Here is a 57,286-nt window from a genome sequence, read left to right as displayed (position 1 = left end):
GCACGTTGCTCCGTGAGCGCGCGACGGACCTTGCATCCCGACAGGGCCGTCTTCAGCCGGTCGGAGTTCTCCGCGGCAAAGTCGGGAATCGTGAGCCCGTTGGAGATCGTGCGGGTCCCGCGGATGTCCTCGACGGCCCAGTGGTTGCCTGCTGTCTCCAACAGACGTGCACCGGCGCGGTCCGCGATGATGAAGCTGCTGTGGTAGCGGAACGACGTCCGCTCGTACCCGCAGCGGCCACCCTGGCCGTGTGTGGCGGCGAGGGAAGTGATCGTTTCGACGGCCTCGTCGGCGTTGCGGGCCCGCTCGAGCGCAAGTCGCACGAGATCCATGCCCGTGAGCCCGGTCTTCGGGACCGAGTGACGGGTGAACACTGCCTCGTTTCCGATCACCACTCCGTGCTCGTTGGCGCCCATCTCGGCGCCCCACATCCAGAACGGTCGGCTCAGCAGTACCGCCCAGGTCTGCTCGGCCTGGGGAATCTCGACGTGGGTGCACCGCAGCGTCGATCCCGCGGGATGGTCGGCTCGCTGCTGCCATTCCAGGAACTGCGACTCGTTGGCGTCGCGGTCGGAGTTCTTGGCGAAGAGGATCTCGTCGTCGGAGACGATCGCCACAACGTCACACATCGGTCGTCCTAGCGTTCGATGCGGCCGGGAAGGAGGAACGGGTACGTTCGCTGCCGGACACGTTCCTGCCAGTAACGGTCGGCGCGACGGATCCGCTGGAGCAGTGCCCAGGTTCGCGAGTCCGACCGGTAGTATTCACGTGCCTCGTGCTCGGTGATGTGGGGCGTGACGTAGGCGTTCGCCAGGGTCACCGCTGTCTGGATGTGCGCATCGAGGCGTTCCTTCACGAGATTGCCGGCGAGATCCAGGAGTGCGGCGCGTGGGTTGTAGTAGTGACTCAGGATCTCGGTGAGCATGAACCGACGCACGATGCCGCGCATCGCCCAGGGGAGCGACGCCAGGAAGATCCCGGTGTCGAGCCGTTCCGAACCGTCGTCGGTGCGCATGAGCGGTGTCGTGACATCGAGGTACACGAGCCGTCCGCCGACCTGTGCCCAGTTGGAGACCTGCGCATCCAGCCCCAGGTCGGGGCCGATGGCGCGGACGGTGGTCTGCACGATGTCGGCGAGGAGCGGCTCAGAACCGCGACTCGTCAGCAGGTTCGGGGCGAGACGGGAGGGGTCGAACGCCGGTTGCACGCAGTAGGCGACCAGACCGGTGTCGACGTCGATCCCGTGGTACGTGCCGACGCCCGACTCGACCGGGACGAGTGTGCTCGACACGGGCTCGACGCCCACCGTGCCCAGTGCCTCCAGGTAGGCGTCGAGGAGCTCGGCGTAGCGGTCGAACGCCACCCTGTCCGAAAAGCGCGGAAGGCGCTTGCACGCGAAGCGGCCCTCACCGGTCTCGAGTTCGACGACCACCGAGATCTCGCCGTAGCCCAGGATTTCCACGCCGGACTCGTCACCCGTCTCGAGAGCGTGGACGACGTCCTTTTCCAGCGACGCCACGGCCGCGGTGAGTTCGGTCGACACGTTCATCCGAGAGCACCCCGGACGGTGGCGATGATCTCGTCGGCCTCACTGTCGGAGAGCGTCATCGTGGGGAGGAACTGGAGGACGCGGGTGTCGTTGTTGGCATAGAGGGCAAAGACGCCCTGGTCGAAGAGCGCCTTCGTCGCCAGCATGCCTCCGTCCGGTTCGTCGAATGCCAGTCCCATGAAGAGGCCCCGGCGCCGGAGGGTGAACGGGGCACCTTCGAAGCCGGCCGCGAAGCGGCGACCCAACTCCTCGACGCGCTCCAGGAACCCCGGAGACTCCACGATGTCGAGGACGGCGAGAGCGGCCGCGCAGCCCGGTTCGGCACCTCCGTAGGTGGAGACGTGGACGAACGGGTGGGTGTCGAACAGCGAGTGGACCTCCCGGGTCATCAGCGTGGCCGTGATGGGGTAGATGCCACCGCTCAGGCCCTTTCCCGTCACGAGGACGTCGGGCACGACGCCTTCGTGTTGCCACGACCACATCCGCCCGGTACGACCGAGGCCGGTCTGCACCTCGTCGAGGATGAGGCGCGCGCCGTGGCGGTCGCAGATCTCCCGAACACCGGCCAGGTAGTCGGGCGACGGGATCGGCATGCCGAGCGTGGCGGGGATCGGCTCGAGGAGTACGGCGGCCGTCGTGTCATCGACCGCCACGGCGAGCGCGTCGAGGTCGTCGAAAGAGACCTGCGTGAACTCCGGGGGGTTCGGGCCGAACGGGGCACGGTACTCGGGGTCACCTGTGGCGAGAGCGAGGCCCGTGTGGCCGTGGTACCCGCCGACGGCCGAAACGACACCCGAGCGTCCGGTCGACGCCCGAGCGACCTTGATCGCGAGGTCGACCGCCTCACCGCCGCTGACACCGAAGACCACACCGCTCAGGAGGTCCTCGGTCGTCGCCGACAGCCGTTCGGCGAGCGCCGTGCGGTAGCCACTGACGAGGTGGTGGTTCCCGATGTCGACGTGGTCGAGAGCCTCGCGTACAGCGTGCAGCACGTCGGGGTTGCGGTGGCCGAGATTGAACACACCGCCGTTGCTGTGGCAGTTGATCCACTGCCGGTCGTCATAGGCGTCGTGGAACACGGCGCCTCCCCGTTCGCCGATGACGGCGTCGAAGCCCGTGCTCTCGAAGAACGCGGCCTTGCCGGCGTTGACGTGCGCGGCGAACGTCTCGAACAGTGTGGCGCGGTCCGGGTACTCGTCCATCGTGATCCCCGTGGGACGGTACCAGCGCGGTCCTCGCCCTGTGTCGCGGAGAACCCGGTCGCGGGCTGTGACGGGCGGGTCGCTCAGACCGCGCGTTCTCTCACGATGGCAGCGATGTCGATGCGCCGGACGGCCCGAAGGGCCGGCCACTGGGCAACCAACGCCGTGACCACGATGGCGACCGCGGCGAAGAAGAGGCTCGTGGAGCGCATCTGGAGGCTGAAGTCGAACAGGTCGGAGCTGTAGCTCGCCATGAAGGCCGCCGACACCCCGTAGCCCACAACCAGGCCCAACGGGATTCCGATGAGTGTGAGGAGAAGCGTCTCGCCGGTCATCAGACGGTTCACCTCGCGCACCGCCAGACCGTTCGCCCTCATCGTGGCGAGCTCGACCGACCGCTCCGCGATGTTGACCGAGATCATGTTGAAGAGCAGGGCGAACGCCATGCTGGCTCCGAAGACGAGCATGATCCCCACGAACACGTAGAAGAGCGCGAGCGCTCCGTTCACGGCGTCCAGGAGTGAACGGGTGGACACAACTGCCGCCACCGAGTCGAGATCGAGGAGATGTGACTGCACGGCGTCGGCGTCGGCACCGTCGTCGTAGATCGCCATCACCGACGCCACAGCCGGCGAGGTGAGCGCGTCGGAGGACACCGACGGGTCCGCGGCCGCCAGCGCCTCGACGAGCTGTCCCTGGTCCATGTAGAGCAGCGTGCCGAGTGGCTCGTCGACGAAGCCCGCGATCGTCGTCGTGATGGTCGTCTCGGGCGACGAGAAGGAGATGGTGACGTCGTCGCCGACATCGGCACCGATCAGGCTGCGAACCGCCGAACCGGCCAAGACGCCTTCGTCGGGCAGCGGAATGGTCCCCGATGACGTCGTGAAGGTGTGCATCGCCGTGTCGTGCTGGAACGCCTGGAGTTGTGTGGCGTACTGCTCGTCGCCGTGCGCGATCGAGGCGTTGAGGGCGACGACGCGTTCGGCGTCCTCCACGCCCTCGGTCGCCGACACGGCCGAGGTGACCGAGTCGTCGACGGGGACAGTGAAGAACGCCTGGGCGTCGTCGTGCTGGATCTCGTTGAACTGCTCGTTCACGAGAATCTGCGTCGTGTCGAGCATGCCCCAGGACGCCAGGATCAGCGTGAGCGAGAGAACGACACCGATCACGATGGAGGCTGCACGGCGCCTGTTGCGTCCGATACCGCGCAGCGACATGCGCCAGCGGATCGGCAGCCGGCGAACGGGAGGCAGGAGCCGCTCGACGAGGCTCGGGCCCGTTCGTGTCGCCGTTGGGTGCGGGTTCATCGCCTCGGCGGGACGGATCCGCGACGCGGTGCGAGCGGGGACGAACGCCGCGACAGCGCCCATGCCGACGCCGAAGATGATCCCCACCGCGAGCGTGAGGGGGTAGAAGCCGACGACCGTGTCGGGAATGCTGAGGGCGCTCGTGTAGGCGCCGGTGATGAGCCGACCGAGCAAGAGCCCGAGGACGCCACCGATGATCGCTCCGGCGGTGCCGACGAGGAGCCCGTAGGCGAGGAAGTGCCTCCGGATGGTGGTGGCTCCCAGGCCGTTGGCCATGAGCGTGCCGATCTGCGGTCGCTGGGCGCGCACGATCCGGTTCAGGAGGATGAGCGTGGCCAGTCCCGCTGCCGTGAGGAACAGCACCGGGAACATGAACGACAGTTGTTCGAACCCCTGGAGATCCTCGCTCAGCGCGGCGTTCGACGGCTGCTCCGCCTGGGTCTGGATGTCGGTGGCTTCCGCATCAGCGGCGACCTTCGCGAGCTCGTCGTCCAACGACGTGCTGTCGGTGTCGTCGTCGTAGAGCACCAGGGTCTGCGTGACCTGGGCCTCGGCAGGTGCCTGCCGGACGAGTGACTCGGGGACGAACAGCACGCCGAAATCGTCGGGGGTCGTGAAGAGTTGCTGGCGGCTGCGTGCCGGCCAGAGGTACTCGGCGGAAATCACCGTACCCACGACGGTCACGGTCGTGTACCCCTCGCCGAGGAGCACGTCGAGGGTGTCGCCAGGTGTCAGATCGAAGTGGTCCGCCATGTGCTGCTCGACGAGGACGCCGGTGGGCTCGTCCGACGACAGGTACTCACCGGAGGTGACCTGGACCTGGTCGACGGCGGGCTGATTATCGACGGGCATGCCGACGATGCGCCCGTAGAACCTCTCGTCGTCGGTGACCCGTACGGGGAGGTCGGCCTGGCGCCGCCCGGCGACCGCCGCCACACCGTCGGTCCCGGCAGCGGCGACGCTGAACTGCCCGTCGTCGCCGCCGCTCACGGTCAGGTCGGCGAACGCCAGTCGCTCGTAGGTGCGGTGGTAGGAGCGACTGAGGTTCCGGAACGCGTCGAAGGAGGCGGCGAAGAGCGTGATCCCGAGGACGATCGTCACAGCGACGGCTGCGAACTGCCACGACTGTCGCCGCAGATCACGCCGCAACTTGCGGGTGAGGATCCTCATCGGGTGTCGGCCGTCTCGTGGTCGACGACGACGATGTCGGCCCGCCCCCGGGCTCTCACCACTCCAGATCCCCGGGCGGGGTCGGGTCGTCCTGCACCCTGACATCCGCCAGCCGACCGTCACGAAGGCGCATCACCCGGTCGGCCATGTCGGCGATCGTCGAGTTGTGCGTGACCGTGAGGACCGTGCGGCCCTGGTTGCACACCTCGCGTAGCAGACCCAGGACCTGACGCCCGGTCTCGAGGTCGAGAGCCCCGGTGGGCTCGTCGCAGAGCAGCAGGAGGGGATCCTTCACGAGAGCACGGGCAATCGCCACACGCTGCTGCTCGCCACCGGACATCTGTGCGGGGAAGTGATCCGCACGTTCCCCGATCCCCACCTCCTCGAGGCGGCGACGACTGCGCTCCTCGGAGGCTTCACGGGTGGAGAGCTCCGCGACGAGCTGGACGTTCTCCAGAGCGGTCAGGGTCGGTACGAGGTTGTAGAACTGGAACACGAAGCCGACGGTGCCGCGGCGGTACTCGGTCTGGCCGCTGCGGTCGAGATCCGCCACCTCGGTTCCCGACACGCGGATCGAACCCCCGGTCGGCTCCTCGATGGCGCCGATCATGTTGAGCATGGTCGTCTTGCCGCTGCCGCTCGGCCCGAGCAGCACGACGAACTCACCGGCACCGATCTCGAAGTCGACCGAGTCGACCGCCCGTACGAGCGTCTCGCCGCTGCCGTAGGTCTTGGTGAGGCCCGCCGCGGCGACGGCGGGGCTGGTACTGCCTTCGGTGATCACGTGGTGCTTCTATCAGTTGGCACACACGCGGGGCGAGCACATGGACGATGCCGCCCTGCCGTGGGAGGGTTGTCGGTCGGGAACGGGAGCACCCAGGTTCCGAGGGGAGGAGTGCCTGTGCGGGACTCGCGTCCGTCAGCGGTCGGCGGTGGATTCCGTGACGACGAGGTCGTGGTCTCCGCCGTGGGTGTCGGTTTGCCGGGTTACCTCACGGTCCCTGACGGTGCCGACACGGTGGTCGTCTTCGCCCACGGGAGCGGGAGCAGTCGGCACAGCCCCCGCAACCGTGCTGTTGCCGACGATCTGAACCGCCACGGACTCGGCACGCTCCTGTTCGACCTCCTGACCGACGAGGAGTCGACGGATCGGGGAAACGTCTTCGACATCGGTCTGCTCGGAGACAGGCTGGTCGGCGCCACCCGATGGCTGCGCGAGGTCCCCGGTCTCGGCGACGTCGACGTCGGCTACTTCGGCGCGAGCACGGGCGCCGGTGCGGCGTTGTGGGCCGCGGCCGATCCCGAGTCCGGTGTCTCTGCCGTCGTGTCGCGCGGTGGACGGCCCGATCTCGCGGCCCCACGACTGTCGTCGGTGTCGACACCCACACTGCTCATCGTGGGTGGCCGAGACGACGTCGTGATCGACCTCAACCGGCAGGCCGCCGAGCTACTCGGAGGGGAGTGCCGCCTGGAGATCGTGCCGGGTGCCACCCACCTCTTCGAGGAGCCCGGCGCCCTCGACCGGGTCACCGAGTTGGCCCGCGCATGGTTCCTCGACCACGGCGGAGTGTGACGGAGAGAACAGCCACCAGGCAGCCACGAAGAGCGTCGTCATGGCGACGGCGGATTCGGCATCGACGGGCCCGTGCAGGCCTGCGACGGCGCCGGCGGCCGTCGCTGCCAGTACTCCGAGCGCCGGCAGCCGTGCGGAACCCGCCGCCCGCTGCCGGTGCGGTAGCCGGCGAGCGACCGCTGCCGTTGCGGTGACCAGACCCAACGTCGCAGCGAGAACGGCGGCGTACCAGAACGGCCGGGTGAGCCACCACGCCGTCGTGAGGCGGTCCACGGCCGGAAGCCCGAGTGCGAGGAGCCCGACGCACAGCGCCAGCGCGCTCAGGTGCCACACGTAGACGCCCACCGACAGTGCGCCCATCCGATCCCAGAACGCCCGGGTCCTGCGATACAGGCCGTCGAGCGCCGACGCCACGGCCATGAGAACACCGACCTGGGCCATGGCGACGACGGCCGTGTAGAGGTTCGGGGGCGAGGTGTTCGAGCGCCCACCCGGAACGGCGTCGATGAGGGGCACCTCGTAGCCGCCGATCCACACCAGAACGGCGGCAGCCATTCCGAAACCCCCGAGGAGCGCCAGACCGGTCCGACGTTCGCGGAAGACGCCCCTCTCGTAGCGGTCACGCCACCACGCGCCGGCCAGCCACGGGACGGTCCATGCGACGAAGAATCCGATCCATCCCAGGCATTCGGCTTCGCGGACGCCCAGGCGCGCGAGGTCGGAGAGAGCCAGGAACTCGAGGCAGATCCCGATCGAGACGACCGGTCGTCGTGCGGCGAGGCGCGCGAGGGGACCACCGAACGCAGCGAGGGGAACGTAGGCAGCCAGGAACCAGAAGGGCTGCGTGGCGACCCGTGCACCGCCCCGGAGAGGACCGGCGTCGCCCGTGAGCAACGAGGCGACCAGCACCGCCGCGGACCACACCACCACGACCACGGCGGCCAGCCCGACCAACCGACGGAGTCGAACTGCCGAGGCCGCGAGCGTCGTCGTGGCGTTGGCCCATCCTCCGGCCGCGAAGAACACCGGCATCGGCGCTGCCACGGCGATCCAGGCCCATCCGGGTCGGAGGGCGAGGAGGTTCGTGGCCCGCAGCTCTCCGCCGGGTCGGTCGACGACGGCCAGCGCCAGGTGGCCGACAACGACAACGAGGAGCGCGCCGGCGCGGGCGACGTCGATGGCCCGACGGCGCTGCGGGGAATCAGTGGAACGGTGTGGTGTGGTCATGCCCGTGAGCATGCGGTACCCACTGCGGCGTTCCCATCCGGTTCACCCCCCAAAGAAACGTGGGGAGCCCCAAGAGCTACTCGATGCCGTGTTCGAGGGCGTAGCGGATGAGCTCCTGTTTTCGGTTGAGGCGGAGCTTCCCGAGGATGTTGCGAACGTGGTTCTCGACCGTCTTCTCGGCGATGAACAGCTCCTCGCCGATCTGCTTGTAGGTGTGGCCGCGGGCGACGAGCTGGAGGACCTCGCGCTCACGCTCCGACAGCGGATTCTCGCCGGTGGCGTCCTTCGACATCCGCCGGAACTCCCCGAGCACGAGCGCAGCCAGGGCAGGGGAGAACACCGGCTCCCCGTCGGCGGCGCGGAGCAGGTTCCTGCGAAGCTCGTCTCCCCGGATCGACTTCACGAGATATCCGACGGCACCCGCTGCAACGGCATCGAGCAGATCCCGCTCCTGCTCTGACACGGTGAGAATGACGATGCGGGTCTGCTCGCCACACTCCTTGGCGACCTTGATCCCGCCACCGCCCGGCATGTGGAGGTCACACACCACGACGTCGGGCCCGTGTTCGCGGATCTGCTCGATGGCCTCGGTGGCGTCGGAGGCCTCACCCACCACGTGGAAGGCCTCGCCGAGGTCGCGTGCCACGCCGTCGCGCCAGATGGGATGGTCGTCGGCCAGCACGACCGTCACGGGATCCACAGGCACACCTCCGTTCCGTTGCCCGGGTGGCTCCGGATCTCGACTCGACCGCCGATCTCGTCGATCCGACCGCGAATGGACTGTGTCACGCCGATTCCCTCCTGTGTCGTCTCGGGGTCGAACCCGACGCCGTCGTCCTTCACGGAGCAGAAGAGACCTCGACCGTCCGGCTCGAGGAACACGGTGACCTGGGAGGCTTCACCGTGCTTGCCTGCGTTCGTGAGGGCCTCGCCGACCGAGCCGGCGACGGCGTCACGCTCGGAGTCTGTCAGCGACGGGACGTCGTCGGCGATGAGGACCTGCACACGGCCTCCGTAGGCGTCCTCGAAGCGCCCCGCAGCCCGCCGGAGCGTCGATCCGAGGTCGCCACCACCACCGATGGTCGCTGCGGGATCACCGAAGAGGTACTCCCGCAGCTCGCGTTCCTGTTCGCGCGCGAGCCCGGCCAGAGTCGGATCATCCGTTCGTCGCTCGACGACCGCCAGGGTCTGGAGCACACCGTCGTGGAGGGTTCGACCCAACTCCTCACGTGCCCGGGCGGCGGAGATTTGTCGCTCGGCCCTGCGCAGGAGCATGGCGACGTAGCCGGCGATCGCACCCGCCAGCGCGTAGACGACGCCGGTCGAAACAATGGAGGTGATGCGGTTGCCGGTCACCGACGAGAGGTCGACACCGTTGGCCAGCGTTCCCCCCAGTCGGGCGAACCCGAGAGCGGCGCCTGCGATCGCCCCCGCCGCCGAACCCCAGGCGATGCCGGCCGTGAGAACGCCGGCGAGCGGCCACGCCACACCGAGCGACTGGGAGGTGGCGAAGGCATGACCGGGGGCGTACGCCCAGCCGTCGCAGACGACGAGGGCGATCCCGACCGCCAGTTCCACGCCGATCGTGGCGGGTGTGAGCATGTCGGCCGGTTTCCGGCGGAGGAGGAACGTCCACCGCACCGTGACGGCCAGCGCCGCCAGTAGGAGGAGCCACGCCAGCCAGGGGCGTTGAAGGTCGTCCCGGCCCACGACGGTGACGGTCGTGACCCACACCCATGCGGCCCAGCGAAAGGCCGCCAGACCCCGCAGAAGCCCTGTCTCCATGGCGGCCAGCCTAGGAACCAGGCCGTTCGGAGGCCGGGACCGGCCCCCTGGGGGCTTCCCCAGTGGGCTTTGGGGGGAACGCTGGATTCCGGCACGACGGCCGATTCGTCATCGTCGAGGACATGACATCAACACGTACGTCTCCATCCGCCCCCGAGTACCCGACGACCCGCATGACCTCGGCCATCGACACGATGGTCGACGCCACACCGGCCGGCCGTGACCGCACCGTCGACTTCCTGCGGGCGCTCAGCATCGCCGTGGTCGTCGCGTGGCACTGGGTGTTCTCGATCACGCAGTGGAAGTCGAGTGGCGCGCTCACGATGCCGAACCCGATCGGCGACGTTCCCGGGCTCTGGATCGCCACATGGGTGCTCCAGATCATGCCGCTGTTCTTCTTCGTCGGCGGGTTCGCCAACTACGTGTCGTGGCGCGCGGCGAAGCGAAACGGTCTCCCGCACGGCGCCTTCCTGGCTTCGAGGCTCAAGAGGCTCCTGAAGCCCGTCGCCGTCCTGGTCGGTGTCTGGATCGCGGTGGAGTTCGTCATCGGTGCTCTTCGTCCCGGGTACAGCGGGGTTCTCCACTGGGGGTTCGTCGTGTTCGTCCCACTGTGGTTCCTCGGCACGTACGCGGCGGTCGTCTGCGTGGCGCCCGTGACACTGCGGCTCCACGAGCGAGCCCCGTACCTGACGCTGCTGGGGCTGGCGCTACTCGTCGTTGTCGTCGACCTCCTGCGGTTTGGTCTCGGCGCCGAGGTCGTCGGCTTCGCCAACGTGCTGTTCGTCTTCGTGTTCATCCACCAGCTGGGCTACTTCTACGGTGACGGCACGCTCACGTCGGGATCGCGGCGGGCACCCTGGATGCTCGCAGTCGGGGGCCTCGCCGCTCTCCTACTCCTCACGACGGTCGGGCCCTACCCACGGTCGATGGTGGCCGTGGCGGGTGACGGGATGAGCAACATGTTCCCGCCCAACGCGTGCATCGCCGCACTCGGGACCTTCCAGGCGGGGCTCGCCCTTCTCCTTCGTCCGGCGCTGAACCGTTGGCTGGCGCACCGACGGCCGTGGAAGGCCGTCGTGGCTGCGAACGCCGTGTCGATGACGGTCTTCACGTGGCACATGACAGCGCTCGTGCTCGCCATCGGTGTGTTCCAGCTGCTCGGTGGCGTTCTGCTGACGGAGCCGACAGCGGCATGGTGGCTGCAGCGGCCGCTGTGGTTGCTGCTTCCCGGTGTCTTCCTCGCCGGCCAGATGGCCCTGTTCGCCCGTTTCGAACTGGGCCGGCGGTGATTCCCGTGCGTCGCCCCCTGCTCGCTCTGATCGGCCCGTCGGGCGCCGGCAAGTCCACGGTGGCCCGCACTCTCGCGGACCGGTGGGTCATCCGTCTCCACCCGACCTGGACGACCCGAGAGCGGCGCGCTGACGAGCTGGACGGTTCGCCCGAACACCGCTTCGTGTCCGACGAGGAGTTCCTGCGGCGTCGCCACGAGGGCTTCTTCCTCCACACCGTCCAGATGTTCGGGCTGCCCGCCTGGTACGGACTGCCGAGCATCGAATGGGCGGACCACGGTCCCGTCGACTGCGTCATGCTCCGCGCGGGTCTGGTCCCCCAGATGAAGCAGTTCCACCCCAACGTCCTCGTGTACCAGATCGATGCACCTTCGCATCTCCTGACGCAGCGCCTTTGCCAACGCAGCTACGAGCCCGCGGAACTACACGCCCGACTCCGGGACAACGACGACGAGAAGGTGTCCGGCCGCCGGATCGCGGATCGACGGTTCAACCTGGCGTTCGGCCCGACGGCGTGCGCGGACGCGATCGAAAGGTGGCTTCGTCACGACGCAGAGCTCGTTCACGGGGCTGTTCTGTGACGAGCTCGCGGCTTCGAAACCTGAGGTCGAAACCGACAGTGGGCGCCCGCCCACGTCACGAAAGGACAGACCATGACCCTGAAACCCGGAAACTCGATCGGGCGCCGGTTCGCTGCGCTGATGTGGAGGATCTTTGCCGTGTTCCTCGGCGTGGTCGGAGCCGTGGTGATCGGCTACATGGGCTACATCCTTCTGTTGATGTGGGCCATGCGAGACTTCGGATCGAACAAATGAGGCGCGGCATCCTGATCGTGCGGAGCCTCAACCGCCCGGCCTTCACCGTTCTGCTGGCCTTGTGCTGCGTTGTCGGTATGGCTCAGACGGGCCACCTGCCATCTACGCCTCGCCTGTACCTGGCGATCGGTGCTGTTGGTGCCTGGATGCTCTTCGCCGTGGCGCTCAACGACATCGTCGACGCGGAGATCGACCGTGCGAACCTGGTCGATGATCCACGTCGGATGCTCGCGGCGCGTGCTGTCGAGCGTGGCCACCTCGTCGGTGTCGCCGCCATCTCCGGCATCGTTTCCCTCTCGGCAGCTGCATTGCTGGGACGCATGGCTCTGGTTGTCGTGGCGTGTGGCCTGGTGCTCGACAGCGGCCGTAGCGTATTCCTTGCCGCCGTTCCGTCTGAGTGGCCGCGGTGGTGACGTCGGTTCTCCTGCCGCTGGGGTATGTCGCTGTTCCCTATCTCGTGGGGGCGGCGGCGATGACCGGTGCCGAACGGCACGCTGAGCCCCGGTGCTCCTGGTCGGCTTGTATCTCGGGTTCCTCGGACGGCTGGACTCTAAAGGACTTCCGAGACGAGCACGGTGACAGCCTCTACGACAAGAGGACGACTTTGGTCCGCCACGGTCGCACGGCAACCTGTATGTTCAGCGCCTCCTTCTGGTTGCCGGCGCCGTCGTGGTGCTCATGGATCGGGCCACGTCACCGGTGCTCATGCTCGGTCGGCGTCGTATTCGTGGCGGTCCTCGCCCTTCTTCGCGACGTGGCAGCCGAAACGGCACGGATCGCGACATCGAGCGAACATCTCGGCATCGCCATCGCAGGCCGGGCGCTCGTCGTCGATCGTTCTCGCCGACATGATTCTGGCGATCGAAGGTTGGAGCCCCGCTCGCCGAGACCTGTGTCGTTGGATCGGTGTTCCTCCAGTCGGTCATGGCGCGTCGTCTTCCTTCCGACATCCACGCCCCATCCCGGAGAGCGCGAGGCGACGTCGCTCACGGAACGGTCCGTGAGTCGCCGCCGTTTGGCGAGATCGCGAACGGATCGATCCGGCACGGGCGTCGCCATGACTGCGCTCTCGGCGCGCGGTTCCGACGTCGACGCGCTCCGGTGAAGTCCTTCACCGAACCCTCACAGCTCACGCCCGCATGGCTGACTCCGTTCTCCGAGCTTCGGGCTCGGCGTGGTGAAGTGACGAGCGTTTCGGTGCAACAGATCGCTCAGGGTTCCGCTTTGCTCAGTCGTGTGTACAGGGTCCACCTCGACTTCGCCGTGGAGCCTTCACCTGGTCCTCGCAGCGTCGTCGTCAAGATCGCCACGACCGATCCCGAGCAGCTCCTCGCTGCCGAGCTCCTTGGCTTCTACCACCGCGAGGTGTGGATGTACACGAACATCGCCGGGCAACTGCCGTACAGGACGCCGGAGGTGTTCCTGGCGGCGGTGTCCGACGACGGCCGCGCCACGACGCTCGTACTCGAAGACCTGCGCAGGGCGCGCCCTGTCGACCAGGTCCGGGGTGCGATGTGGCGTGAGGTCTGTCTCGGGATCGACGCGCTGGCCGCCCAGCACGCCCGCTTCGAGAACACCCCGCTCGTGTCGTCGGTCGGGTCCGTGTGCAGGTCGCTGTCAGATCCCGTGTACCCGACGGTGCTTCCGATGCTGTTCGAGCCGGGTTGGGAGCTTGCCCGGGAGGTCTGTGGCGATCGGATCAGTCCGCAGCTCTCGAGGTTCGGCGACCGCTGGAGCGTCGAGTGCGGGGAGTTGCTCCGACGGCTCATGGAGCGTCCGACGCTTCTCCACGGCGATTTCCGGGCCGACAACCTGTTCGTCGACCGCGGCGGGCTGATCGTCACCGACTTCCAGATCGCCGGCCTCGGCGCCGGCGCGTTCGATCTGGCGTATTTCGTCAGCCAGTCCGTCGGTCCCACCCGGCGACGCAGCCGAGATCTCCGGATTGTCGAGCGGTACGTCGCCGGGCTGGGAGCCCACGGCGCGCCTTCGCGTTTCGGCACAACCTGGCGCGAGTACCGGACCGCACTACTGGCCTGTCTGGTGTATCCGGTGGCGGCCTTCCGGAGCTGGGAGTCGAAGAATCCGCGAGGGCGTGCGCTGATCGAGGCGATGTTCACGCGGGCTGCGGCCACCATCGAGTCGACCGAAGCGCTGGAGCTGGTGTCCGACGTGTGAGTGGGCGGGCAGACCCGGAGAACGCTCGGCGAGGTGAGATGCCCGGAAGGCGTTTCCTTCCCACCCACTTCGTCGAGGTCCGGCACCCTCGACCGGCTCAGCGAGTCGGCCCGCACGCGGTTCGTCGACCGCTGAGTCCGGTCTCGTTCAGACTCCGACAGGGGTCCCGGGTGCCGGTGTGCGAGCGGCAGCCGGAGTCGGGAAGGAGAGTTTGAGGCGCCGCGTCAGCACGGCCGCGCTCAGCAGCAGCGTCCAGACCAGCGTTGCGACCCCGAGGTGTGCCGACACGAGGCCACTCGATCGGACGAACGTGAACACGTGGGCGGCACCCAGCGCCACATTGACGACGTAGCACGCCAGCGCGCCGTGTACGAGGATCACCTCGATCACGGGCCGTCGGCGCCGAATCACCGAGACGGCCAGGTAGACGAGCAGTACGAGAACGATTCCGGCAGCGACACGGTGCAGGAAGTGCAACGTGACGACTCTGCTGTAGAACTCGGGAATCAGCTCGTCGTTCACCAGCGGCCAGCCGTTGACGTAGCGGTTGTGCACCGAGGACCCGAGGAGCAGCACGACCAGTGATCCGAGCGCGCCGGCGGCGAGCCACCGTGACCATGCGGGATCGGGGTCCCTCACCGTGACAGGCCGGCGCCCGGCGGTGAAGAAGCTGTTGACCAGCGCGACGACGAGAAGGCCGATGATGGCCATCGCCATCGTCAGATGGAGGGTCACCCAGTCGGAGTCGAGCTCCTCGACCACGACGACCCGCCCGATGTAGCCCTGGATCCCGATGAGTACCACCGCGCCGACGGCCGGCCACAGGACGCGGCGGTCGTTCCTGTGGTCGCGCCATGAGAGATACGCCGTCACGAGTGCGAGCACTCCCACGGAGGCCGCCAACCAGCGGTGGGTCCACTCGACGATCATGTGGAACTCGGTGCGAGGCAGCACACCGCCGAGCGCTCCCCCTTCACACAGCGGCCAACGATCGGCGCAGCCGAAGCCACTCCCGCTGCCTCGGGTGTACCCCCCGAACGCCACGAGGAGCAGCGTGGCGAGAATCGTCGTCACAGCGAGCTTCTGAAAGCGCGTCAATGCGGTGTCCCGATCCTCTGCTGTAGCCGCCGGGTCGGGCACGTCTCCACTGCGGGGTTCGGGCTGCACGGGACCACGGTAGAGCCGTCGGTGGCCGCCATCGAAGTCGTGGGTCGTCGGCGTGGAGGCGTCGACACGTCGACCGGATTGCCACGTCGAACGGACCTTGCGTACCGTCCGCGGATCCGGCACCCTCGCGAGGTTGTGCCGACGCTCCTGATCGTCCATCACACGCCGTCACCGGCGCTGGCGGACATGTTCGACGCCGCACACGACGGTGCCCGTGACCCGACCATCGAGGGTGTCGACGTCGTAGCGCGACCGGCCCTGACCGCCACGCCGACCGACGTGGTCGGGGCCGACGGCTACCTGCTCGGAACGCCCGCCAACCTCGGCTACATGTCAGGTGCTCTCAAGGACTTCTTCGACCGCATCTACTACCCGTGTCTCGACGCCACGACAGGTCGTCCGTACGGCGTCTACGTGCACGGCAACAACGACACCACGGGTGCACTCCGGGCGGTGGAGACGATCACCACCGGGCTCGACTGGCGACAGGTCGCCGAACCTCTCTCGGTGATCGGGACGCCGGATTCCGACCAACTGGCCGCGTGTCGCGAGCTCGGTGCCACGCTCGCTGCCCACCTGGCGTTGCACGGGTCCTGATGCACGCGAGGCACTGATGTGAGGTGGCGGTGTGTCGTGGCACGCAGTGCGTCGACGCGTCTACGATCCGCCCAGCCGGGAATCGGAGGTTGAGGATGGCTCGGATTGTCGGTGGTGAGGTGCTGGTGCGTTCGTTGCGTGCGCACGGCATCGACACGATCTTCTCGATCTCCGACATCGGCCAGAGCCCGATGCTGGCGGGCGCCGAGGCAGCGGGTATGCGTCACGTCGGGCCGCGCCACGAGAGTGCGGCGGTGCACATGGCCGACGCGTACGCGCGGAGCTCCGGGCGCATCGCGGCCGTCGCCGGCGCCGCCGGTCCCGGCGTCGCCAACATGGTTCCCGGGCTCATGTGTGCGTGGATGGAAGGCGTCCCGCTCCTGGCTCTCGGCACCCAGCGGGTCCGTCAGTCCATCAACGCCGTACGCCGCGGTCGGTTCCAGTTCGGCCCCCAACTGGAGGTCGTGCGACCGGTCACGAAGTTCGCCGGCGGCGTCGACAGCGCGAGGCGGATACCCGAGTTCGTGGCCGAGGCGGTCCGCCATGCCCGTGACGGGCGCCCCGGGCCGTCGTATCTCGACCTGCCGAGCGATGTTCTGCTCGAACCGGTCGACGAGGCCGACATCACGATCCACGATCCGCAGCGCGCCCTCTTCGCTCCCGGCACCCCTGACGCTGCCATGGTCTCTGCCGCCGCCGACCTGCTGGTGGGCGCCGACCGCCCACTCGTCCTGGCGGGTCACGGCGTCCACCGGGGCGACGCAGCAGACGCGCTACGCGAGGTGGCCGAGCGGACCGGCGCGTCGGTGATGACCACGGCCGGAGCCCGCGGCGCGTTCCCCGAGGACCATCCACAGTCGGTCGGGATGATCTTCCCCTGGGGAACACCCGCACACCTCGAGTCCGACGTGATCCTCGCTGTCGGCACCCAACTCGGGGAGTCGACCCAGTTTCTCATGCCACCCGGGTGGGCGGGCCCCGACACGCAGAAGGTGATTCATCTGGATGCCGACCCCGTGAACATCGGGGTGAACCGCGACGTCGACATCGCCCTCGTCGGTGACGCCCGCGCCGGCCTCCAGGCACTGGCCGACGAGCTCGAAGGCCGCGGCGATTCCCGGGCCCCGAGCGAGGCCGCGAGCACCTACGCCCGGGAGTACCAGGACTTCCGCCGGGGGCTCCAGGACTCCTACCTCGAGATCGACATGAGCCCTGTCCACCCCGGGCGACTGATGGTCGAGGCGGCACGTGCGCTTCCCGACGACGCGATGGTGAGCATCGACGGCGGCAACACGGGCCTGTGGGTCCACATGGCACTGACCGTGAACCGCCCACGCTCCCTGCTGTGGACCGGTCACTACGGCCACCTCGGAACGGGTCTGCCGTATGCGATGGGTGCAAAGATCGCCAACCCCGATCGCCCCAGTGTGCTGTTGTCGGGTGACGGCGCCTTCGGTTTCAACATCCAGGAACTCGAAACGGCAGCGCGCGAGGAGATCGACGTCGTGGCCGTCATCAACTGCGACTACGCGTGGGGCATGGAAGAGGTCTACATGCAGAAGACGGCCAACACCACCGTGGGGGTGAAGCACTCCGAGGTGCGCTACGACCGGGTCGCCGAGGCGCTCGGGTGCCATGCCGAGTTCGTCGACGACCCGTCCGATCTCCGGTCCGCGTTGGACCGGGCGCTCACCGCCGGGAGGCCGTCGGTGGTGCAGGTCGTCGTGAACGACCGCGAGAACATCAACCCGCCGGGCCTCGACGACTTCGTGGGGATGTACTCGGCGACGACCACCTGACCCCACCGGGCCGATGGCAGAAGACGTCGCGGTCGTCACGGGAGGTGCCGGGGGCCTCGGCCGCGCGTTCGTCGCAGAACTCCGGTCCGCAGGCTACGACGTCGTTCCCGTCGACATCACGGGTAGCGACCGGGTCCTCGACGTCACCGACGCGGAGGCGTGTCGCGCCCTGGCCGACGAGGTCCGGCCCGCCGTGTGGGTCAACAACGCGGGGATCACAGGGGCGGGCGACCTTCTCGACCACAGCGACGAGTACGTGCGACGTCTGGTCGATGTGAACCTGATGGGCGTGATCAACGGCACCCGTGCGGCACTCGGCCCGATGACCGCAGCCAGCCGTGGAAGCATCCTCAACATCGCGTCGCTGTCGGGGTGGGCGCCGACGCCGCATCTCGGTGTGTACTCCGCCACGAAGCACGGTGTGCGTGCCTTCAGCGTGGCGACGTCGGCGGAGGTCCGCTCATCCGGTGTGTCGGTTCAGTGCCTGCTACCCGACGGGATCAGGACGCCGATGGTGGATCCCACGAAGCCCGAGCAGCTCATGTCGTTCACCGGCAAGCGACTCCTCGAGCCCGACGAGGTGGCCGCGGCCGGAATGCGGCTGCTCGCGTCGAACCGCATCGTGGCGTCGGTACCGCGCACCCGATCGGCCACGGTGCCGCTTCTCGGTCTCGTCCCGCGCCTGGCGTTCCGTCTCCTCCCGTTCATCGAGCGACGTGCGCGCCGCAACCGCGAACTGCAGGAACGCTCGCTCGTGACACGCGGCGGTGGAGACGCCACCACGCCCGGTGCTTCGGCGCGGTGAGCGCCGGTCGGGTCTTCCTGACAGGGGCGGACGGCTTCATCGGACGCGCCGTGACAGAGCGGTTCGGACACGACGGGTGGGACGTGGCAGGCGTCGATCTCGCGGCGGATCCCGAGCGCGGAGTCGTGGCGGGTGACATCAGCCGACCCGGCGCGTGGCAGGAGGCGGTCTCCGGGGCCGACGTCATCGTCCACACGGCGGCGCTCGTATCGAACGTGGTGCCTCGCGACCGGGCCTGGGCGGTCAACGTCTGTGGGACACGCCACGTCATCGACGCGGCCGAGGCCGGAAACGTCGATCGCGTCGTCGTCTTCTCGTCGCTGGCCGTCTACTCGCACCACCGCGACGGCAACGTCGACGAGCATCGACCCGTCCGGCCCACCGGCGGCATCTACGGTGACACCAAGATCGCCGCCGAGCAGGTCGCCCTCCAGGCGCACGCCGAGGGCCGGGTGACCGTCACGATCCTGCGGCCCGGCGACGTGTACGGCCCACGATCGCGGCCCTGGACGATCCTGCCCGTCGAGATGCTGCGCGCGGGCCTCGTCGTTCTCCCCGCCCGCGGTCGCGGCACGTTCGTACCGATCTACGTCGACGACCTCGTCGAGGCCGCCGTGCGCGCCGCGACGTCGGACGATGCGTCCGGGCAGGTGTTCAACGTCACGAGCGGTGAGGCGGTCGAGACGCGCGAGTTCTTCGGCCACTACTGCCGGATGCTCGGGATCGACGGCCCGAGGACCGCACCCACGCCGGTCGCGGTGGCCGTGGCCGAGGTGTCGGGTCGTGTCCTGCGGATGTTCGGGCGCCCGAGTGAGGCGAACGCGTCGACAATGAGGATGCTGGCGGGGACGGGCGACGTCTCGGTCGACAAGGCGCGTCGAGTCCTGGCCTGGGAGCCGGAGGTCGGCCTCGTCGAGGGGATGCGCCGCACCGAGGAGTGGCTTCGATCCGAGGGCTACCTCGACGGGTAGCCGGCACCGTCGCCGCCCGCGACCCTTGCCGGGAGCGGGCCCCCGGGGAACCAGCGGCGATTCCCGGCCGCTTGCGCCGGGGGTCACCCGGAGCGTCTAGCGTTGGGGCTGACGAGGGTGTCGTTCGGATTCCTCGCATGAGAGAAAGAAACGAAGTGGCAACAGGAACAGTGAAATTCTTCAACGACGACAAGGGCTACGGATTCATCTCCCGTGAAGACGGCGATGATGTGTTCGTGCACTTCTCCAACATCCAGGGTGAGGGTTTCAAGACCCTCGACGAGGGCCAGAAGGTCGAGTTCGACGTGGCTCCCGGCCGTAAGGGTGAGGAAGCGCAGAACGTTCGAGTCATCTAAGAGGACCGAACACCCTTCGGAGCCGCCGGCCCACCCGGGTTCGGCGGCTTCGTCGCGTCCGGGTCGTGGCGCGGTCGGTGTCGTCGGCGATGCGCTCGGCCCCGGCGACCGCTAGCGTCGCGTGACGATCCGGGAGGGCGTCGTGGACACGACCTACATCACCTGTCCGTTGTGCGAGGCGACCTGCGGCCTCGAGGTCACGACCGACGGCGACGAGGTCGTGCGCATCCGGGGCGACCGCGAGCACGTCTTCTCCCGTGGGTACATCTGCCCGAAGGGATCGACGCTCAAGCAGCTGCACGAGGATCCCGACCGGCTGCGGTCCCCGGTGGTCCGCGACGGTGACGCGTGGCGGGACGTGTCCTGGGACGAGGTGTTCGCCGAGATCGACCGTCGGCTCCCACCGATTCTCGACGAGCACGGCCGCCAGGCTCTCGGCCTCTACCTGGGGAACCCCAACGTCCACACGATGGCGGGCCAACTCTTCATCATCCCGTTGGTCTTCGCCGGGGGCTCCACGAACGTGTTCTCGGCGTCGACGGTCGACCAGATGCCCAAGCACGTGACCGCCGGCCTCATGTGGGGCGACCCCCTGGCGTTTCCGTTGCCCGATCTCGACCGTACCGACCACCTTCTGATGCTGGGCGCCGACCCTTACGAGTCGAACGGGAGCTTGTGCACGGCTCCCGACTTCCCGGGGCGCCTGGAGGGGATCCGCGAACGTGGCGGGAAGGTCGTCGTCGTCGACCCTCGGCGCTCGAAGACCGCTCGGCACGCCGACGAGCACGTGCAGATCGTCCCGGGAACCGACGCCCTGCTGCTGTGCGCGCTCGCACACACGCTCTTCGACGAGGACCTCGTCGATGTCGGCCGCCTGGAGCCACACGTGGCCGGGGTGGAGGACGTCCGATCCGCTCTCGACCACTTCACGCCGGAGAGGGTGGCGGCCGCTACCAGTGTCACCGCCGCAACGATCCGACGACTCGCCCGCGAGGTGGCTGCCGCGCCGTCGGCTGCCGTCTACGGGCGAATGGGAAACCACACGGTGGAGTTCGGCGCGATCGCCTCCTGGGCCGCCGATGTGTGCAACGTGCTGACGGGCAACGTCGACAGGCCGGGCGGGATCATGTTCGCGGGTGCTGTCCACGAGCGCCTCGCGACAGGTGAACCCGGGGGTCGCGGTTTTGCTCCGGGCCGGTGGGCGAGCCGCGTGAGGGGTCTGCCCGAGGTACGGGGAGAGCTGCCGGGGATCACCCTCGCCGACGAGATCGAGACACCCGGCGAGGGCCAGATCCGCGCCGTGATCAGCGTGGCGGGTAATCCCGTGCGCTCCTACCCCAACAGTCCGCGCCTCGACGCGGCGTTCGACTCCCTCGAGTTCTACGTCGCCGTGGATCCCTACCTGAACGAGACGACCCGCCACGCCGACGTGATCCTCCCACCACCGTCGGCGCTCGAGCGCAGCCACTACGACTTCACGTTCTCGAGGAACGCCGTGCGGGCCGTCGCGCAGTACTCCCCACAGGTGCTGGACCACGACGGGCTCGACGAGAGCGAGATCCTCGCCCGCCTCGTGCTCGTCCTCTCCGGTACGGGCGCCGACGATGACACCGCGACGGTCCACGACCAGGTGCTGTCCTTCTACGTCGACCGGGAGCTGCGCAAGGAGGACAGCCCCGTGTTCGGGCGTGACAAGAAGGAGATCCTCGCGGCACTCGAGCCGCTGCCGCCGGTGGAGCGCGTGGTCGACTTCCGGATCCGGACCGGTCGGTTCGGCGACGGCTTCGGCGCCGACGCCGACGGGCTCACACTCGAGCGACTGAAGGGGCGCCCGCACGGAATCGACGGCGGCCCGATGGTCGAGCAGATGCCCGCGGCCATTCGCACCGCGTCGGGCAAGATCGAGCTGGCGCCCGATCCCGTGATCACCGATCTGGAGCGCCTCCGCTCGTCGTTGGAGAAGGACACCAACGGGAGCCTGCGCCTCGTCGGCCGACGGCAGCTGCGCTCCAACAACTCCTGGATGCACAACGTGAAGGTGCTCGTGAAGGGCCGCGACCGCTGTACCCTCCAGGTCAATCCGGCCGACGCCTCGCGTCTCGGCCTCGACGACGGCGGAACGGCCGTTGTCGCATCGCGTGTCGGCGAGGTGACGGCTCCCGTCGAGGTGACCGACGACATCATGGAGGGTGTCGTGTCACTGCCGCACGGTTGGGGTCACAACGTTCCCGGAACCCGGATGTCGGTGGCGGCCGAGCACGCGGGTGTCAACCTGAACGCCCTCACCGACGACAGCGTCTACGACGTGCTCTCGGGCAACGCCGCCCTCAACGCTGTCCCCGTCGAGGTCACGCCCGCCCCCTGACACCCCCGACCCCCGCCGAGATGGTGCGATTCCTGTCGCTATTCGACCACGATCGCACCAACCTGGTGGGGTGGGCGGTCGGGTCAGTCCTGGGTGGTGCTGACGAGGGAGACGAACGAGACCATCTCGCCGGGGTAGCCGCCGAGGTTGTGGGTGAGCCCGATCGTGCGGTCGGTGCTGATCTGGCGCTCCTCGGGCGCCTCGCCGCGCAACTGGAGCCAGCACTCGAACATCATCCGCAGGCCCGACGCGCCGATCGGGTGCCCGAAGCTCTTCAGGCCTCCGTCGGGGTTGACGGGCAATTCGCCGTCGAGGTCGTAGGTGCCGGCGAGGATCTCCTTCCAAGCGGTTCCCCGCTCGGCGAAGCCCAGATCCTCCATGAGGACCATCTCGGTGGGCGTGAAGCAGTCGTGCACCTCCGCCATGGCGATCTCGGCGCGGGGATCCTCCACGCCCGCCTGCGCGTAGGCGTCTGCGGCGGTGGCGGCGACCTCGGGGAACGTCGTGTAGTCGTAGTCGGGGTCGAGCGAGCCCGCCCCGGTGCCGGCCACGAACGACAGGGCCTTGATGTAGAGCGGGTTGTCGCAGTACCGGTGGGCGTCCTCGGCCCGGCACACGATGGCGGCGGCCGCGCCGTCGGCGACACCGGCGCAGTCGAACACGCCGAGCCCACCCGCCACCCGCGGCGACGCGGCGATGGCCTCCTTGCTCATCTCGCGGCGGAACTGCGCCCGCGGGTTGCGGGCGCCGTTGTAGTGGTTCTTCCAGGCGATCCGGGTGAGGACCTCGGCCACCTCCTCCTCGGCGACGCCGTAGCGCTCGGCGTAGGCGGGCGCCACGAGGCTGAACATCGCCGCGGCCGTGAGGGTGCGCCCCGTGCCGTCGGACGGTGGGGCGATCCCGTTGAGGCCCTGGTAGCCGGAGTCCTTGACCTTCTCGACCCCCAGCGCCATGGCCGTGTCGTAGGCACCGGATGCAACGGCGTAGGCGGCGTTGCGCAGTGCCTCCGAGCCGGTGGCGCAGAAGTTCTCCACGTGGGTGACGGGCTTGCCGGTCACCTGCAGCGGTCGGGCGAGCGTCATCCCGCTCATACCTGACATGGCGGTGCCGAGCCAGTAGGCGTCGACGTCCTGCTTGGTGATCCCGGCTGACTCGAACGTCTCGTCGGCGGCGTCGATCATGAGGTCGTCGGCGCTCTTGTCCCACGCCTCACCGAAACGGGTGCAGCCCATCCCGACGATCGCCACCTGGTCCTTGATCCCGTGTGAACCCATTGCTCAACCCTCCGGCGTCCGGATCGGACGCGCCTTCCAGAAATAGTTGTGGACCCCTTCAGCCGTGTAGAGCCGCCGGAACGTCATCTCCACGCGGTCACCGATCGCCACGTCGTCGGCCTCGACGTCGGTGAGCTCGCACGGCAGCCGACCGCCCCCGTCGAAGTCGAGTACGGCGAACACGACCGGGGGGCTGGGGGAGTAGACCATCCGGTCGACGGTGAACGTCACGACGGTCGCCGGCACGTCGGCCATCGGCGCCGGATCCATGTCGTCGACTGCACCCCCCTGCCACGAGACGCGCTGCGGGGGGAGGTGGAGCGCGCCACTGGAGCGGTCGCGCGACCCGACGAAGGCGAACTTCCAGTCCTCGGAGCGCACTGACGGAGGCGCCGCGGTGCGCGTCGGTGGCGGGCGACGCGGTGGCTCGACGGTGACCATCTCACGCCAACGAAGGAACTTCCCGTAGGGGAGACCGTCGTCGCCGGTGGCGATCTGATCGACGACCGGCACGCTCACGCGGTGCTCCGCGACGGCGTCGGTCGTGCGGAACACGAGCACCTCCGCGCCGTCGGCGAGTACGATGACTGCGATCGTCTGGCCGGGCGAGGCGTCGTCGAGCACGGAGGCCAGGAGCAGGCCCGGGTGTGCCGTCCCGGTGTTGCCGACCGTGGCCGACAGGTCGTCGACGTAGGCCTCCTTCGCGGCGCCGAGCCTCCGTGTGAGGCCCTTGACGGCTCGTGCGTGTGTGCCGGTGGCGACGATTCGGTCGAGGTCACCGGCGTCGAGCGCCGCCGACTTCAGAGCGTCGTTCCACGCACGCTCGCCCAGGGGCACGTACATCGTCTCGACGAAGCGCTCCTCCCACACCTGCGAGCGCTCCTCGCCCGGGAGGCGCCAGCGGTCGAGGAACTCCTCCGTCGCCGACGCCCCACCCAGGAACTCGGCGAGGACCGGCGCCTGGCTGTCATCGCCCACGAGCAGGCCGGCGCGCCGTCGCCCCACCGCCGGCCTCGTCGGCGGAGGTCGGCAGGCCGGTTCGGATGTCGGACGAGACGACGAGTGTCGGCTCGTCGCTGCGCAGCGCCACCCGCAGGGCGCCGACGCCCGAGCGCACGGCCCCGGCCATGTCGAGGGCGTCGGCGTCGGTGTCGAGTCGCAGGGCCGCGTGGATCGCCGTGGCGTTGGTCTTGTCGAGGTACGCAGGCGCCGAGGTGGCGAACCACACGGCATCCGGCCGGACGTCGGGTGCATCACGCAGGGCACGTCGCCCGGCCTCTACGCCCATCGAGGTGGTGTCCTCGTCGTAGGAGGCCACGGCCCGGGTGCCCTTCCCGGGTGCGCCGCCGAACACCTCCGACACGGCGCTGCGCTGGAGTCGGTGGTAGGGCACGTGGGTTCCGTAGCCGATGATTCCTCGCATCAGTTCCGTCCTTCGACGGCTGTGGCCATCGCTGGTGAGATCACGCCACGTTCGGCGAGTGTGTCGAGGTCGCTGTCGGTGAGGCCCAGCATGTCGTCCAGCACCTCGTAGGTGTGCTCGCCGAGGCTCGGGAACCGTCGCAGCGGTCCCTCGGCGACGTTCGACATCTTCACAGGGTTGCCGACCACGAGCATCGGGTCGTCGCTGTCGGGCCGGTCGACCTCGAGGATCATGTTGCGCGTCGCCACGTGCGGGTCGGCGGCCACGTCGGCGGCGGTGTTGCTGGGCCCGGCCGCCACGCCGGCGGCGCACAACTCGAAGCAGGCCTCCTGCTTCGTGCGACCGGACGCCCAGGACTCGACAGCGGACCGGATCTCGTCGCCGTGGTCGTCCCAGCCCTGCCGTGTGGCGAAACGCAGGTCGTCGCGCCACTCGGGCTTCCCGATCACCTCGGCCAGGCGATCGAACTGGTGCTCCCGAACGACCTCGAGGACGAACCAACCGTCGGACGCCCGGTATCCGGCGATGATCCCCTGGCCGCCCCCGCCCTGGCGGAACGGCGCGGCGCCCATCGACCACATGAACGGCACGAGGTCGGCCATCGCCACCATCGTGTCGAACATCGCCACGTCGACGTGCTGGCCCTCACCCGTGCGGTCGCGGTGGCGCAGCGCCGCCAGCGTGCCGATCACCGCCACGAGGGCACTGCCGATGTCGCCGAGCGCTCCGGCCACGAGGGGCTCGGGCGGCTCGTCGGCCGCGCGGTTCATCTCGTAGAAGCCGGCCATCGCCTCGGGGATCGGGGCGTAGGCGGGCCACGAACGGTAAGGGGAGTCGTCGCGGACGCCGAAGCCGGTGACCGACACCACGATGATGCTCGGGTCGATCTCGAGGAGCGCCCCGTGTCCCAGGCCGAGCCGCTCCATCGTGCCTGCCTTGAAGTTCTCGCACACGACGTCGAAGTGGGGGACGAGCCGTCGGAACAACTCGACGCCCTCCTCGGTCTTGAGGTCGAGCCCGATGCTGCGCTTGCCGAGGTTGTTGCGCAGGAAGGTGGCGCCCACCTCGCGCCCGTCGACGTCGGTGAGCGACGGCGTGGCCCCACGGCCCGACTCACCGTGGACGGGATGCTCGACCTTGACGACGTCGGCGCCGAGATGTGCCATGAGCTGCGTGGCGTACGGCAGGGCCTGCATCTGCTCGGCGGCGAGGACGCGGACCCCGTCGAGGGGCTTGCCCGACCCGGCGCGCTCGGGGTGGGCGACGTCACCGATGCGCATGGCGGAATCGTATCTGACGACCCGTCAGATATAGGCTCCGGCGGCGTCACCGGCGGGGACGGGCACTCCGGCCCACCTCCCGCCCGGCGTCCCGGGAGGACAGGGATGGACTTCGAGTTCAGCGACGATCAGGTGGCCTTCGCCGAGGAGGTCGAGGCGTTCCTCGACGCCCACGACGACCCCGAGGTTTTCGACCTGACCCGGGAGAACATGGCCCAGATCGTCGACACGCCGAAACGCCGGGCCTTCATGCGCAAGCTCTCCGACAAGGGGTGGCTGGGCATGACCTGGCCCGAGGAGTACGGCGGAACCAACGGCGAAGGGGTCTACGAGTATCTCCTCAACGAGGCCCTGGCCGGCCGGGGTGGTCCCCAGATCGGCAAGGGGGTCGGCATCATCGGAAAGACCCTCATCCGCCACGGTAACGACCGACTCAAGGCCGAGTTCCTCCCCAAGATCCTGCGCAACGAGGTGGAGTTCGCCGTCGGCTACAGCGAGCCCGACGCCGGCTCCGACGCGGCGGCGATGAAGCTCAAGGCCACACGCGACGGCGACGGGTGGCGCCTCAACGGCCAGAAGACCTGGACAACGTCTGCGCACTTCGCCGAGTGGTACTGGGTCGGGGCGCGCACCGACCCCGACGCCCCGAAGCACCACGGCATCAGCCTTTTCCTCGTGCCGCTCGACGACCCGGGTCTCACGATCAACGCCATCTGGACCATGGGCGACGAGCGCACCAACGACGTGTTCTTCGACGACGTCTACGTGAGCGACGACTACCTCGTCGGAGAGGTCAACAAGGGCTTCCAGTACATATCCGAGGCTCTCGACCTCGAGCGCTTCACGATGTTCACCTTCTCACCGATCAAGCAGCGCCTCGATCTCCTGTGCGAGTACGTGAAGACGACGGTGCGCGACGGTGAGCCCCTCAAGGACGACCCGGTCATTCGTCAACGCATCGCGCAGCTCGTCACCGACGCCGAGGCCGCCCGCGTCCTGGGCCTGCGCGTCGTGGCCGCGTCGATGAAGGGCGGTGCGCCGCCGACGTCGGAGGCCTCGGAGTACAAGCTCTTCGCCACGGAGCTCTCCAAGCGCCTCGCCGACGCGTCGATGGACATCGCCGGCCCGGGATCGCAGTTGCGGGTGAAGACGACCACGGCCCCCATGGAGGGTCGTGCCGAGTCGACCTACCGCTACACGGTGATCGACACGATCGGCGGCGGGGCCTCGGAGATCCAGAAGAACATCATCGCCCGCCGCAAGCTCGGTCTTCCGAAGAACTTCTGACGTGACACCTCCAGACGCCGATGCTGCCGGACCGCTCAACGGTTGCACCGTTCTCGACTTCTCGACCGTCGGGCCCGCGGCACGCTGTGCCCGCATCCTCGCCGACTACGGCGCCGAGGTCGTGAAACTCGGGCCCGTGCCCAAGGACGGCGGCGTCGTGATCCGCCCGCCCTACTTTGCGTACGGAGCCCACCGTGGCATGCAGCGCATGCAGCTCGACCTCAAGGCCGACAGCGGTCCGGGCACCTTCCTCGCTCTGGCGGAGTACGCCGACGTCGTGATCGAGAGCTTCCGCCCCGGCGTGGTCGATCGTCTCGGTGTCGGATACGACGACGTGGCGGCCGTGAACCCCGGGATCGTCTACTGCTCCACCAGCGGCTACGGCCAGAGCGGCCCGCGCTCCACGTGGGCGGGACACGACATCAACTACCTCGCCGTGTCGGGCTACCTGGCGTGCTCGGGGCCGGGCGCCGACGGCACGCCGCCGCTGCCCGGGGCCACGGTCGCCGACGGCGCCGGTGGGGGCATGCACGCCGCGCTGGCGGTCCTCGCCGCGCTCGTCGGGCGCGAGCACGCCGGCACCGGCGCGTACCTCGACTGCTCGGTCGCCGACGGCATGCTCGGGCTCATGGCCCTGGCCGTCGACGAGTACCTCGCCACCGGCGTCGAGCCCGGTCCCGGCCACGACATCCTCACCGGCCGCTACGCCTGCTACGACACCTACGCGTGCGCCGACGGCCGCTTCATCGCCGTGGGCGCGATCGAGCCCGCCTTCTTCGCCAACCTCTGCCGGCTCCTCGACCTCGAGCGGTGGACGGCGCACCAGACCGACGACGAGCACCAGGACGAGATCCGCGCGGCGTTCCGCGACGCCTTCGCCCGGAGGAGCCGCGACGAGTGGGTCGAGGACCTCGCCGAGGCCGACACATGTGTCGCTCCGGTTCAGACCGTCGCTGAGGTGGCCGCGGACGCCCAGTACGCCGCACGTGGCGCGTTCGTGACGGCAGCGCTACCCGGGCACGGCGAGTTCCGACAGGTCGGAACGGTCCTGGCGGGGGAGCCGGCGCCGTCGGGCTCCCTACCCGATCCCGACGCCACCGCCACCGACGCGCTGCTGGCCCGCGCCGGGATGGCCGCCGCCGACATCCAGCGCCTTCGCACGGAAGGAGTCGTGGCGTGACCGGCAGTTCCGACACGAGCGCGCTCGACGCGGTGTGCGAGCTCATCGATCAGCCTCAGTACGAGGAGGAAGGCGAGTTCGACGTCGAGCGGGGCTACATCTTCACGAGCTGCTCGGCAGCCGAGAACGGCAATCCGCTCTTCTGGGACGACGACGTTGCCGCGGAGATCACGGGTGGGCCGGTCGCCCCTCCGAGCATGATCTCGGTCTGGTTCCGGCCGCACCACTGGTCGCCGTACCGTGACGAGCCGGGTCTTCCCCTCCGGGTCCACTTCGACCTCAAGGAGAGGCTCGGACTGCCCGAGGCGGTCATGACCGGCAACGAGGTGGTCTTCGGCGAACCCGTCCGCCCCGGCGACCGGCTCACGACGCGGCAGTTCCTCCGCTCCCTCAGCGACGAGAAGACCACGAAGCTCGGCACCGGCCGGTTCTGGGTCATCGACGTGGAGTACACGAACCAGGACGGTGCCCACGTGGGCACCGAGACGTGGACCGGCTTCGGATACCGGAGGGAACCATGACCGTCCCGGTACGCCTGCTCGGCGATGTCGTCCCCGGAGAGGTGATCGACCGTCTCGACGTCGACGTCACGACGACCACGATCGTTCTCGGTGCGCTGGCCAGTCGCGACTGGCGGCCGATGCACCACGACCGAACCTTCGCCCAGGAGCGCAACGGCACACGAGACATCTTCATGAACGCGCCGCACCAGGCCACCTACTTCGAGCGCTACCTCACCGACTGGTCGGGCCCGCACGGTCGCCTCGGGCGCATGAGGTTCCGTATCAAGGCGTCGGTCTTCCCCGACGACACGATGACGTTCTCCGGGACGGTCGACGACGTGAGTACCGACGACACCGGCTGCGGATGGGCCGACATCACCGTCACCCTCACGGTCGGCGACGACACCGTGTCCGAGTGCAACGCACGGATCGCCCTACCCGTGGACGCCGACGACAACCCCTGGAACCGACACGACGACGACTGGACACCCTGATGGACCTGGACTTCACCGATGAACAGGAGATGCTGGCCGAGGCCGTCGCCGGCCTGTGCGAGCAGTACGCCTCGCTCGACGTCGTGCGCGAGCTCGAGGACGACCCCACCGGGTACCCCGCCGAGCTGTGGAAGCAGCTGGGCGCGCTCGACCTGCTCGGTCTCACGCTCCCCGAGGAGTACGGGGGGTCGGGACAGTCGCTGCTCGAGGCCGCCATCGTCTACGAGCAGTTCGGCCGTGCCCTCACGCCCAGCCCGCACTTCGTCAGCTCCGTGATGTCCGGCGGCGTGCTCGCCGCGGCGGGCTCCGACGACCAGAAGAAGGAGTGGCTCCCCCGCATCGCCTCCGGTGATGCCGTTCTCACGACGGCGTGGCTCGAGCCCGAGAGCGGATTCGGGCTGCGGGGCGTCCACCTCGAGGCGACGGTCGACGGCGACGACGTCGTGCTGGAGGGCAGCAAGCTCCACGTGCCGTTCGCCTCCTCGGCCGACCGGCTCCTGGTCCTCGCGAGAACCGGTGGGGACGACACCGATGTCGACCTGTTCCTCGTCGACCCGAAGACGCCCGGCGTGACCCTCGAGCAGCAGATGACCGTCGCCTCCGACACGCAGTACAGCGTCACTTTCGAGGACGTGCGCGTTCCCACGGCCGACCGGGTGGGAGCCGGCGGTTCCGGGTGGGCGACATGGGACACCGTCATGCACGACGGCATCGTGCTGCTCGCCGCCCAGGCCATCGGCGGGGCGGAGGCAGCCCTCGACATGACCGTCCAGTACGCCAAGGACCGCCACCAGTTCGACAAGCCTCTGGGGGCGTTCCAGGCGATCGCCCACTACCTCGCCGACGCGGCCACGACCGTCGATGGCGGTCGGACCCTCGTGTACGAGGCGGCCTGGGCCCGTTCCGAGGGGCGCTCGATCGCCCGCCTCGCTCCCATGGCGAAGCTCTTGGCCACGAAGACCTTCCGCGACGTCACAGCCATGGCCCAGCAGGTCTTCGGAGGCGTGGGCTTCACGCTCGAGTACGACGTCCAGCTCTACTTCCGGCGGGCCAAGCAGCTCCAGATCTCCTGGTGGGATGCCCGCTATCTGGAGGAGCTGGTCGCCTCGTCCGTTCTCGACGACTGACGTCCCCGACGGCTGACGCCTCACCCGGGAGACTGTGCCCCGGAGTGTGGGGTCACACCACCGGCGGGGCTTCTGCGGGTAGCGTGCAACGGATGCCCGTCGTCACGATCGTGAACCAGAAGGGCGGGGTGGGCAAGACAACCGTCGCGCTCGCTCTCGCGGAGACCGCAGCCGCCCATGGGCGGCGCGTTCTGGTCATCGACCTCGACCCGCAGGGCAACGCCACGAGCGGCCTCGGCGTCTGGGACGCACCGGCCGGTGTCGAGCAGGTGCTCGACCAGGGCACGCCGGCCTCCCTCACGGGTGTGATCCGACCCTCGGGCTGGGAGCTCGCCGTGGGGGTGCCGCCCGACGTCGTTCCGAGCACTCCCGCGCTGGCGTCGCGCGAGGTCCAGCTCGCCACGGACCCCGTCGGGGCCCAGGACCGCCTCGAGACAGCCGTGTCGGGATCCGACCACGACCTCGTTCTCGTCGACTGCCCACCGTCGCTCGGGCTGCTCACCGTCAACGGGCTGTTCGCCGCCGACCGCGCTCTCGTTGTCACCGCCCCGTCGGCCTGGGCCGCCGACGGGGTCGAGCAGGTCCTCCGGACCATCGCCCGCGTGTCCGACCGACACAGCGGCCGGCCCGGCACCCCGTCGATCGTGGTCAACAACCTCGGACGAACCCGCGACGGCCGCTACTGGTACGAGGAGATGGCGCAACGCTACGGCGACCGGGTCTGGCCGGCGATCCACCAGCGGGCGGCGATCGCCGAGGCCGCTGCGCAGTCGCTACCGTTGCGGGGTCTCGGCTCCCGTTCGGGTGCGCACGAGGCGGTCGCCGAGTTCGACGCCGTGTTCGAACGACTCGACGCCACGGAGGAAGCATGGCTTACGACCCCCAACGCAAGCACCAGCGCCGGCGCGTGACCGAGGAGGACGGCCCGGCGCCCGTCGACACCCTCCTCGACGAGACAGCCTCCCCACCGCCGGTCAACGGCTCGTCGCCGACGACCGACACCGCTGCGGCTGCGACGGAAGCACTTCCCGACAACACGGCGTCGATGCCGGAGCGTGTTCCGCCCGTGCCGGATCCTCCGTCCGGCGGCTACGCCGAGGCCGCCGACCGGCGCCTGGTCATCGCCGTGGCCGGAACCGTGGTCGTGGCCTGCATTCTCCTGGCCCGGCGTCGCCGACGTCGTCGTCGCCGGGCGTCGTAGCGCCGCCTGATCCCGTGCCCGCCGGGTTCGTCGGATGACGATCCGACGCGTGATCACAGCTGCCGTCCTTTCTCTCCTGCTCGTCGCGTGTGACGGCGGCGACTCCGACAGCGCACGGCCCGAACCGTCGGCGACCGACGTTCCCGCCACCACGGGCGACGGCGCCGGGACACCCTCCACGGTCACCTTCTACGCGCCTCCCGACGTTCTGGAGTCGGGAGAGCCCGGTGAGATCCTCGACTCGGAACCGATCGCGCTGCGGGACGGCGTCGACGGTGACGCTGTCAAGGTCACCTATGTGTCCACGACGCCCAACGGCGACCTCGTCCCGGTCACCGGCGTGATCGTCACCCCGACGGGCCCGACGCCCGAGGGTGGTCGGCCCGTGGTGGCGTGGGCACACGGGACGACGGGTGTGGCCGACCGCTGCGCGCCGTCGAACAACGCGCCGTTCGGCTTTCCCGGTCTTGCCGAGTTCCTCGACGACGGCTACGTCGTCGCGGCGACCGACTACTACGGCCTGGGGACGGAGTCGCAGCACCCCTATCTGGTGGGGCAGGCCTCGGCGCGCAGCATCATCGACATCGCCCGGGCCGCCACGGACGACGACAGTTTCGGAGCGGGCGACGACGTCGTCGCCGCGGGTGCGTCCCAGGGTGGCCACGCCGTGCTGTTCGTGCGAGAGATCGTCGGCGACTACGACCCGGACATGGACCTGGCGGGCATCGTGGCCAGCGCCCCGATCACGGATCTCAACGAGTTCCTCCTGCGCGGCGTCACCGAACCGGCGAACTTCCCCCTCACGGCGGAGGCCATCGCCACCTGGGAGACCGTCTACGACGAGGCTGATCTCGAGTCACTCGTACCGTCCGAGCTGGTCGACCGGTACCGTCTCGTGAACCTGGCATGCAGCGAGGACATCTCCGCAGCGATCGAGGGCGTCGACACCACGGCCCTCTTCCGCCAGGACCCCGAAGACCTCGCGACCTGGCAGGAGATCGTGCGGGTCAACACCGGCGTCCCCGCCGACGAGGACATCCCGATGCTGATCCTGCACGGCGCGGACGACGAGCTCGTTCCGGTGTCGGGTACCCGCGCGATCGTGGAGGGCCTGTGCGAAGCGGGCGAGGACGTCGAGTACGTGGAAGAGCCGGGTTGGAGCCACGTCGACGCGTGGCTGGAGGCCCTGCCGGAGATCGAGGCCTGGATCGCCGACCGCTTCGCGGGCGAGCCGCCGCCCAGCAACTGCGGTAGCACGTGACTCGGACGGCTAGGAGCTCTCCGTCGCGGGGATCTCGCGGCGTTGCTCGGAGAAGAACTCCCAGCCGAGCTCGGTGGCGTCGACGTCCATGGTCGTGGCCCCGACCACCGACTCGATCGAGGCCGTGAACTCGCTTCCCGGCCAGGCGTGACCGCCGCCGTCGACGACGTACAGCACGACACGGCCGTCGTAGGGGCAACCGGTGTAGGTACGACGTCCCACGGTGTCGGAGACGTCGGTCGCCTCGAAGTCCCCGTCACAGCCGTTGCGCAGCGCCCACGTGGTGGCCCGCTCGGGCACGGTGTCGGGTGCGAAGTTCTCGATCGTGGCGTCCTCGTCGTCGAGGTCGATTCCCGGGTCGGCGCCTTCGCCGATCGTGCCGCCACCCTCGGTGGGGAGGTCGAGAGCGCCGGCTCCGAGCCCGCCGTCGAAGACGACGAACTGGTCGTCGGTCCCGTGGAAGATGATCGCCGGCATCGGATGGTCGGGATCGCAGTCGTCGACGGTGAGGATGCCCGCCACGGGCATGACCGCAGCGAACCTGCCGGTCGTCGTGCACGCCAGGGTGGACGTCAGCATCGCGCCGTTGGAGAATCCCGCGGCGTAGACCTGGGAGCGGTCGATGCACAGGTCGGCCTCGAGCTGGTCGAGGAGGGCGTTCGTGAAGTCGACGTCCTTTCCGTCCTGTGCGATGTTCCACGCCGGGACCTCACCGAGTCCCTGCGGGGTGACGGTGATGAATCCCTCGACATCGCCCAGGTCCCGGAAGCCGCTGGTGCGCGCGTGGACCTGCGACCCCTCGAGGTAGCCGTGGTAGTCGACCACGACGGGCAGCGGAGTCGCGCCGTCGTAGGCCGGGGGGATCGACAGGATGTAGCTGCGCTCGTCGGAGCCGCTCGTGACGGTCCGGTCCTCGTCACCTGCGGGAAGTGCCGCACCAGCGTCGCAGCCCGACGACGGGACCTCGGGGAGGTCGAGTGCGGAGAGGGCCCGGTCGCCTCCCTGCCCGTCCCTGTCGGGCTCACCGTCGGCGCTTCCGCCGCCGCCGGAACAGGCAGGGGCGGCGAGCAGTACAACGCCGAGCAGCACGATGCTCAGGACCGCGAGACCTCGTCGCATCGCACGACACTAGGAGCTATGACGCCTTCTGCATACAATCGACCGCACACCTAGGGGGACAGACACCATGCGCACCGAAGTCTGCGAGAAGCTCGGCATCGATCTCCCGATCTTCGCCTTCAGTCACTGTCGCGACGTCGTCGCGGAGGTCAGTAAGGCCGGAGGCCTCGGCGTGCTGGGAGCGGTCGCTTTTCCGGCCGACCAGCTCGAGGTGGAGTGCCAGTGGATCGACGAGCACTGCGGGGGCCGCCCGTACGGCGTCGACATCGTCCTGCCCAACAAGTACGAGGGCATGGGCGAGCTCGACGCCGAGAAACTGGAAGCCGACCTCCTCTCTGCCGTGCCCGAGCAGCACCGGAAGTTCGCCGACGAGATCCTGGAGGCCCACAACGTCCCAAAGCTTCCCGACGACGATGCGCCGGTTGTGGGACAGCTCCTCGGGTGGACGGCGGCCACGGCGGCACCCCAGGTGGAAGTGGCGCTCCGGCACGACAACGTGAAGCTCATCGCCAACGCTCTCGGCACGCCGCCACCGGATGTTCTCGAGGAGGTTCACGGCGCGGGACGTCTCGTGGCGGCCCTGTGCGGTGCGGCCAAGCACGCCCGCGCCCACCGCGACGCAGGTGTCGACATCGTGATTGCCCAGGGAACCGAGGGTGGTGGCCACACCGGTGACGTCGGGAGCATGGTGCTCTGGCCGGAGGTGATCGACGCCGTTCCCGACACGCCGGTTCTCGCCGCCGGCGGGATCGGGAGCGGGCGACAGATGGCCGCCGCCCTCGCCATGGGTGCCCAGGGTGTGTGGACCGGCTCGTTGTGGCTCACCGTCGAGGAGGCCGAGACGCCGCCGGCGCAGATGACGTCGTACCTCGAGGCCGGTAGCCGCGACACGGTCCGCTCCCGGGCGTGGACCGGCAAGCCCGCCCGCATGCTGCGCAACGACTGGACGGACGCGTGGGATGCCGACGACACGCCCGATCCTCTCGGGATGCCGCTCCAGTTCATGGTGACCTCCGACGCCGTCGCCCGGGGCCACCGCTACTCCGAGCAGGCCAAGGACGTGATGTTCAACCCGGTCGGTCAGGTCGTCGGGCAGCTCAACCAGGTTCGCCGCGTCAAGGACGTCATCTACGACCTCGTGGAGGAGTGCATCGAGACCAGCGAGCGGCTGGCCGCACTGATGCAGGAATCCGGCAACTGAGCGCCACCGGGCGCGGTCGCCTGGCGGTCGTCGCTGCCGCCTTCGTCTTCGGATCCACGTTCGTCATCGTCCAGGACGCCGTCGAGGACCTGACGCCGGCCGCCTTCCTCGCGTTCCGCTTCGCCGTGGCTGCGGTGGTCCTCGTGCCCCTGGTCTCACGAGACCGGCCGCCCCCGAACCCGGAGCCCGGGGCCGGGGGTCTGCCGGTCGCGGGGGTCCTGTCGGGTGCCGTGCTGGCGGCGGGCTACCTCTTCCAGACGGCCGGTCTCCAGTTCACGACCGCCACGAACTCGGCGTTCATCACGGGCCTGCTCGTGGCGTTCACACCGCTGCTGGCGGCGGTGTTCCTCCACCGGCCGGTGACGCCCACGACGCTGGCGGGTGTCGTGATCGCCATCGGCGGCCTCGTCGCCCTGACCGGCGGTCTCGACTCACTCGGTCGCGGCGACGTGCTCACGATCGGGTGCGCCGTGGCGTTCGCCGGCCACGTCATCGTCCTCGACGTCTTCAGCCCGCGCTTCGGCCTCCTGGCCTACACCGCCGTCCAGATGGCCGTCGTGGCAGTTCTGTGCGGGCTGCTCGTCCCGTTCACAGGAGTCGGGACCTTCTCGGTCCCGGCGGTGTCGGCCGTCGTGTTCACCGGCGTTGTCGCCTCGGCGGCGGCGTTCTGGCTCCAGGCCTACGGTCAGCGCTATGTCGGGCCGTCACGCACGGCGCTCCTGTTGCTGCTGGAGCCCGTCTTCGCCGGCCTGCTCGGCTATGTCGTGGGGGAACGCCTCGGTGTCGGCGGTGTGATCGGAGCGCTGCTCATCCTCGCCGGTACCGGTGTCGCCGAGATCGGCGCCATGCGCAGCTCGGGGGACGAGCCCGAGGCCACCGCGGCGTGAGCCGGGTCTCCGGGACTCAGTGCTCCTCGAGGACCCGGTGGAGGAACTGGCGGGTTCGCTCCTCCTGCGGGTTCCCGATCACCTGATCGGGCGGCCCGTCCTCCACGATCTGACCGTCGTCCATGAAGATCACCCGGTCGGCGACGCTGCGGGCGAAGCCCATCTCGTGGGTGACGACGAGCATCGTCATGCCCTCCTCGGCGAGCGAGCGCATCACACCCAGGACGTCGCCGACCAGCTCGGGGTCGAGGGCGCTCGTGGCCTCGTCGAACAGCATCATGTCGGGGTGCATCGCCAGCGACCGGGCGATCGCCGCACGTTGCTGCTGGCCCCCCGAGAGGTTGATCGGGTACTCGTCGGCCTTGTCGGCCAGCCCGACCCGCTCCAGCATCGCCCTGCCGATCTCCTCGGCCTCGGCCTTCCGCCGCTTCAGTACACGTCGCTGGGCGATGGTGACGTTGCCGAGCACGGTGAGCTGCGGGAACAGGTTGAAGAGCTGGAAGACCATCCCGATGCGCTGTCGAACCTTGTCGACGTCGCAGTCGGGGTCTGTCAGCTCGAAGCCGTCCACGACGATCCTCCCGGCCGTGGGCTCCTCCAGCAGGTTCACGCAGCGCAACAGCGTCGACTTCCCCGAGCCGGACGGGCCGATGATGCACACGACCTCGCCGCGCTCGACGTGGAGGTCGATGCCCTTGAGGACCTCGAGGTCACCGAAGGCCTTGTGGAGGCCGTCGATCCGGATCGGCGTGCCGTCGTCGCCGGCATCGGGCGTTGAGGGCGGTGTGGCGTCGTCCATCGTGGCGCTCACCGTGCCGCCCGGGCCCGTCGCTCGATCATCGCCGCCATCTGGGTGAGCGGGATCGTGATCGCGAGGTACACGACACCGGCCGCGATGAACGGCGTGGCGTTGGCCGAGTCGATCACTCCGTCGCGCGCGAAGCGCGTGATCTCCCGGGTCGCCTCCGTGACCCCGAGCACCGAGATCAGCGACGTGTCCTTCAAGAGGAGCACCAGCTCGTTGGTGAGCGGCGGGATGATGATTCGGAAGGCCTGGGGGATCACGATCGTGACCATCGCCCGGCCGTAGCTCATTCCGAGCGACCGTGCGGCCTCCATCTGCCCGCGGGGCACCGCCTCGATCCCGGCCCGGATGTTCTCGGCGATGTAGGCCGACGCGACCATCGCGAGCGCCAGCGATCCGGTCGTGTAACGGCCCGGAAGGGTGGTTCCGGTGGCGATGGGGAGACCGAACCCGATGATGAGAATGGTGAGCAGTGCCGGTAGTCCCCGCAGGAGCTCGATGTAGGAGAAGGCGAACCAGCGGTACGGGCGGATGCTGGAGATCCGCATCAGGGCGATGACGAGCCCGAGCGTGAGTCCTCCGGTGAAGCCGAAGAACGTGAAGATCAGCGTGTTGACCGCTGCCTTGGTGACGATGTCGGGGAACTGCTCGGCGAAGATCTCGGGGTCGAAGAACGACTCCTGGATGCTGGACCAGTCGACCGTGAGCGCGATCCACACGAGCAGGACCCCGGTGGCGACGTAGACACAGATCCGGATGAGCCTGGCGCGTTGTCGCTTCGACACGGTGCCCTCCTCGGACTCCTCGACGGAATCGCGACAGCGGGGGCCCCGCAGGGCCCCCGCCGTTCGCTACGTGCTCCGTTCCGCGTGTGGGCTAGCCGGCCTCGCCGGGCTCGCCTCCGGGGAACCACTCCTGGAAGATTTCGTCGTAGGTCCCGTCGCCGCGCAGCGCCTCGAGCTGCTCGTTGACGGCGTCGATGAGCGCCTGGTTGTCCTTGCTCGCAGCGAAGCCGTACTGCTCACCGGTCGGGAAGGTCTCGGTGACGGTGACGGAGTCGTCCTGGTTTGCCCGGTCGAGGTTGACCGGGAAGTCCTGGAGGATGGCGTCGATCTCACCGGAGTCGATGGCCAGGAACATGGCCGCCGGCTCGTCGTACTCCCGGAGCTCGGCACCGTCGGGAGCGTTCTCCTCGGCGTAGTCGGCACCCGTTGTCCCGGTCTGCACGCCGATGGTCTTGCCGTCGAGGTCGTCGAGCGAGGAGATCTCACCCTCGTCGTCGGTCCGGATCAGCAGTGACTGGTCGGCGTCGAAGTACGGGTCGGAGAAGAGTGCCTCCTCCTCGCGCTCGGGGGTGATCGTCATGGCCGAGCCGACGAGGTCGCAGGTCCCGGCGGCTGGAGCCAGCCAGATCCCGTCGAAGGGCTGCACGGTCGGCGCGAGCTCGAGGTCGAGATTCGTGGCGATGGCCCGCAGGAGCTCCATGTCGAACCCGGTGAACTCGCCGTTCTCCTCGAACTCGAAGGGCTCGTAGGGCGAGTCGGTGCAGACGGTGAGCTTGCCGCCGGCCACCAGATCGAGGTCCATCGTGTCGGAGCCACCGGAGTCGCCGGCTGTTGTCGTGGAGCTGTCAGAGCTGTCGGAGTCGCTGTCGCAGCCGAACGCCACGAGAGCAACGAGAAGCGTGACGACGAGAAGCCGCCATATGCCGGAACGGCGCATGAGTCCCCCTTGATGGATGTCCCCCGCCCCGTGGCGGGACGGGCGCACTGTAGCGGCCCGACAGCCCGGAATCCCCTCGTGGCACACTTCAGACACGGCACGGCGTGTGCCCGTGCGTCAGGCCTCGAGGCGGTACAACTCCGCGGCGTTGTCGCGCACCATGCGGCGACGTTCCTCGGCGGGCACGCCCGCCATCGTCTCCTCGATGATCCGCCGGCTGTACGGCCAGTCGTGGCGGTGGTGCGGGTAGTCGTTGGACCACATGAGGTTGTCGACACCGATCCAGTGGCGGTTCGCCATCGCGAACGGCTCGCGGATGAACGTGGCCTTCCAGTTGCGGTGCCAGTAGTCGGAGGGCGTCATCTTCAGATTCGACCCGGCCCACACGCGGTTGCGCCACCAGTGGTCGTCCATGTGCTCGAGGAAGTTGGGGATCCAGCCGACTCCGCACTCGACGGCAACCATCTGGAGCCCGGGGAAGCGGTCGAACATCTCGGAGTAGATGAAGCGTGAGATGAAGTCGGACGCACCGGCCACCGCGCCGCCCATCGTCGCCATCGTGATCCGGTCGCCGCTCACGGCCGTGGCGGCCTTCTTCGCGGAGCCCGCTTTGCGCTGCCCGGCGTGGCGAAGCCCGCTGTGGATGTGGATCGGCATCTCCGCTTCCTCGGCGGCGGCCCAGAACGGGTCGTCGTCAGCGCTGAGCCGGGCGTTCCCCGAGGGGAAGGCCGAGAGGATCACGCCGCGGTAGTCGAGGGACGTGGCTTCGTGCAGGGCGGCCACCGAGCTCTCGATGTCGACGCCGGGAATCTGGTACATGGCCAGGAGCCGGGAACGGTCGGCGGCCGTGAACTCGTCGTACATCCACTGGTTGTAGGCAGCCACTCCGGCACGGTGGTAGTCGTCGTCCTCCTGGGCCATGAAGGTGCCCATCGTGCGTTGCGACGGGTAGAGGACCTCCGCGTCGACACCGTCGATGTCCTGATCGACGAGGCGCTCCTTGCCGTCGAAGGCGCTCTTGCGGATGGTGTCGTAGCTCGAGCCGTACCACTCGAGGTCTTCGTAGCGTTTCCCCCACTCGCCGGTGTTGCTCACGAGCCCGAGCGCCATCGGAGGAGCACCTGGCACCAGTTCCCACGCGTCGCCGCCCTTGGGGTCCTTCACCAACTTCGGCATACGGTCGTGGTACTTGTCGGGGAGGAACCGCTCCCACATGTCGGGTGCCTCGATGACGTGTCCGTCGGTGGAGATGATCCGGTAGGCGGTGCCGCTGCCCGCTGGTGGTGCCATGCTGCCTCCTGTGGTGTTTCGGGTACGCGTGCGCCGTCTGGCGGGATTCGCGTCCACGGCAGAGAATACGGCAGCACCGCCGGGTTGTCGAAGGCCCCGGGGCGCGTCGAGGGTTGCAGATCTCGAACTCGGAGAGGTCGACGGTTCACGGACATGGAGTTCCAGCTCGCAGACCTCTTCGAGGCGCTCACCGACGACGCTCCCGACGCCGAGGTGCTCGTGGCCGGACAGGTTCGGCACACGCGCCAGATACTCGACCGGCGGGCGAACCGGCTCGCGCATCACCTCGCCGGGGAGGGCGTGACCCGCGGCGACCGGGTCGCGGTGTACGCCTACAACCGCGCCGAGTGGGTGGAGTCGCTGCTGGCGTGCTGGAAGCTGGGCGCTTCGGCGGTGAACGTCAACTACCGCTACGTCGCCGACGAGCTCCGACACGTCCTCGTCGACGCGTCACCTGCGGTCCTGGTGTACGAGCGCGGCTTCGCGGCGAACCTCGCGGACGTCCTCGACGATGTCGAGGAGCTCGCCACGCTTCTCGTCCTCGAGGACGGATCCCCGCCCGATTCGCCGACCCCGGGTGTCGACTACGAGGAGGCGCTTGCGGAATCGTCGGAGGAGCGGGGTTTCGCGCCGAGGAGCGGCGACGACGAGTACGTCCTCTACACCGGTGGCACGACGGGCCTACCCAAGGGCGTCGTGTGGCGCCACGAGGACCTCTACACGAACCTGGCCCGGCGGCTCAGCGCCGGGCAGAGGGGAACGCCTGCGAGTGGTATCGAGCGTCCCGAGGACGTCGTGGTGATGTCGGAGAACCCGCTCGGCCTTCGGACGCTCGCCCTCGCACCGCTCATGCACGGCGGTGGGCAGTACCCGCTCGTCATCACGATGTTCAACGGCGGCGTGACGGTCGTTTCGACCGACCGGAGCTTCGACGCCGAGCGGGTGCTCACTCTCGTGGCCGACGAAGACGTGACGACGCTGACCATCATCGGCGACGCCATGGGCGCACCGCTGGCGGAGGCAGCGGCCTCGGGGGAGTGGGCGCCCGACAGTCTCGGCGTCATCACCACCGGTGGCGCCGTGCTGAGCGAGGATGTACGCGCCGCGCTGCGTGAGGCGTTTCCGGGTGCCGTCGTCACTGGCGGGATCGGAGCGTCGGAGATCGGCACGGCGGCCTACGAGGCCGGCGCCGAAGGGGTGGAGGGCCCCCACTTCCGGCTCGCAGCCGACACCGCCATTCTCGACGACGCCCTGGAGCCGGTTCCTCCCGGCGGTGTCGGACGGGTGGCACGTCGCGGGGCGATACCTCTGCGCTACCACGGCGACCCGGAGAAGTCGGCCGAGAACTTCCCGGTCGACCGGCACGGAACGCGGTGGGTGGTTCCCGGCGACATCGCCCGGGTGGAGGACGACGGCACGTTCGTGCTGCTCGGCCGCGGGTCGCAGTGCATCAACACGGGCGGCGAGAAGGTGTTCCCCGACGAGATCGAGAACGTCCTGGCCGGCCATCCCGACGTGGCCGACGTGATCGTCGTCGGTGCACCCGACCCGGTGTGGCAACAGCGTGTCGTCGCCCTCGTGGACCCGGTGGAGGGAGCGTCGCCGACACTCACGGAGCTCCAGGCCCACTGCCGGAAGCGGCTGGCGGGCTACAAGGTGCCGCGTGGGCTCGTGCTCGGGCCTCTGCGCCGCACCGAGGTCGGCAAGCCCGACTACCCGTGGGCCGAGGAGACCGCCCGTTCCGCCACCCCCTGACCCGCCGGGTTGGTGCGTTCCCGTTGCCATACGCAACACGACCGCACCATCTCGGGGGGGAGAGAGGGGAGGGGCGTCAGGTGAGGTCGGCGGCGGCCCGGTCGCGTAGCTCGTATTTCAGGACCTTGCCGGTGGCGTTCATCGGAAGGGCCTCGACCACACGAACGTGGCGGGGCACCTTGTAGTTGGCCATCTCGTCACGGCACCAGGAGCGGAGCTCGTCGGCGTCGAGCTCGGTGCCGGGCATCGGCACGACGAAGGCCATGCCGACCTCGCCCATCCGGTCGTCGGGCACGCCCACCACGGCGACCTGGGCGACGCCCGGGTGTGCCGAGATGAGCCCTTCGATCTCAGCCGGATAGGCGTTGAAGCCGCCGACGACGTACATGTCCTTCAACCGGTCGGTGATGCGGAGATACCCGCGTTCGTCCATCACGCCGATGTCACCGGTGTGCAGCCACCCGTCGGCGTCGATCGCCTCGGCGGTGGCCTCGGGATCGTCGAAGTAGCCGCGCATCACGTTGTAGCCCCGCACGACGACCTCACCCGGCTCGCCGCACGGCACCTCGTCGCCGTCGTCGCCCACCACGAGGACCTCCACCCCGGGGATGGCACGCCCCGACGTGGTGGCGATGGTCTCGGGATCGTCGTCGTGGCGGCACATCGTGGCGATGCCCGCAGCCTCGGTGAGCCCGTACCCCGTGATGACCGTGTCGAAGCCGAGCTCGTCGCGCATCCGCACGATGAGCTCGACGGGGATGGCGGCCGCGCCCGTGACGGCGAGCCGCAGCGACGACAGGTCCCGAGAGTCGAGATCGGGTGTCGCCAGGATCGTCTGGTACAGCGTGGGTGGGCCGGGGAGCATGCTGATGGCGTCGCGGGGGATGCGGTCGAGCACCTCGCCGGCGTCGAACACGGCGTGGGGGAGGATCGTGGCGCCCGCCATCAGCGAGGCGAGGATGCCCGCCTTGTAGCCGAAGGCGTGGAAGAACGGGTTCACGACGAGGTAGCGGTCGCCGGCTGTGAGACCGACGACGTCGCCCCACGACCGGAACGCCCGGAGGTTCTGGCCGTGGGTGGTCTCGACGCCCTTGGGCGAGCCCGTCGTGCCCGAGGTGAAGAGGAGGTCCGACACGTCGTCGGGCGCCACCGCGGCGGCGCGCTCCGAGGCCGTGGCGTCGTCGACTCCGGCGCCAGAGGCCAGGAAGTCCTGCCAGGAGGTCGTCCCGTCGGGGGCCGAGCCACGCAGGACGACCGTGTGCTCGAGGTCGGGGAGCTCGGTGTCGACGTCGACGGCGCCCCGCAGCAGATCGACATAGTCGGTGTCGAGGAAGTCGGTGACGGTGGCGAGCGCGCGTGCTCCACTGCTCCGGAGGACGTAGGCCGCCTCGCGGCCCTTGAACCGCGTGTTCACGGTCACGAGAACCCCACCGGCGGCGTGGACGCCGAGGCCTGCGACGACCCACTCCCAGATGTTGGGCGCCCACACCGCCACCCGGTCACCGGGCTCGATACCCCGGGCGATCCAGCCGCGGGCGACGGCATCGACCTGGCCGGCGAGCTCATTGAACGACACCGAGTACCCGGCGTCGACGTCGACGAGCGCCTCGGCGTTGCCATGCCGGTCGGCCGCTTCCCGCACGAGTCGCGGGATCGTGCCGAACTCGATGTCACCGCGCGGAGACGTGTCGCTCATCGTGGAGGTCCTGGGTCTGTCGGTCGACCGGGGCGGCAATGCGGACCGCCGCCCGTTCGGTCAGAGCGGGAGGCAGATCGACTTGGTCTCGAGGTAGGCCTTGAGGCCGTCCTCGCCGAGCTCGCGTCCGATTCCCGAGTCCTTGAACCCGCCGAAAGGACTGGCGAAGTCGAGGAGGAACCCGTTGACGGTCGAGGTGCCCGTGCGCACGCGACGGGCCACGTCGAGCGCCTCGTCGACGTCGGCTCCAAAGACCGATCCCGAGAGGCCGTAGTCGGAGTCGTTGGCGATCGCCACGGCGTCGTCGACGTCGTCGTAGGGAATCACCGACACGACCGGACCGAAGATCTCCTCCCTGGCGATCGTCATGGAGTTGTCGACATTCACGAACAGGGTGGGGTCGACGTAGACGCCCTGGTCGAGCCCGTCGGGGCGGCCGCCTCCGATGGCGACCTTGGCACCCTCGTCGCGACCCTTGGCGATGTAGCCCTCGACCCGTTCCCGCTGCCGTTCGGCGAGAAGCGGTCCGATCTGGGTTGCCTCGTCGAGCGGGTCGCCGACGTTCAGAGCACCGACGGCATCGACGAAGGCATCGACGACCTCGTCGTAGCGGTCGCGGCTCGCCAGGATGCGGGTCTGGGCCACGCAGGCCTGACCGTTGTTCATCATGGCGGCGTCGAGCAGCGGCTGCACCGTCTCCGACAGGTCGGCGCTGTCGAGGATGATCGCGGCCGACTTGCCGCCGAGCTCGAGCGTCACGCGCTTGAGCTGCTCGCCGGCCAGCGACGCCACCTTGCGCCCGGCTGTCGTGCTTCCCGTGAACGACACCTTGTCGACACCGTCGTGGGTGACGAGGTGCTGTCCGACCTCACGATCCGCCGGAACGAAGTTGACGACACCGGGCGGAAGGCCGGCCTCGTCGACGATCTCGGCGAGGATGTAGGCGTCGAGTGGTGTCTCGGGAGCGGGCTTGAGGACGATGCTCGAACCCGACGCGAGCGACGGCGCCATCTTGATGATCGTGAGGAACAGCGGGACGTTCCACGGGATGATCCCGGCCGCGACACCGACCGGCTCGCGGCGCACCACGGTCGGAGCGCCCAGAGCACCCACGTGGCGCGACTCGAAGTCGAACTCGCGGGTGAGCTCGGTGAAGTAGTTGAGCACCATCGTGGGTGCGAGGACCTGACCCATCGTCCCCCAGGTGATCGGACAGCCGTTCTCCCGGGCGATCAGCGTGGCGAACTCATCGGTGCGGGCGATGATGCCCTCGGAGATCTTCGCCATCACGTCCGCGCGGTCGTGCGGGGAGGTGTTGGCCCACTCCCCACTGTCGAAGGACGCACGTGCGGCCTCGACGGCGCGGTCCATGTCGGCGGGGACAGCCTCGGGGACCGTCCCGACGTGGGTTCCGTCGTGGGGCGAGAAGACCTCGACCTTCCCCTGGCCGACGGGGTCGACCCACTCGCCGCCGATGTAGAACTTGTCGTAGGTCTTCACGTGTTCGATGCCCCCTCGTCGCTGTGTCGCACCGCACACTACCGGCCGACCGGCCGGAGCCTCCAGACGCACGGCCGACGAACCGGACCGCACGGTCCGGCTCGGCGCCGCTCCGACGTGTGAAGCTCACGGGTGACGGGAACACGCGAGTGACGAAGGGAGTGGCATGGCAGGGGGAGGAGGGCGGTTCCGTCCCGAGCGTCGGCCGCTGTTCATTCCCGTCGACGGACCCGACTACGCCTCGAACATCGTGTTCGAGGGCGCCTTCACCGCCCGGCAGTGTGACCGGATCATCGAGGCAGGCCTCGCTCTCGGTGCCGACGACGCACTGGTCGGAACAGTCGACGACAACACGACCGAAGACGCCGCCACGCGGATCGCCGGGGCAGCATGGATCGAGCCCGACGACGACACCATGTGGATCTTCGACAAGCTCGCGACTCTCTCACAGCGCGCCAACCGGACTTGGGGCTTCGACCTCACGGGCTTCACCGAGGACGCCCAGTTCACGCGCTACGACCGCCCCGGTGCCTTCTACGACTGGCACCAGGACGGCCTCGACGGCGACGTCGCGGTGCGAAAGCTCTCTCTGGTGCTCCAGCTGTCTGACCCTGCCGACTACGACGGCTCCGACCTCGAGTTCTTCGCCGTCAACGAGGAGCACGACGCCGACGACATCGCCGAGTGGCGCGCCACGGCACGCACTCGCGGCACTGTCGTGGCATTCCCTGCCTTCGAGTTCCACCGGGTGACCCCACTGGAGCGTGGCGAGCGGTTCTCGCTGGTGTGTTGGATCGGCGGTCCCGCGTTCCGCTAGTCACCACGGCCCGTACACTCGGGAGCCTCCCGGGGAGGCATCGTGGGTCTGGACAACGCGTGATCGAGATCGTTCGCAACACCGACGTGGTCGCGAGCCCCGTCGACGTGTGGGCGGTCCTGTCCGACTTCGGGGGAATCAGCGCATGGGCCGACGTGGTCGACCACTCGTGTCTCATGAGCGGGCAGACCGAAGGCGTCGGCGCCGTCCGGCGGATCCAGTCGGGCAGGGTCACCATCGTCGAACGCGTGCACCTGTGGGAACCACCCTCGGCGCTCGGGTACGGGATCGAGGGACTTCCCCCGCTGGTGAAGTCGGCGTCCAACACCTGGCGCGTGGATTCGACGGACCCCGGCTCGACCGTCTCGCTCGCCACCGACGTGGACTGTGGACCGCGACCTCCGCAACGCGTGATCGCGCAGGCCGCGGCGCGTCGCCTGGCCGGGACCTGCGAGCGCCTCCTCGCCGACCTCGACCGGCTCCTCCAGCAGCGTGGCGCCGCAACGACCGGAACAACGACGTGACAGACCGTCCCGACATCGTCATCGTCATGACCGACGAGGAGCGCGCTGCGCCGCCCTACGAGCCCGACGAGCTGGGCGACTGGCGTAGGAACACCCTGACGGGGCGGCAGTGGTTCATCGACAACGGCGTCAGTTTCGGGCGCCACTACACCGGTTCACTGGCGTGCGTGCCGAGCCGACCGACGATCTTCACGGGTCAGTATCCCGACGTGCACGGCGTCACCCAGACCGACGGCCTCGGGAAGTCGGCCGACGACTCGCGTATGCGGTGGCTGCGCCCCGGGGAGGTTCCGACGCTCGGCAACTGGTTCCGTGCCGCCGGCTACGACACCCACTACGACGGGAAGTGGCACATCTCGCACGCCGATCTCACGGACCCCCGGACCGGGAAGCCGCTCGCCACGAACGACAACGACGGGGTTGTGGACCAACGGGCGGTCGAGGTGTACCGGGCAGAGGATCCGCTCGCCACCTTCGGATTCTCGGGCTGGGTGGGGCCCGAACCGCACGGCGCGCTGCTCGCCGACTCCGGCACCCGCCGCGACCCGCTCATCGCGGACCGGATCGTTGCCTGGCTCGAGGATCGGTACGCACGCCGCCGTGCCGGCGACGCCGCGGCACAACGCCCGTTCCTGCTCGTCGCCAGCTTCGTCAACCCCCACGACATCGTGCTGTTCCCCCAGTGGGCCCGGGGGAGGGGCCCGTTGGACCCGTCGCCCGTCGACCCACCCTCGGTGCCGCCGTCGCCGACCTCCGACGAGGATCTGGCCGCCAAGCCGTCGGCGCAGATCGCCTTCCGGGCCTCCTATCTCACGGGCTACGGCCCCGCAGCGCTGATCGGGCGCGCCTACACGCGCAACGCCCAGGAGTACCGCGACCTCTACTACCGGCTGCACGCCGAGGTCGACGCGCCGATCGACCGGGTGCGCCGGACGGTCGCCGACGGCGGCTCCGACAGCGCGGTGCTCGTGCGCACGTCCGACCACGGTGAGATGCTCGGATCGCACGGGGGACTGCACCAGAAGTGGTTCAACCTCTACGACGAGGCGACACGCGTTCCGTTCGAGATCGTCCGGGTTGGTGACGGTGCCACGGACGCGCGACAGGTCGACGCCCCCACGTCGCATGTCGACATCGTCCCGACGCTCCTGGCGGCGGCCTCCATCGACGAGCAGGGGACCGCCGAGAAGCTGCGGAACGGCTTCTCGGAGGTGCATCCCCTCCCGGGGCGAAACCTGATGCCGGTCGTCGACGACGCCACGCCGGCCGACGCCTCCCGGTCCGTGTACCTCATGACCCGCGACAACGTGCTGGAGGGGGATTCCACTGCGAGCGCTCTGGCCCGCCGGATGAAGCGTGCCGAGAACCCGCCCCGTCCCCTGCGCATCCAGGTGCCGGCACACGTGCCCGCCAACTTCGAAGGCCTCGTCGGCCGCGTCGACGACGGCGACGCCGAGGGTGGCCACGGCCACCTCTGGAAGATCGTGCGCACCTTCGACGACCCGGCGACGTGGACCGAGCCCGGTGTTCGTCACCTCGCCGCCGACGGGATCAGCGGGCCGATGTACCGCACCGAGACGCTGCCCGACCAGTGGGAGCTCTACGACCTCGACGCCGATCCGAACGAGGCGACCAACCGGTGGAACGATCCCGACGCCGCGGCCGTGTTCACAGTCCTGCGGAATCGCCTCGCCGAGGAGGCGACGCGCTGTGTCCCGCAACGCAACGAGCCCTGGCCGTACTCCGAGCGCCGACCCACGGGGGGTCCGCCACGGAAGAAGCCACCGGCACCGGCGCGGGCGTTACGCGCGGTGCTCCGGCGTGTGGGGCTGCATCCCGACGACCCCGACCCCACCGACATCGACCTGAGCGGCCGCAAGGCGCTCGTGGTTGCCACCAACCGGGCTGTGCTCGATGTCGGAAAGCCGACCGGTGTGTTCGCCAGCGAGATGACCGTTCCGTACTACGCGTTCCTCGACGCCGGTATGGACGTCGACGTGGCGAGCCCTGCGGGGGGAGTGATCCCCGTCGATCCGCTGTCGGTGCGTGGAGTGCTGCGCACCGATGCGGACGACCGCTTCCTCGCCGACGACGAGCTTCGCCAGAAGGTCGCCGAGTCGCTTTCGATCGGTGACCTCGACATGGCCGACTACGACATCGTCTACCTGGCCGGTGGCTGGGGCGCCGCCTTCGACTTCGGCGTCTCCGAGGAACTCGCCGCCAAGATGACAGAGGCCAACGCACTCGGGAAGGTCATCGGCGGTGTGTGCCACGGTCCGCTCGGACTGCACAACGCAACGGATACCAACGGCGAGCCTCTTGTGAAGGGCCGCCGGGTCACTGCGGTGACCGACAAGCAGGTGCGGGAGCTGGGGATCTCCGGGACGCCGCAGCACCCCGAGACCGAGCTGCGACGCATGGGCGCCAACTTCGAGGCCGAGACGAGGTTCCGCGACGTGCTCGCCAACCACTGGGTGGCCGACGGCAACCTCGTCACCGGCCAGAACCAGAACGCCGCCCCCATGGTCGCCCGGGAGATGATGCTCACGGTGCTCTCCGGTCGTGCTGACCGGGACCATTCCGCGTGATCAGCGCCGTCCGTCGGTGGCGCGACAGTTCGGAGAAGTCCTCATCTATACGTATTCGGAGCGTCACTCCGCCGCGGAGGTCGCGTCGACTCTCCGCGCGGTGGCGACAGCTCGGCCGGCAATCTTCACGAGGTCTGCGGCCCTGGCCGGGGTGACCGAGCCGGGGTCGTACTGCGCCTTGTTCTTGTGCGGAATTGCCCGCTGGAGAGCGCGCTCGAGCTGCCGGCCTTCCTTTCCCGCCTTCGCGACGTGGCGTCCCGCGAGTTCATGAGCTCCGATCCACCTCTCGCCGAAGCGAAGGCCGGCGACCGCGTCCGCACTGTTGATGATCGCCACGGCAGCGTTTCCAGCGGCGGCATTGAACCGTTCAGCGTCGAGGTCGGCGCGGGCGGCGTCGAGGAACTCCTCTGCTTGTGCGAGGTGGCGACGGGCGTCGGCCGTGGAGAGGCGCCGCGTGCTGCGCCGGGTCACAGGCTCTCTCCGATGGGGCTGCCGAAGAGGCAGAGTTGGGTTTCCCGAACACCCGCCCAGAAGTCGGTGTCGAGCGCCCCGTCGTCGATGTCTTCCAGGGTGAGTTCTGCGATGGAGATGACGTTGCCGAGCGCGGCGGACCCATCGTCGACGAAAGCGGCCACTGACGCCGCCCATTCGTCCGTTGCCAGCTCCGCCTCTGAATGAACGATCGCAATGTCGATGTCGCTGTCGGGTCCGGCAGAGCCCGATGCGAACGACCCGAAGGCAACGACGGAGCGCGGAGCCGGCCGGAGTTCCGTCGCAAGTTCCGCGAGGCGGAAGAAGGCAGCCTCGTCGAGACGGGAGAGACGCATGAGAAGTCCCGTCGCGAGGCTCCGTCGCTCGAGTGAAATCAGCGTGGTGGGAGGGACCCGCCGTGTGGTGACGATTCCGAGCGCTGCGAGGTCGTCGACGACGCGGGGGATCTGGTTGACGCTCACGTGCGAGAGTCGGCCGAGTACCGAGAGCGAGAGCTCCTCGTCGGTTCCCGTCAAGACAGCGAGGACCCGCCCGCGAGCCCCCGGTATCACAGCCTGGAGCGGGGCCCGGTAGTCCATGGATAGTCACACTATCTTGTGAGTAACTCACAGTCAAGTGTGAGTAGGTAGGAGTGTGAGGGTGGCGGCGAAGCCAGCCCGTCCCTGCGGTTCAGCTCTCGGACAGATCTACTCGGACTTCTTCTTGCCCTTGGCCTTCTGGGCCTTCTTCCAGGCGCGGACCTTCTCGAGTGACTCGGCGGAGTCGACGTCGGCGACCGAGCGTGGTGTGGAGCCCGAGAACGGCTCGGCGGCGTGCTCCCAACCCTCGAGGGCCACACCGAGGCGCTTACCGAGAATGGCGAGGAGGATCTTCGACTTCTCGGGGCCGTAGCCCGGCAGCGCACGGAGCCGGTTCAGCGCGTCGGCCCCGTCGGTTGCTTCGGTCCACACGGCTGCTGCATCGCCGTCGTACTCGTCGACGATCGTCGCACACAGCGCGTGCGCACGCTTGGCCATGGAGGCGGGATAGCGGTGAAGCGCCGGCTTCTCCCGGAAGACCCGTTCCAGCTCTTCGGGGTCCATGGCGGCGATGTCGGCCGCGTCGAGCGGGCGCCCGAGGCGTTCCTGCAAGGTGTGGGGCCCGCGGAACGCCCATTCCATGGGCACCTGCTGGTCGAGCAGCATGCCCAGAAGCAACGCCAGGGGTTCGTCCTGGAGCAGGCGGTCGGCGTCGGCTTCACCGGTGATGGGGATAGCAACAGGAGTCATGGCGCAAGCGTAGGCTCAGCCCCGACCATGGACCCATCGCGAGCATCCGAGCCGATCCCGGCCGACCCCCCGGCTGCGCAGGGTCAGGCCACTCCTCGTCCCGCCTCGACCGGGACGACACCGAACGACGCCACCGTCGTTGATGCCGAGCCGACGACCCATGACCTCCCACCGACTCGTGACCTCCCGGTCACGCAGGCGGTGCGGGAAACGACGCGGTTCATGGTCGGCGCGGGGCTGCTCGCCGGCCGGGGTGCGGCACAGCTCGTCCGGCGCTTCGGTACGGCCGACCCGGGTGGCGCACGTTCCGACCGCGCGGCGAGTGACCCGCTGGCGACGCCGGTCGCCCTGGCGGGTGTGGCCCGGACGTTGGCGATCGGCGCCACCTTCGAGGTGGAACGGGTTCTTCTCGACACGGCCGACGCCGTGGCGCGCCGCACGGCGCCCGTTGCGGGTGTCGTCATGCGCTCACCGCTGGTCTCGCCGCTGAGCCGGGCTCTCGCCGACCGACTCGCCGGGTGGTATGCCCGGGGGGCGATGGAGGAACAGAGGAGTCGCGAGTATGCCGGGTCGGCGCTCCTCGGTGTGACGAAGGTGGGGACCGACTTCATCGTCGAGTACCTCGACGTCGACGCGATTCTTCAGTCATTGAAGCTGGACGATCTCATCCTGGATTCCACGGGCGGGATAGCAGGTGAGATGCTCGACACCGTTCGCTCACAGGCCGTCACGGTCGACTCGTTCGTCGACCGGTTGACAGCGACGCTCACACGGCGCACGGTCCGCGAAGGGCCACGCTCCAAGGCCGAGATCAAGGCAGCGAGGAAGGCCAGGCGCGCAGCGAGACGATCCCGGCACTCCGACCGGGCGGCCGGACCGTGACAGAGGTCGCCCATCGCTCCGGTCGTTCGATCGACACGGCGACTCCGAACGCGGCAGCCGGCAACGCACCCACGGACACGTCCGCCGGGTTGGAGACTTTCCGCGGTCGTTACGCCGGTGTCGCCTCCCGTGGGGCTGCCGTGTGCGTGGACGCGGTCACGATCATCGTGATGTTCTACGCAGGAGTCGGATTGGCAATCCTCACGCTCGCGCTCGTCAAGCTCGAGAAGCCCCAGGTCCTGTCTCTGCCCGACCTCGGATGGGCGCTCGGCTTCGGGTTCTGGCTGTTCCTCTACGCGTGGGGGAGCTGGTCGCTGACGGGCAAGACGGTGGGCAAGGCCCTTCTGGGTCTTCGCATCGTCACCAAGCGGGGAGAGCCGATCGGCGCCGTGCGAGCGCTCCGGCGGTGCTTCGGCTGGCTCGTGTCACTGATGTTCTTCGGGCTGGGATTCCTCTGGATCCTCATCTCCCGCGACCGGCGCGGGTGGCACGACTACATCGCCGGCACCTGTGTGATCTACGACTGGGACGCCCGGACCGGAAACCTCCTGAAAGAACGTCGTCAGAAGGCCGAAGCCGCGCTTCCAGCGCCGCACCACTGAGTCCGTCGCGCCACCTCGTCAGTTCTCGTGGGTACCGAGCTCGTCAGTCGACGGTCTGGTGCCGGGGCCGCGGACCACGACGGTGATGTCGTTGACCGACGGTTGTGGGGATGTCGGGAACCCACGTCGTGGGCAGGGGCCGTGGTCCGGTTGAGCCAGGCGCTGGTCAACCACTTCGATCGGTGGCGGTCGGGTGAGTTCTCCGCTGTTCAACCGCGGTGCCCGTGCGGAGTGGGTGACTCCCTCGGTAGTGTCAGCGCATGAGGCGGTGGGTGGAGCCTGCGATCTACGCCGCTTCGGCGGTGTTCGCCGCGGCCGCGGTCGAGTTCGGCCTGACACCGCATCGCGCCTGGGGTCGGGTTGCGGCCATTCCCTACGCGGTGGCGGCACTCGTGCTCGTCGTCGTGTGCCTGAGGGCGCCGCAGCTCATGACCCGTGGCGTCCGCGCTGCGGTGGCGGTCACTCTCCTGGCTGCCGTGACCCTCGCCCCCATGGCCATCCAGATCGGGAGACGGGGGGCAGATGCGCTCGGTTACCACGCCCAGTCCGAGGTCCTCGTCGTGGAGCAGGCGAGTAGCGCCCTCGCCCGGGGTGACAACCCCTACGACGCCGTCTTCGACGACGAGATCCTCGCCCGTCGCCGTGCCGGCACACAGACACACTTTCCCTACCTGCCCGGCATGCTCGCGCTCGGAGCGGTGCCCGACTCGTGGGGGCCGCTGGCCGACGCGCGCGTGGCGTTCGCCGTTGTGACGTTGCTCGTTTTCGGAATCGCCGCGGTGATGGCTCGGCGTCGGGAGCGTTTCGTGCGCGCTCTCCAGGTCCTCGTGGTTCTCCCGACGGGCGCGCTCATCCTGGCGACCGGCGGCGACGACCTGCCGGTGCTCGCCCTGATGCTGCTGTCACTCGTGCTCGTCGACCGGCGCCACCCGGTTGCCGGAGGTGTCGCCATCGGCCTCGCGGCGGCCACGAAGCAGCTCGCGTGGCCGCTGCTCCCGTTCCTCGTGTTCGCCGCCGTCGACCTCGATGGAGAGCCGGCGCGGGGTCGAACGGCGACGGCGGCCGGGCTCACGATGCTGCCGGTGCTAGTCCCGTTCGTCGTGTGGAACCCCTCGGCCTTCATCGAGGACGTCGTGCGGTTCCCTCTCGGGATGGGAGCCGACGCCAGTGCCGCGGCGTCGCCCACGCTCGGCCGCCTCGTGAGTGGAGCGGTCCCGGGAGCGGAGACCGTCCTGTCGATCCTGCTGCCGGTCGGCCTACTCGTCGGGGCGGCGGTGGTGCTGATCCGCCGCCCGCCGCGTGATCCGGCCGCGGCTGCGTTGGCGGCCGGAGTGTTCATCGGCGCGGCGGTGCTGTTCGCTCCCGCAGCGCGCATCGGTATCGCGGTCTACGCGGTCAACCTCGCCGTGTGGTGGTGGGTGCTGCGTCCCGACGCGGATGCTGCGGAGACGAAGGTGTCCGAGAACGCGCCCTCGACGCTGACCGTCACGCCGGGCGCGGCGTGACGGTGAACGTCGACGGCCCGCCTCCTCTTCGCGGACGGTGGTTCGGCGGCTGGTATCTCCCGCCGTGGTGGCGTTGGATCGCCGAGATCGGCCTGGTGGTCGGCGTCTACTCGGCCTACACACTCGCCCGGAACTCCGTCGGCTCCGCGATCGTGTCGACGGAGCACGCTGTCGACAACGCGCTGCACCTCATCAGCCTCGAGCGTGCCCTCGGCATCTTCACCGAAGCAGGCATCCAGGACTGGGCGTTTTCCCACGAGTGGCTCATCCGCGCCGCCAACTTCTACTACCGCGGCCCGCACTTCTGGGTCACGATCGGCGTTCTCGTCTTCGTGCTGCTGCGCGCCCCGCGGCGCTACCCGCTCGCCCGCAACGTGCTCCTGTGCACGACGGTGCTGGCGCTCGTCGGCTTCGTCCTGTTCCCCCTTGCGCCACCGAGGCTGCTCCCCGAGTCGTTCGGGTTCGTCGACACGGCGAGGGTCGGTCGTGAGTTCTGGAACGTCGATTCGGCGCATGCGGCGTGGAGCACCTGGTCGAACCAGTTCGCCGCCATGCCCAGCCTCCACATCGCCTGGTCGATCTGGTGCCTGTGGGCCGTGTGGCCGGTCGTCGGTCGGATGGGTCGGGCGCTCGTGGGAGCGCACCTGGCGTGGAACCTCATGGTCGTCGTGCTGACGGCGAACCACTACTGGCTCGACGCCGTCGGCGGCGGCCTCGTGCTCCTCGGCGGTCTCGCCCTCGGATCCGTGCTCACCCTGCGTGCTTCCAATCTGTACGCACGGTTGCTGTGCCATCTTGATAGGGACGAAATGTCCGGTATACCCTCTACCGTAGAGGCTGACCATTCCCTAATCTGATGTGATCCCTGTGAACTGAGTGGGTGGAGTTGTGAGTGTCGTGAGTTCCCGAGAGCACCCGAGTGCAGCGACCGCAGCCGCCGGAGAGGACGAGGCGGCGTTGGAGATCATCCTCGACGCTGCCCACGATCCCGACCTGGCGCCCGACATCTTCCGCCAGCGGCTCGTGATCGAGGGCACCTGCCGGCGCCCGATCGCGGGAACGGATATCGCCGACTACCTCGAGCGGTTGTCCGACGTGTGTGGCATGCACCCCCTGATCGAGCCGGTCACGCACCGGTCCGAGAAGTACGGATGGGCGGGTTGGATCCACTGGGAGACCTCCGGCGCCCACGTGTACGCGTGGGATCGACCGACGCTCTTCTTCTCGGTGGACATCTACACGTGCAAGGCGTTCGACGCGCCCGACGCCGTCCGGTTCACCGAAGAGTTCTTCGATGCACCCGAGATCGTGGCGCGCGCCTTCTGATGCCCGAGAAGCACGGAGAGAGGGAACAGGGCGAGCCACTCCCGACGCTCGACGTCGAGATCGACCTCGAACTCGAGGCGATCCGCGACCGGGGAATGCGGCTCCTCTCGGAGGTCGGCTATCCCACCGAGCCGTTCGGTGTGTATCTCTTCCACGCGTCGTCACCCGACGCTGAGCTCGCCCGCTACGTCGAACAGGTCGTGTTCGAGGAGACCTTCGGGAACTCGCGGGAGATGCTCGACGACGAGTACGCCCCCTACGACGACGCCACGATCTTCGTGTGTGTGATGGACCAACGACGTCACCTTCCGGTGGGGGCGATGCGCCTCATCACGCCGTCCCCCGCAGGCTTCAAGACCCTGCACGACCTCGAGCGCATCTGGGGGATTCACCCCGACGACGTGGACCGCGAGCACCGGATCGGGCTCGACACGTCGAGCATGATGGATGTCACGACGCTCTCCGTCATGTCCGAATACCGTGGCTCAGCCACGAACGGGCTCATCACCCTCTCCATCCTGTCGGGCATGTGCGGCCTGTTCCGCCGGTGGTCCACGACCTGGGCCGTGTGCGTCATGGATCTTGTCGTGTACGACCTGATTCAGAAGCTCACGGGTGAGCCGTACAGCCCGTTCCCCGGTGCGGTCCCGAAGCGGTATCTCGACTCACCCGCGAGTCTGCCCCTCCACTGCAATCTCGCCGAGCACTGGAAGAAGCTGGAGGCGACAGACCGGTTCATGACGGAGATCAGCCACGGTCGGGGCCTCGGCGAGGCCGTTCGTCCACCCGACTACAGCGAGGAAGTCCTGCCGGCGTCGTCTCTCGCGGCGCGGAAGGGCGCCACCGACCTGGCGTCGCGCACGGGCTAGTGCCGCGTCAGGCAACGTTTGCGCGGTTGATGAGTTCGGTTAGTGCTTGGTCGTGGGCGTTGCGGTTCCGCCATGCGATGTAGCGGCGGATCATCCGTGCTTGTTCGTCGTGGCTGGTGTGGTCGGTGCCGTCCAGAGCGAAGTATCGCAGGGCGGTGAACTGGGCTTCGATCCTGTTGAGCCATGAGCCGTAGAACGGCGTGTAGGCGAACTCGACGTTGTTCGCCTCGGCCCACTCGCCCACCCGAGCGTCTTTGTTGGTCGAGCGGTGCGGACTGAAGTTGTCCAACACGATCGCGATTCTCACCTCGGGCGGATGGAGCGAGCGCATATAGCGACAGAACGCCAAGAACGCGCTGCGGTCCTTCTTCTTGACGACGTGTCCGTAGAGTCGATCGCTCGACAGGTCATAGCCGGCCATCATGTGACGGACCCCGTGCGGTCGGGTGAAAGTGGCACGCATGCGACGCCGCCGAGGCGAGTTCACCTCACCGCGACCAGAAGCGACCGGTGCCCACTGCTTGCCAGAGTGCGGCTGCAGATTGAGGGGCCCGAACTCATCGATGCAGATCACCACGCTCGGATCATCAGGGCCAGGTGGTGCTGTGCCATCGGCGATGTCGTAAAGCTCGAGAATCCGGTTCTTCTTCGCTTCGAAGTCCGGGTCATTGCTCACCTTGAACGTCTTGATCACTTGAAACGAGACGCCTTCCTCGCGGAGCAGGACCCGCAGGCCCTCGTGGCTGATGTCGTCGACCACCCCCTCAGCCACCAAGAACTCGGCCAGTTTCGACAACGACCACGTCGAGAACGGCAAATCATGATCCGTCGGACGGGCCAACGCGATCTTTTTGATCTCCCGACGCTGACCCAACGTGAACGTCGGAGGTCGCCCACCCGCATACTTCGGAACGAGCGAGTCGAACCCGTCGTCATTGAAGTTGTGGATCACCGCCCGCACCCGATCCTCAGACGTGAACGCGATCTTCGCGATCGCCGGCACATCCATATGCTGCGCCGACCACAACACGATCTGGGCTCTGCGCCACCTCACCACCGAACCCGAACCACGCCGAATAATCGAGAGCAACTTGCGGCCCTCATCGTTGGACAGTTCCCGCACCCGCACACGTTCAGCCATCCACCAAGTCTGCGCGACCCGCCAGCTCAGGTGGTGGACGCGACCCCCGAAACGTTGCCGGTCACGGCACTAGATGTCTCGGGGGATGACGTTGGTGACGCGGGGTGATCGA

Annotated in this window: 54 protein-coding genes and 2 pseudogenes (1 of these 56 cut by a window edge); 33 read left to right on the top strand and 23 right to left on the bottom strand. The window is 68.7% G+C overall.

What is annotated here, in order from left to right; genetic code table 11:
- From R3A49_07735 to R3A49_07715, 5 genes are all read right to left on the bottom strand, one after another.
- Positions 1–629, bottom strand: partial view of a carcinine hydrolase/isopenicillin-N N-acyltransferase family protein gene (locus R3A49_07735; protein ID MEZ5170620.1) — the 5' portion only. 559 nt of this gene lie to the left of the window's left edge; the window shows 629 of its 1,188 coding nt (coding positions 1–629); its start codon is at positions 627–629; its stop codon lies off the left edge, out of view.
- Between the two features lie 8 nt (positions 630–637).
- Positions 638–1,549, bottom strand: a complete 912-nt coding sequence (locus R3A49_07730) for a DUF6206 family protein (GenBank protein ID MEZ5170619.1) — start codon at positions 1,547–1,549, stop codon at positions 638–640.
- The gene (locus tag R3A49_07725; protein MEZ5170618.1) at positions 1,546–2,751 is read right to left on the bottom strand and encodes an aminotransferase class III-fold pyridoxal phosphate-dependent enzyme; all 1,206 of its coding nucleotides are present in this window, start codon (positions 2,749–2,751) and stop codon (positions 1,546–1,548) included. Before R3A49_07725 ends, R3A49_07730 begins: the two co-directional genes overlap by 4 nt.
- 83 nt (positions 2,752–2,834) lie before the next feature.
- On the bottom strand, positions 2,835–5,228 hold the full coding sequence (locus tag R3A49_07720; GenBank protein MEZ5170617.1) for an FtsX-like permease family protein: 2,394 nt from the start codon (positions 5,226–5,228) through the stop codon (positions 2,835–2,837).
- 55 nt (positions 5,229–5,283) lie between these two features.
- Positions 5,284–6,012, bottom strand: coding sequence for an ABC transporter ATP-binding protein (locus tag R3A49_07715; GenBank protein MEZ5170616.1), 729 nt, complete (start codon positions 6,010–6,012; stop codon positions 5,284–5,286).
- 156 nt (positions 6,013–6,168) lie between these two features.
- Between R3A49_07715 and R3A49_07710 the strand changes: the two are divergent.
- Positions 6,169–6,801, top strand: a pseudogene (locus tag R3A49_07710) (dienelactone hydrolase family protein).
- A gap of 1,303 nt (positions 6,802–8,104) precedes the next feature.
- Here R3A49_07710 and R3A49_07705 read toward each other — a convergent pair.
- A complete protein-coding gene (locus R3A49_07705) occupies positions 8,105–8,728 on the bottom strand; it encodes a response regulator transcription factor (protein ID MEZ5170615.1) in 624 nt (207 codons plus the stop codon).
- Complete coding sequence (locus R3A49_07700) at positions 8,716–9,813, bottom strand: ATP-binding protein (GenBank protein MEZ5170614.1); 1,098 nt, start codon at positions 9,811–9,813, stop codon at positions 8,716–8,718. Before R3A49_07700 ends, R3A49_07705 begins: the two co-directional genes overlap by 13 nt.
- A gap of 122 nt (positions 9,814–9,935) precedes the next feature.
- Between R3A49_07700 and R3A49_07695 the strand changes: the two genes are divergently transcribed.
- The 5 genes from R3A49_07695 to R3A49_07675 all read left to right on the top strand — a co-directional run bounded on the left by R3A49_07695 (position 9,936) and on the right by R3A49_07675 (position 14,095).
- The gene (locus R3A49_07695; GenBank protein ID MEZ5170613.1) at positions 9,936–11,102 is read left to right on the top strand and encodes an acyltransferase; all 1,167 of its coding nucleotides are present in this window, start codon (positions 9,936–9,938) and stop codon (positions 11,100–11,102) included.
- A 5-nt stretch (positions 11,103–11,107) separates the two neighbouring features.
- On the top strand, positions 11,108–11,683 hold the full coding sequence (locus tag R3A49_07690) for a hypothetical protein (protein MEZ5170612.1): 576 nt from the start codon (positions 11,108–11,110) through the stop codon (positions 11,681–11,683).
- Positions 11,684–11,755: 72 nt separating this feature from the next.
- Positions 11,756–11,917, top strand: coding sequence for a hypothetical protein (locus R3A49_07685; protein ID MEZ5170611.1), 162 nt, complete (start codon positions 11,756–11,758; stop codon positions 11,915–11,917).
- Complete coding sequence (locus R3A49_07680) at positions 11,914–12,330, top strand: UbiA family prenyltransferase (GenBank protein MEZ5170610.1); 417 nt, start codon at positions 11,914–11,916, stop codon at positions 12,328–12,330. Before R3A49_07685 ends, R3A49_07680 begins: the two co-directional genes overlap by 4 nt.
- An 811-nt stretch (positions 12,331–13,141) precedes the next feature.
- On the top strand, positions 13,142–14,095 hold the full coding sequence (locus R3A49_07675) for a phosphotransferase (protein MEZ5170609.1): 954 nt from the start codon (positions 13,142–13,144) through the stop codon (positions 14,093–14,095).
- Between the two features lie 147 nt (positions 14,096–14,242).
- Here R3A49_07675 and R3A49_07670 read toward each other — a convergent pair whose 3' ends face one another.
- Positions 14,243–15,169 (bottom strand): COX15/CtaA family protein, encoded by a 927-nt coding sequence (locus tag R3A49_07670; GenBank protein ID MEZ5170608.1) that lies wholly within the window; start codon positions 15,167–15,169, stop codon positions 14,243–14,245.
- A 228-nt stretch (positions 15,170–15,397) separates the two neighbouring features.
- Between R3A49_07670 and R3A49_07665 the strand changes: the two genes are divergently transcribed.
- The 6 genes from R3A49_07665 to R3A49_07640 all read left to right on the top strand — a co-directional run bounded on the left by R3A49_07665 (position 15,398) and on the right by R3A49_07640 (position 22,155).
- Positions 15,398–15,859 carry a flavodoxin gene (locus R3A49_07665; protein MEZ5170607.1) on the top strand — a complete coding sequence of 154 codons (462 nt, stop codon included), beginning with the start codon at positions 15,398–15,400 and terminating at the stop codon, positions 15,857–15,859.
- A 95-nt stretch (positions 15,860–15,954) separates the two neighbouring features.
- Entirely contained in the window at positions 15,955–17,658 is a 1,704-nt protein-coding gene (locus R3A49_07660) for a thiamine pyrophosphate-binding protein (protein ID MEZ5170606.1), read from the top strand.
- Between the two features lie 13 nt (positions 17,659–17,671).
- Positions 17,672–18,463, top strand: coding sequence for an SDR family oxidoreductase (locus tag R3A49_07655; protein ID MEZ5170605.1), 792 nt, complete (start codon positions 17,672–17,674; stop codon positions 18,461–18,463).
- The gene (locus R3A49_07650) at positions 18,460–19,434 is read left to right on the top strand and encodes an NAD(P)-dependent oxidoreductase (GenBank protein ID MEZ5170604.1); all 975 of its coding nucleotides are present in this window, start codon (positions 18,460–18,462) and stop codon (positions 19,432–19,434) included. The genes R3A49_07655 and R3A49_07650 overlap by 4 nt, the downstream gene beginning before the upstream one ends.
- Before the next feature lie 137 nt (positions 19,435–19,571).
- Entirely contained in the window at positions 19,572–19,790 is a 219-nt protein-coding gene (locus tag R3A49_07645; protein MEZ5170603.1) for a cold-shock protein, read from the top strand.
- A 121-nt stretch (positions 19,791–19,911) separates the two neighbouring features.
- Entirely contained in the window at positions 19,912–22,155 is a 2,244-nt protein-coding gene (locus tag R3A49_07640) for a molybdopterin oxidoreductase family protein (GenBank protein ID MEZ5170602.1), read from the top strand.
- An 83-nt stretch (positions 22,156–22,238) separates the two neighbouring features.
- Here the strand turns inward: R3A49_07640 and R3A49_07635 are convergent, their stop codons facing one another.
- The 4 genes from R3A49_07635 to R3A49_07620 are packed head-to-tail and all read right to left on the bottom strand — an operon-like array spanning position 22,239 to position 26,132.
- Positions 22,239–23,429 carry an acetyl-CoA acetyltransferase gene (locus tag R3A49_07635; protein ID MEZ5170601.1) on the bottom strand — a complete coding sequence of 397 codons (1,191 nt, stop codon included), beginning with the start codon at positions 23,427–23,429 and terminating at the stop codon, positions 22,239–22,241.
- 3 nt (positions 23,430–23,432) lie between these two features.
- A complete protein-coding gene (locus R3A49_07630) occupies positions 23,433–24,434 on the bottom strand; it encodes an OB-fold domain-containing protein (GenBank protein ID MEZ5170600.1) in 1,002 nt (333 codons plus the stop codon).
- Positions 24,397–24,852 carry a hypothetical protein gene (locus R3A49_07625; GenBank protein MEZ5170599.1) on the bottom strand — a complete coding sequence of 152 codons (456 nt, stop codon included), beginning with the start codon at positions 24,850–24,852 and terminating at the stop codon, positions 24,397–24,399. The genes R3A49_07630 and R3A49_07625 overlap by 38 nt, the downstream gene beginning before the upstream one ends.
- Complete coding sequence (locus R3A49_07620) at positions 24,852–26,132, bottom strand: CoA transferase (GenBank protein MEZ5170598.1); 1,281 nt, start codon at positions 26,130–26,132, stop codon at positions 24,852–24,854. The genes R3A49_07625 and R3A49_07620 overlap by 1 nt, the downstream gene beginning before the upstream one ends.
- A 105-nt stretch (positions 26,133–26,237) precedes the next feature.
- Between R3A49_07620 and R3A49_07615 the strand changes: the two genes are divergently transcribed.
- The 8 genes from R3A49_07615 (at position 26,238) to R3A49_07580 (ending at position 33,185) form a co-directional block, all read left to right on the top strand.
- A complete protein-coding gene (locus R3A49_07615) occupies positions 26,238–27,419 on the top strand; it encodes an acyl-CoA dehydrogenase family protein (protein MEZ5170597.1) in 1,182 nt (393 codons plus the stop codon).
- Between the two features lies 1 nt (position 27,420).
- Positions 27,421–28,599 carry a CaiB/BaiF CoA-transferase family protein gene (locus tag R3A49_07610; GenBank protein ID MEZ5170596.1) on the top strand — a complete coding sequence of 393 codons (1,179 nt, stop codon included), beginning with the start codon at positions 27,421–27,423 and terminating at the stop codon, positions 28,597–28,599.
- Positions 28,596–29,120 (top strand): MaoC family dehydratase N-terminal domain-containing protein, encoded by a 525-nt coding sequence (locus R3A49_07605; protein MEZ5170595.1) that lies wholly within the window; start codon positions 28,596–28,598, stop codon positions 29,118–29,120. The genes R3A49_07610 and R3A49_07605 overlap by 4 nt, the downstream gene beginning before the upstream one ends.
- Positions 29,117–29,596 (top strand): MaoC/PaaZ C-terminal domain-containing protein, encoded by a 480-nt coding sequence (locus tag R3A49_07600; GenBank protein MEZ5170594.1) that lies wholly within the window; start codon positions 29,117–29,119, stop codon positions 29,594–29,596. The genes R3A49_07605 and R3A49_07600 overlap by 4 nt, the downstream gene beginning before the upstream one ends.
- Positions 29,596–30,723, top strand: coding sequence for an acyl-CoA dehydrogenase family protein (locus R3A49_07595; GenBank protein MEZ5170593.1), 1,128 nt, complete (start codon positions 29,596–29,598; stop codon positions 30,721–30,723). Before R3A49_07600 ends, R3A49_07595 begins: the two co-directional genes overlap by 1 nt.
- Before the next feature lie 92 nt (positions 30,724–30,815).
- A complete protein-coding gene (locus R3A49_07590; protein MEZ5170592.1) occupies positions 30,816–31,634 on the top strand; it encodes a ParA family protein in 819 nt (272 codons plus the stop codon).
- Entirely contained in the window at positions 31,592–31,924 is a 333-nt protein-coding gene (locus R3A49_07585) for a hypothetical protein (protein MEZ5170591.1), read from the top strand. Before R3A49_07590 ends, R3A49_07585 begins: the two co-directional genes overlap by 43 nt.
- Positions 31,925–31,973: 49 nt before the next feature.
- Positions 31,974–33,185: an alpha/beta fold hydrolase gene (locus R3A49_07580; protein MEZ5170590.1), complete on the top strand. Its 1,212-nt coding sequence runs from the start codon at positions 31,974–31,976 to the stop codon at positions 33,183–33,185.
- Between the two features lie 9 nt (positions 33,186–33,194).
- Here the strand turns inward: R3A49_07580 and R3A49_07575 are convergent, their stop codons facing one another.
- Positions 33,195–34,304 carry a hypothetical protein gene (locus R3A49_07575; GenBank protein MEZ5170589.1) on the bottom strand — a complete coding sequence of 370 codons (1,110 nt, stop codon included), beginning with the start codon at positions 34,302–34,304 and terminating at the stop codon, positions 33,195–33,197.
- Between the two features lie 67 nt (positions 34,305–34,371).
- On the opposite strand from R3A49_07575, the gene R3A49_07570 reads away from it, so the two are divergent.
- Both R3A49_07570 and R3A49_07565 read left to right on the top strand, forming a co-directional pair.
- Positions 34,372–35,505: a nitronate monooxygenase family protein gene (locus R3A49_07570; GenBank protein MEZ5170588.1), complete on the top strand. Its 1,134-nt coding sequence runs from the start codon at positions 34,372–34,374 to the stop codon at positions 35,503–35,505.
- Complete coding sequence (locus R3A49_07565; protein ID MEZ5170587.1) at positions 35,451–36,392, top strand: DMT family transporter; 942 nt, start codon at positions 35,451–35,453, stop codon at positions 36,390–36,392. Before R3A49_07570 ends, R3A49_07565 begins: the two co-directional genes overlap by 55 nt.
- A 16-nt stretch (positions 36,393–36,408) precedes the next feature.
- Here the strand turns inward: R3A49_07565 and R3A49_07560 are convergent, their stop codons facing one another.
- From R3A49_07560 to R3A49_07545, 4 genes are all read right to left on the bottom strand, one after another.
- Entirely contained in the window at positions 36,409–37,191 is a 783-nt protein-coding gene (locus tag R3A49_07560) for an amino acid ABC transporter ATP-binding protein (protein MEZ5170586.1), read from the bottom strand.
- An 8-nt stretch (positions 37,192–37,199) separates the two neighbouring features.
- Positions 37,200–37,982, bottom strand: a complete 783-nt coding sequence (locus R3A49_07555) for an amino acid ABC transporter permease (GenBank protein MEZ5170585.1) — start codon at positions 37,980–37,982, stop codon at positions 37,200–37,202.
- Between the two features lie 91 nt (positions 37,983–38,073).
- On the bottom strand, positions 38,074–38,919 hold the full coding sequence (locus R3A49_07550) for a basic amino acid ABC transporter substrate-binding protein (protein ID MEZ5170584.1): 846 nt from the start codon (positions 38,917–38,919) through the stop codon (positions 38,074–38,076).
- 117 nt (positions 38,920–39,036) lie between these two features.
- Positions 39,037–40,209: an amidohydrolase family protein gene (locus R3A49_07545; protein MEZ5170583.1), complete on the bottom strand. Its 1,173-nt coding sequence runs from the start codon at positions 40,207–40,209 to the stop codon at positions 39,037–39,039.
- A gap of 153 nt (positions 40,210–40,362) precedes the next feature.
- Between R3A49_07545 and R3A49_07540 the strand changes: the two genes are divergently transcribed.
- The gene (locus R3A49_07540; GenBank protein MEZ5170582.1) at positions 40,363–41,964 is read left to right on the top strand and encodes an AMP-binding protein; all 1,602 of its coding nucleotides are present in this window, start codon (positions 40,363–40,365) and stop codon (positions 41,962–41,964) included.
- Between the two features lie 76 nt (positions 41,965–42,040).
- Here R3A49_07540 and R3A49_07535 read toward each other — a convergent pair whose 3' ends face one another.
- Together R3A49_07535 and R3A49_07530 are read right to left on the bottom strand one after the other, a co-directional pair.
- Positions 42,041–43,660 (bottom strand): FadD3 family acyl-CoA ligase, encoded by a 1,620-nt coding sequence (locus R3A49_07535; GenBank protein ID MEZ5170581.1) that lies wholly within the window; start codon positions 43,658–43,660, stop codon positions 42,041–42,043.
- A gap of 60 nt (positions 43,661–43,720) precedes the next feature.
- Positions 43,721–45,160: an aldehyde dehydrogenase gene (locus tag R3A49_07530; GenBank protein MEZ5170580.1), complete on the bottom strand. Its 1,440-nt coding sequence runs from the start codon at positions 45,158–45,160 to the stop codon at positions 43,721–43,723.
- A gap of 166 nt (positions 45,161–45,326) precedes the next feature.
- On the opposite strand from R3A49_07530, the gene R3A49_07525 reads away from it, so the two are divergent.
- From R3A49_07525 to R3A49_07510, 4 genes and pseudogenes are all read left to right on the top strand, one after another.
- On the top strand, positions 45,327–45,977 hold the full coding sequence (locus R3A49_07525; protein ID MEZ5170579.1) for a 2OG-Fe(II) oxygenase: 651 nt from the start codon (positions 45,327–45,329) through the stop codon (positions 45,975–45,977).
- A 59-nt stretch (positions 45,978–46,036) separates the two neighbouring features.
- Entirely contained in the window at positions 46,037–46,501 is a 465-nt protein-coding gene (locus R3A49_07520; protein ID MEZ5170578.1) for an SRPBCC family protein, read from the top strand.
- Positions 46,498–48,279 (top strand): annotated as a pseudogene (locus tag R3A49_07515) (sulfatase-like hydrolase/transferase). The gene R3A49_07520 and the pseudogene R3A49_07515 overlap by 4 nt, the downstream one beginning before the upstream one ends.
- Before the next feature lie 171 nt (positions 48,280–48,450).
- Positions 48,451–49,089, top strand: a complete 639-nt coding sequence (locus R3A49_07510; protein ID MEZ5170577.1) for a type 1 glutamine amidotransferase domain-containing protein — start codon at positions 48,451–48,453, stop codon at positions 49,087–49,089.
- Positions 49,090–49,152: 63 nt separating this feature from the next.
- Here R3A49_07510 and R3A49_07505 read toward each other — a convergent pair whose 3' ends face one another.
- From R3A49_07505 to R3A49_07495, 3 genes are all read right to left on the bottom strand, one after another.
- Positions 49,153–49,560, bottom strand: a complete 408-nt coding sequence (locus R3A49_07505) for a HEPN domain-containing protein (protein ID MEZ5170576.1) — start codon at positions 49,558–49,560, stop codon at positions 49,153–49,155.
- Positions 49,557–50,159 (bottom strand): nucleotidyltransferase domain-containing protein, encoded by a 603-nt coding sequence (locus R3A49_07500; protein MEZ5170575.1) that lies wholly within the window; start codon positions 50,157–50,159, stop codon positions 49,557–49,559. Before R3A49_07500 ends, R3A49_07505 begins: the two co-directional genes overlap by 4 nt.
- 108 nt (positions 50,160–50,267) lie before the next feature.
- A complete protein-coding gene (locus tag R3A49_07495) occupies positions 50,268–50,849 on the bottom strand; it encodes an HhH-GPD-type base excision DNA repair protein (protein ID MEZ5170574.1) in 582 nt (193 codons plus the stop codon).
- A gap of 27 nt (positions 50,850–50,876) precedes the next feature.
- Here R3A49_07495 and R3A49_07490 point away from each other — a divergent pair, with 27 nt between their 5' ends.
- The 6 genes from R3A49_07490 to R3A49_07465 all read left to right on the top strand — a co-directional run bounded on the left by R3A49_07490 (position 50,877) and on the right by R3A49_07465 (position 56,033).
- The gene (locus R3A49_07490) at positions 50,877–51,731 is read left to right on the top strand and encodes a hypothetical protein (protein ID MEZ5170573.1); all 855 of its coding nucleotides are present in this window, start codon (positions 50,877–50,879) and stop codon (positions 51,729–51,731) included.
- Entirely contained in the window at positions 51,728–52,333 is a 606-nt protein-coding gene (locus R3A49_07485; GenBank protein MEZ5170572.1) for an RDD family protein, read from the top strand. Before R3A49_07490 ends, R3A49_07485 begins: the two co-directional genes overlap by 4 nt.
- 260 nt (positions 52,334–52,593) lie before the next feature.
- Positions 52,594–53,838 carry a glycosyltransferase 87 family protein gene (locus R3A49_07480; GenBank protein ID MEZ5170571.1) on the top strand — a complete coding sequence of 415 codons (1,245 nt, stop codon included), beginning with the start codon at positions 52,594–52,596 and terminating at the stop codon, positions 53,836–53,838.
- 2 nt (positions 53,839–53,840) lie between these two features.
- Positions 53,841–54,695 (top strand): phosphatase PAP2 family protein, encoded by an 855-nt coding sequence (locus tag R3A49_07475; GenBank protein ID MEZ5170570.1) that lies wholly within the window; start codon positions 53,841–53,843, stop codon positions 54,693–54,695.
- Positions 54,696–54,726: 31 nt separating this feature from the next.
- Positions 54,727–55,164, top strand: a complete 438-nt coding sequence (locus tag R3A49_07470) for an S-adenosylmethionine decarboxylase (GenBank protein ID MEZ5170569.1) — start codon at positions 54,727–54,729, stop codon at positions 55,162–55,164.
- A complete protein-coding gene (locus R3A49_07465) occupies positions 55,164–56,033 on the top strand; it encodes a hypothetical protein (protein MEZ5170568.1) in 870 nt (289 codons plus the stop codon). The genes R3A49_07470 and R3A49_07465 overlap by 1 nt, the downstream gene beginning before the upstream one ends.
- A 7-nt stretch (positions 56,034–56,040) precedes the next feature.
- On the opposite strand, the gene R3A49_07460 is transcribed toward R3A49_07465, so the two are convergent.
- Positions 56,041–57,174, bottom strand: coding sequence for an IS630 family transposase (locus R3A49_07460; GenBank protein ID MEZ5170567.1), 1,134 nt, complete (start codon positions 57,172–57,174; stop codon positions 56,041–56,043).
- Between the last annotated feature and the right edge of the window lie 112 nt (positions 57,175–57,286).

This window comes from Acidimicrobiia bacterium, from assembly GCA_041394025.1.
GTDB lineage: Bacteria > Actinomycetota > Acidimicrobiia > IMCC26256 > JAOSJL01 > JAOSJL01.
The sequence above is the reverse complement of the archived record's forward strand: the minus strand, read 5'-3'. Positions and strand labels throughout refer to the sequence as shown.

Excerpts from the sequence above, each read along its gene's own strand:
- R3A49_07560 (MEZ5170586.1), bottom strand. The coding sequence starts at position 37,191 with ATGGACGACGCCACACCGCCCTCAACGCCCGATGCCGGCGACGACGGC.
- R3A49_07545 (MEZ5170583.1), bottom strand. The coding sequence starts at position 40,209 with ATGGCACCACCAGCGGGCAGCGGCACCGCCTACCGGATCATCTCCACC.
- R3A49_07570 (MEZ5170588.1), top strand. The coding sequence starts at position 34,372 with ATGCGCACCGAAGTCTGCGAGAAGCTCGGCATCGATCTCCCGATCTTC.
- R3A49_07660 (MEZ5170606.1), top strand. The coding sequence starts at position 15,955 with ATGGCTCGGATTGTCGGTGGTGAGGTGCTGGTGCGTTCGTTGCGTGCG.
- R3A49_07495 (MEZ5170574.1), bottom strand. The coding sequence starts at position 50,849 with ATGACTCCTGTTGCTATCCCCATCACCGGTGAAGCCGACGCCGACCGC.
- R3A49_07540 (MEZ5170582.1), top strand. The coding sequence starts at position 40,363 with ATGGAGTTCCAGCTCGCAGACCTCTTCGAGGCGCTCACCGACGACGCT.
- R3A49_07635 (MEZ5170601.1), bottom strand. The coding sequence starts at position 23,429 with ATGGGTTCACACGGGATCAAGGACCAGGTGGCGATCGTCGGGATGGGC.
- R3A49_07685 (MEZ5170611.1), top strand. The coding sequence starts at position 11,756 with ATGACCCTGAAACCCGGAAACTCGATCGGGCGCCGGTTCGCTGCGCTG.
- R3A49_07725 (MEZ5170618.1), bottom strand. The coding sequence starts at position 2,751 with ATGGACGAGTACCCGGACCGCGCCACACTGTTCGAGACGTTCGCCGCG.
- R3A49_07625 (MEZ5170599.1), bottom strand. The coding sequence starts at position 24,852 with ATGCGAGGAATCATCGGCTACGGAACCCACGTGCCCTACCACCGACTC.
- R3A49_07655 (MEZ5170605.1), top strand. The coding sequence starts at position 17,672 with ATGGCAGAAGACGTCGCGGTCGTCACGGGAGGTGCCGGGGGCCTCGGC.
- R3A49_07575 (MEZ5170589.1), bottom strand. The coding sequence starts at position 34,304 with ATGCGACGAGGTCTCGCGGTCCTGAGCATCGTGCTGCTCGGCGTTGTA.
- R3A49_07535 (MEZ5170581.1), bottom strand. The coding sequence starts at position 43,660 with ATGAGCGACACGTCTCCGCGCGGTGACATCGAGTTCGGCACGATCCCG.
- R3A49_07585 (MEZ5170591.1), top strand. The coding sequence starts at position 31,592 with ATGGCTTACGACCCCCAACGCAAGCACCAGCGCCGGCGCGTGACCGAG.
- R3A49_07490 (MEZ5170573.1), top strand. The coding sequence starts at position 50,877 with ATGGACCCATCGCGAGCATCCGAGCCGATCCCGGCCGACCCCCCGGCT.
- R3A49_07645 (MEZ5170603.1), top strand. The coding sequence starts at position 19,572 with ATGAGAGAAAGAAACGAAGTGGCAACAGGAACAGTGAAATTCTTCAAC.
- R3A49_07620 (MEZ5170598.1), bottom strand. The coding sequence starts at position 26,132 with ATGCGCATCGGTGACGTCGCCCACCCCGAGCGCGCCGGGTCGGGCAAG.
- R3A49_07480 (MEZ5170571.1), top strand. The coding sequence starts at position 52,594 with ATGAGGCGGTGGGTGGAGCCTGCGATCTACGCCGCTTCGGCGGTGTTC.
- R3A49_07615 (MEZ5170597.1), top strand. The coding sequence starts at position 26,238 with ATGGACTTCGAGTTCAGCGACGATCAGGTGGCCTTCGCCGAGGAGGTC.
- R3A49_07600 (MEZ5170594.1), top strand. The coding sequence starts at position 29,117 with ATGACCGTCCCGGTACGCCTGCTCGGCGATGTCGTCCCCGGAGAGGTG.
- R3A49_07550 (MEZ5170584.1), bottom strand. The coding sequence starts at position 38,919 with ATGCGCCGTTCCGGCATATGGCGGCTTCTCGTCGTCACGCTTCTCGTT.
- R3A49_07590 (MEZ5170592.1), top strand. The coding sequence starts at position 30,816 with ATGCCCGTCGTCACGATCGTGAACCAGAAGGGCGGGGTGGGCAAGACA.
- R3A49_07595 (MEZ5170593.1), top strand. The coding sequence starts at position 29,596 with ATGGACCTGGACTTCACCGATGAACAGGAGATGCTGGCCGAGGCCGTC.
- R3A49_07500 (MEZ5170575.1), bottom strand. The coding sequence starts at position 50,159 with ATGGACTACCGGGCCCCGCTCCAGGCTGTGATACCGGGGGCTCGCGGG.
- R3A49_07525 (MEZ5170579.1), top strand. The coding sequence starts at position 45,327 with ATGGCAGGGGGAGGAGGGCGGTTCCGTCCCGAGCGTCGGCCGCTGTTC.
- R3A49_07700 (MEZ5170614.1), bottom strand. The coding sequence starts at position 9,813 with ATGGAGACAGGGCTTCTGCGGGGTCTGGCGGCCTTTCGCTGGGCCGCA.
- R3A49_07510 (MEZ5170577.1), top strand. The coding sequence starts at position 48,451 with ATGACCGTTCCGTACTACGCGTTCCTCGACGCCGGTATGGACGTCGAC.
- R3A49_07695 (MEZ5170613.1), top strand. The coding sequence starts at position 9,936 with ATGACATCAACACGTACGTCTCCATCCGCCCCCGAGTACCCGACGACC.
- R3A49_07465 (MEZ5170568.1), top strand. The coding sequence starts at position 55,164 with ATGCCCGAGAAGCACGGAGAGAGGGAACAGGGCGAGCCACTCCCGACG.
- R3A49_07680 (MEZ5170610.1), top strand. The coding sequence starts at position 11,914 with ATGAGGCGCGGCATCCTGATCGTGCGGAGCCTCAACCGCCCGGCCTTC.
- R3A49_07460 (MEZ5170567.1), bottom strand. The coding sequence starts at position 57,174 with ATGGCTGAACGTGTGCGGGTGCGGGAACTGTCCAACGATGAGGGCCGC.
- R3A49_07730 (MEZ5170619.1), bottom strand. The coding sequence starts at position 1,549 with ATGAACGTGTCGACCGAACTCACCGCGGCCGTGGCGTCGCTGGAAAAG.
- R3A49_07720 (MEZ5170617.1), bottom strand. The coding sequence starts at position 5,228 with ATGAGGATCCTCACCCGCAAGTTGCGGCGTGATCTGCGGCGACAGTCG.